This is a genomic window from Limimaricola soesokkakensis, from assembly GCF_900172345.1.
In the GTDB taxonomy this organism is placed as follows: Bacteria; Pseudomonadota; Alphaproteobacteria; order Rhodobacterales; family Rhodobacteraceae; genus Limimaricola; species Limimaricola soesokkakensis.
The window spans coordinates 1-56821 of sequence record NZ_FWFY01000003.1 but is presented as its reverse complement, the minus strand read 5'-3'; the positions used below and the strand labels follow the sequence as shown (position 1 = coordinate 56821).

Below are 56821 nucleotides of genomic sequence, written 5' to 3'. Positions count from 1 at the left end.
CCAGGCGACGAAGCCCGCACCGGTCGGGATGGCGGCGACCATCATCGCGAAGACCCAAACGGGCCAGCCGAGCTGGCGCCCCTCGATCAGCGGAAACAGCAGCAGCATCAGCCCGGTGCCCGCCAGCGCCATGCCGGCGAGGTCGAGCCTGAGCGCCGCGTCGCCCGGCACCTTGGGCACGAAGCGCAGCGCCCCGAGCACCGCCACCGCGCCGACCGGGATGTTGACGAGAAAGATAGGCCGCCAGTCGAGCCCCATGATGTCGGCCCCGATCAGCACCCCGCCCAAGAGCGGGCCGGCGACGCTGGCGAGCCCGGCCGAAAGCCCGAACAGCGCGAAGGCGGCGCCGCGTTCGCGCGGCGGGAACAGCGCCGGCACCAGCGCCAGCGTCTGCGGCGTCATCATCGCGCCGCCCAAGCCCTGCAGAACCCTTGCGGCCACGAGGCTGCCGATGCCGGGCGCGAGGCCGCACAGCGCCGAGGCGATGGTGAAGACCGTGACCCCGATCACGAACATCCGCCGCTGCCCGACCACGTCGCCGAGACGGCCGGCGGGCAGCAAAAACAACGCGAAGCTCAGGATATAGGCCGCGACGACCCATTCGATCTGGCTGTCGCTGGCCTGGAGGGCGTCCTGCAGCGAGGGGATGGCCACGTTGACGATGGTGACGTCGATCAGGTTCATGAAACCCGCCACCAACAGCGCCGCCATGGCGATCCAGCGGCCCCTGAGCGGAGTACCCTCTTCGGTCATGGCGATCCCCGGCGCGCGCCCGCCGCTCAGATCGGATGCACCGGCCAATACCCCGCCAGCCGGTCGAGCCCGTGCCGGATCAGCTCCGCCAGCGCGCCGCGATCCACGTCGGCGAGCTTGTTGATGTAAAGGCACGACTTGCCTATCCGATGCTTGCCCAGCCGGGCGAGGATCGGGTTGGCCTCGTCGTATCCCGGCATGATGTAGAGCACGAGATTGGCCTTTCGAGGCGAAAACCCGGTGGCGAGGAAGCGTCCCGCATGGCCGCTCTCGTAGACGTAGTCATAGGAGCCGTAGCCCACGATCGACGGCCCCCACATCTGCGGCACGAAACCGGTGACCTCCCGGAACAGCGCGTCGAGAGCCGATGCGTCGGCGCGGCGGCGCTCCGGCGTCACCGCCTCTAGGAACGCCTCGACGCTGGCGCCGGTGGGCAGGGTCTTGTTCTCGGACATGGCGCCTCCCGGCGGGCTTGGGGATCGGGCCGAGATTAGAGACCCGGCGGCGTGGCGCAAGCGCGGCGTTGCCGAGGGGCCGCGCGCGTCTAGACTCCCGCGCATGAGCCCTGTCCGCCGTATCCGCGTCGCCGCCAATGGCGGCATCCCGAACCACCCGCGCTGGCCAGCGCTGCTCCATGCGCGCGCCTTCGCACCCGAGGCGGCGGAGGCGTTGCTGCGCCGCCATGGCTGGGGCGGGATCTGGCGCTGGGGCGTCTTCGACTATCACCATTTCCATCCCGATGCGCATGAGGCGCTGCTTTGCGTCGCCGGCAGCGCCCGGCTGCGGATCGGCGGCGAGGCGGGCGAGGATCTCGACGTCGTGCCCGGCGATGCGCTGGTGTTGCCGGCGGGGTTCGGGCATCGCTGCCTCGAGAGCCGGCCGGGCTTCGCGGTGCTCGGGGCCTATCCGCCGGGCCAGGAATCGCCATCGGTCGAACGCGCGGCAGCGGATGCCGGGCGCCGCTTCGGCGCCCGGATCGCCGCCCTGCCCTGCCCGGAGCGCGATCCGGTGACCGGCGGCCCGATGTCGGAAACGTGGCCCGATACCGTGGCCGATCCGCCGCGCAAGTGACTGAGGTGCCGGGGCTGTTGTCTTGGGCGGGGGCCGTCGTTACTCTTGCACGAAAGCGGAAACTTGGACCGGTCGCACCGGGTCCAGCGATCGGGGGCAATCGGTCATGTCGGCAGGAGCCAAGCGCGCGTTCACACTCGCGGCGGCGATGATGCTTGCGCAGGCGCCCGGCGCGCAGGCGCAGGAAGCCACCATCAAGCAATACGAGGACGGAGGCGTCTACGAGGGCACCTTCCTCAACGGGCGTCAGCACGGGCGCGGAAGCTACCGCCTGCCCAATGGTTACGAGTATGTCGGCGAATGGTTCGAGGGCGAGATCCGCGGCGAGGGTCAGGCCACCTTCCCGAACGGGTCGGTCTATGAGGGCCAGTTCGCGCGCGGCAAGCCCGAAGGGGTGGGCCGGATCACCTTCGCCGATGGCGGCAATTACGAGGGCGAGTGGGAAGACGGCAAGATCACCGGTCGCGGTACCGCCGAGTACGCCAACGGCACCCGCTACGAAGGCGAATTCCGCAACGCCATGCATCACGGCACCGGCAGGCTGAGCAGCCCCGACGGCTATGTCTATGACGGCCAGTGGGTCAACGGCGTCAAGGAAGGCGAAGGCAAGATCACCTATCCCGACGGCTCGACCTACGAGGGTACGCTAAAGGCCGGCGAGCGCGACGGGCAAGGCACGCTCACCATGCCCGACGGGCTGGTTTATGAAGGCAATTGGGTCGACGGCCAGATCGAGGGCGAGGGCCGGCTCGAACAGCCCAATGGCGACGTCTATGTCGGCCAGTTCGCGGCGGGCAAACGCGAGGGCACGGGCCGGGTCCAATACGCCAATGGCGACGTCTACGAGGGCGCGTTCAAGGATGATCGCCGCCATGGCCAGGGCACCTTCACCGGCACCGACGGCTATCGCTATGTCGGTGAATGGGTCGAGGGACGGATCGAGGGCCAGGGCGAGGTCACCTATCCCGACGGGTCGGTCTATGTCGGCCAGTTCGAGAACGACCTCGCGCATGGCACCGGCAAGATCACCTATCCCGACGGATCGACCTATGAGGGCGACTGGAGCGAGGGCGTGATCGAGGGCACCGGCACCGCCACCTACGCCAACGGCCTCGTCTATGAGGGCGAGTTCCTCGATGCGCGCAACCACGGGCGCGGCAAGATGACCTATGCCGACGGCTACAGCTACGAAGGCGATTGGGTCGAGGGCCAGCGCGAGGGCCAGGGCTTGGCGATCTATGCCGACGGCACCCGTTACGAGGGCGGCTTCGAGGACGGCCAGCGCCATGGTCAGGGCCGGATCACCATGCCCGACGGCTTTACCTATGAAGGCCAGTGGGTCGATGGCGAGATCGAGGGCGAAGGCGTCGCGACCTATGCCAATGGCGACATCTACGAGGGCCAGTTCCGCGATGGTCGCCGTCAGGGTCGCGGCGTGATGCGCTATGCTACCGGCGAGACCGAGGAAGGCGGCTGGCGCGACGGCGCCTTCGTCGGCGACGCGCCGATCGAGGCCCCGGAGGCGGAGGAGGACGCGACCGGCGCCGATGCCGATGCCGATGCCGATGCCGTCGAAGAGGACCCGGCCGACACGCCACCGGAAGAGCCTGTAGAGACCGAGGCCCCGGACACGCCCGAAACCCCGGACACCCCGGAAGACAGCATCGACGGAGATGAGCCCGCCGAGGCCCCCGGGGAAGATGATGCCGACGGTGCCGGGATCGAGACCGAGACCGAGACCGAGACCGAGACCGAGACCGAGGAGGTCGGGGAGGAAAGCTGAGGGCCTAGACCCGCTCGCCCCGGTTCATCCGGTCGAGGAAGGCCGCCGCCGCGCGCCACACGGCGCGGCGCCTGTCGGCATCCCTCCGGTCCCGGGTCCGGTACAAAGGCAATCTTCCTGGGGTGATGCGGGACGTCGCTGGCATCGTCGCCGCCCTCGGCCATCGCCACCACGTCGCGGCCCTTGTCGGCCTCGCGCAGCGCCCAGAGAGACAGGGCGAGCTAATCGCCGAGAGCGAGGACCAGCCTCACCACGGCACCTCCTCCCCGCGCCAGTCGTAAAAGCCCCCCGACTGCGCCGGATCAAGGTTGTCCATGACCTGCAGCAGGTTCTTCGCCGCCTCCTCGGCCGAAACCATCTTGTGACGCCCGGCATAGGGGGCGGTGAACTCGGTCTCGACCGTGCCGGGATGCAGGGCCACGAGCACCGCGCCCTTGTCCTGACGTTTCATCTCCAGCGCCGCGCCATGCACGATCTGGTTCAGCGCCGTCTTCGAGGCGCGGTAGGAATACCAGCCACCCATGGCGTTGTCGCCGATCGAGCCGACCCGCGCCGAGAGCACGCCGCAGCGCCCGCCCGGCTCCAGCAGCCGCGACAGCTGCCGCAGCACCAGCGCCGGGCCGATGGCATTGACCGCGAAGACCCGGGCCATGTGATCGGCCTCGATCGCGTCGAGCGCCTTTTCCGGCCCCTGCCCTTCGGGCGCGAGAATGCCGATGGCGACGAGGATCAGCGCGAAGGGCCCCTCGACGGCGCCAAGCACCCTTTCGACCGAGTCCGGGTCCGTGACGTCGAGCCCATCTTCCCGGCGCGACAGCCGGGTGACGGCCGTGCCGCGCCGCTCCAGTTCGGCGGCGAGCGCCGCGCCGATGCCGCCCGACGCGCCGATCACGAGAGCGGTCGCAGGAACGGTCGTGGAGGCGGCGGCGTCACTCGGCATAGATCATCTTCCGGGTCATGCCCCCGTCGAGCAGGATGCTCTCGCCGGTCATGAACCCCGCCCCGGCGAGCCAGAGCACCGCCTCGGCCACGTCCTCGGGGCGGCCCGCGCGGCCGGCCGGATGCTGCGCATGGTCGATCTCGCGCAGCTCGTCCCAGCCGGTTGTCACGATCCAGCCGGGCGCGATGGCGTTCACGCGGATCTCGGGTCCGAGCGAGATGGCGAGCGCGTGGGTCAGCGCCGTCAGCCCGCCCTTGGCGGCAGCGTAGGGTTCGGTCTGCGGCTCGGACTGGTGGGCGCGCGACGAGGTGATGTTGACGATCGCGCCGCGCCGCGCGCGCAACAACGGCACGCAGTGCTTGGTCATCAGGAAGGCACCGGTGAGATTGGTGCCGATCCATTTCTGCCAATCGGCCAGCGCCAGATCCTCGATCGGCCCCGCTTCCGGGCTCGCGAGCCCTGCGTTGTTGACCAGAAGGTCGAGCCCGTCCCAACCGGTGGCGGCGATGGCGGCCCGGACCGAGGCCTCGTCCGAGACGTCGCCCTCGATCGCCCGTGCGCCCTGGGGTAGCCCCTGCAGCGCCCCGGCGTCGCGGTCCATCGCCGCGACCTCCCAGCCCTCCTGCGCCAGCCGCTCCACGAGGCCGCGCCCGATACCTTTGGCGCCGCCGGTGACGAGCGCCCGCTTCATGTGCTGTGTCATGCGCCGCGAGCTAGAAGGATGCGTTCGCCGGTCAATCCGTGACGGCGCGGCCCCGGCGTGGCATGATCTCCGTCGGAGAGGAGGATCGTCCATGACCCGACCGACCATCTACCACATCCCGGTCTGCCCGTTCTCGCAGCGGGTCGAGATCCTGCTGGCGCTCAAGGGGCTGAGGGATGCGGTGGATTTCTATGTCATAGACATCACCGAACCGCGCCCCGACTGGCTGCTGGAGAAGACCGGGGGCACCACGGCTTTGCCGGTGCTGGAGACCGAGGATGGCGGCATCCTCAAGGAGAGCCTGGTGATCCTGCGCTATGTCGAGGAGCGCTGGGCCGAGCCGCGCATCGCCCGCGCCGACCCGTTCGAGCGCGGCATCGAGCGGCTGTTCATCACCCGCGAGGGGCCGTTCGGCATGTCCGGTTATCTCTATGTGATGAACACCGACCCCGCGAAGCGAGACGACAAGCGCGCGGCGCTGCTCGGGCATTACCGATGGCTGGGCGAGATGCTGGAGCGACACAACCCCGAGGGTACATGGCTGTTCGACCGCTACGGGCTGGCCGAGATCGTCTACACGCCGCTGATGATGCGGTTCTGGTTTCTCGAACATTACGAGGGATTCGATCTGCCCGAGACCCCCGAATTCGAGCGCGTGCGGCGCTGGCGCGACGCCTGCCTCGGCTTCGAGGCGGCGCAGCAGGTGCGCTACGACCAGATCGTCAAGCTCTACTACGATTACGCCGTGGGATCGGGCAATGGCGCGCTGCCCGAGGGGCGGCGGCGCTCGAGCTTCGTGTTCGAGCCCGACTGGCGCGACCGGCCGATGCCACCCCGTGACAAGTACGACCGCGTCGCCTCGGATACCGAGTTGGGACTTCTGTCGGCTTAGGGGTTTTCATCCCGCGAACGGGCGATATAGTCCCGCCCATGAGCCGGAACCTCACCCTCTCGTCCCCCGCGGCCCTGCCCGCGCTTCGGACCCTCCTTCTCCTTACTCGCCTCTGAGCGTGCCCGTCGGCGCGACCGCTCAGAGGGGACAATCGCGCCGGATAACGCACCCGGACCCGAGAGGAATTGAGAGATGACCACCACCCCCGACACCCGCCCCGAAAACCGCGTCCTGATCTTCGACACGACGCTGCGCGACGGCGAGCAATCGCCCGGCGCCACCATGACCCATGCCGAGAAGCTGGAGATCGCCGAGCTGCTCGACGAGATGGGCGTCGACATCATCGAAGCCGGCTTCCCGATCGCCTCGGAGGGCGATTTCAAGGCGGTGAGCGAAATCGCGAAGCAGTCGAAGAACGCCACGATCTGTGGCCTCGCCCGCGCCAACTACAAGGACATCGACCGCTGCTGGGAGGCGGTTCGCCACGCGAAATCGCCGCGCATCCACACTTTCATCGGCACCTCGCCGCTGCACCGCGCAATCCCGAACCTGACCAAGGACGAGATGGCGCAGCGGATCCACGACACGGTGACCCACGCGCGCAACCTGTGCGATAACGTGCAGTGGTCGCCGATGGACGCCACCCGGACCGAATGGGACTACCTCGCCCGCGTGGTCGAGATCGCGATCAAGGCCGGCGCCACGACGATCAACATCCCCGACACTGTGGGCTACACCGCCCCGATGGAGAGCGCCCAGCTGATCCGGCGCCTGATCGCCGAGGTGCCGGGCGCCGACGAGATCATCTTTGCGACCCATTGTCACAACGATCTGGGCATGGCGACGGCGAACGCGCTGGCCGCGGTCGAGGGTGGCGCCCGGCAGATCGAATGCACGATCAACGGCCTCGGCGAGCGCGCTGGCAACACCGCGCTGGAAGAAGTGGTGATGGCGCTGAAGGTGCGCCACGACATCCTGCCTTGGGACACCGGTATCGACACCCGCAAGATCATGAACATCTCGCGCCGCGTTGCCACCGTCTCGGGCTTCCCAGTGCAGTTCAACAAGGCGATCGTCGGCAAGAACGCCTTCGCGCATGAAAGCGGCATCCATCAGGACGGGATGCTGAAGAACGCCGAGACCTTCGAGATCATGCGTCCCGAGGATGTCGGCCTCAACGCCACCAACATCGTGCTGGGCAAGCATTCCGGCCGTGCCGCGCTGCGCTCCAAGCTGAAGGAGCTGGGCTTCGAGCTGGCCGACAATCAACTCAACGACGTCTTCGTGCGGTTCAAGGAACTGGCCGACCGCAAGAAGGAGGTCTACGACGACGACCTGATCGCTCTGGTGCGCCAGAACGAGGCGGTCTCGGATCGGCTGCGGCTCAAGTCGCTGAAGGTGATCTGCGGCACCGAGGGGCCACAGCACGCAGCGATGACCCTGACCATCGACGACGAGGAGAAATCGGTCGACGCCACCGGCGACGGCCCGGTCGACGCCACCTTCAACGCGATCAAGGCGCTGTTCCCGCACGAGGCGCGACTGCAACTCTACCAAGTGGCGGCCGTCACCGAAGGGACCGACGCGCAGGCGACCGTCTCGGTGCGGCTCGAGGAAGACGGGCGCATCGCGACCGGCCAATCCGCCGATACCGACACCGTCGTCGCCAGTGCCAAGGCCTATATCAACGCCGTGAACCGGCTGCTGGTGCGGCGCGAGAAGACCGCCCCGAATGCCGATGTGAAGGGCGTGGGCTATCTCGACGCCGGGGAGTAACATCGCGCCGACGCGGCGCCCCGGCGCCGCGTCTTCCATGCAACGGTACGTGAAACGGCGAAAATGCGCTGACCGCAGGGGTTGCGGGCCTTTCCGCGCCGGGCCGTCATGCCTATAAGGCGCGAGGTCCGCAGGCCCTCGGAGTCGCGGAACATCACAGCACTGGGAACGGGATAGATCACGCCATGTTCGGATTGGGCAGCTTGTTTTCGTCTGACATGGCGATCGACCTCGGGACGGCGAACACGCTGGTCTACGTCAAGGGACGTGGCATCGTGCTGTCCGAACCCTCCGTCGTGGCCTACCACGTCAAGGATGGCGTGAAGAAGGTGCTCGCCGTGGGCGAGGACGCCAAACTGATGCTGGGCCGGACCCCGGGCTCGATCGAGGCGATCCGGCCGATGCGCGAGGGCGTCATCGCCGATTTCGATGTCGCCGAGGAAATGATCAAGTATTTCATCCGTAAGGTGCACAAGCGGACGACCTTCTCGAAGCCCAAGATCATCGTATGCGTGCCGCATGGCGCCACACCGGTGGAAAAGCGGGCGATCCGGCAATCGGTCCTCTCGGCCGGCGCGCGGCGCGCAGGCCTGATTGCCGAGCCGATCGCGGCGGCGATCGGATCGGGCATGCCGATCACCGATCCCACGGGCAACATGGTGGTCGATATCGGCGGCGGTACCACCGAGGTGGCGGTGCTGTCGCTCGGTGACATCGTCTATGCCCGCTCGGTGCGCGTTGGCGGCGACCGCATGGACGAGGCGATCGTCAGCTACCTGCGGCGCCAGCACAACCTGCTGGTGGGCGAAGCTACGGCCGAGCGGATCAAGACCCAGATCGGCACGGCCCGGATGCCCGATGACGGCCGCGGCCAGTCGATGCATATCCGGGGCCGCGACCTCTTGAACGGCGTGCCGAAGGAGACCGAAATCTCCCAGGCACAGATCGCCGAGGCGCTGGCCGAGCCGGTGCAGCAGATCTGCGAGGCGGTGATGACCGCGCTCGAGGCGACGCCGCCGGATCTTGCTGCCGACATCGTAGACCGTGGCGTGATGCTTACGGGTGGCGGCGCGCTTCTGGGCCAGCTCGACCTCGCGCTGCGCGAGCAGACCGGCCTCGCCATCTCGGTCGCCGACGAGTCACTCAACTGTGTGGCGCTCGGCACCGGCAAGGCGCTGGAATACGAGAAGCAGCTGCGGCATGTGATAGACTACGACAGCTGAGACGACGCCCCCGCCGGGGGTGTCCCGACCCTCCCTCGCGGAGGGTTCCTGCCAGATGACGAGGGGGTGCGCGCTCCTTGGCGAGACCGAGACATAGCGGCGAGGATTACGCCCGCCCGATCCGCAGGCTGCTGGTCGGGCTCCTGCTGCTCGCGCTTCTGGCGCTGTTCGCCCTGTGGCGCATCGACAGCCCCCGCGTGGAGCGGATGCGCGCCGAGGTGGTCGACCGGGTGCTGCCCAGTTTCGACTGGGCGCTGGCGCCCGTCACCGGCCTCGCGACCATGGCCGGCAATTTCCAGAGCTATGCGCATCTGCACGAGCAGAACCAGCAGCTCCGCCGAGAGCTTCAGCAGATGCGCGCGTGGCGCGAGGCGGCGCTGCAGCTCGAGCAGGAGAACGCCAAGCTTCTCGATCTCAACAACGTGCGGCTCGACCCGCGGCTCACCTACATCACCGGCGTGGTGATGGCCGATAGCGGCTCGCCGTTCCGGCAATCGGTGCTGGTCAATGTCGGCGCCCGCGACGGCGTGCTCGACGGCTGGCCCGCGATGGACGGGATCGGGCTGGTGGGCCGGATCTCGGGCGTCGGGCACGCCTCGAGCCGGGTGCTGCTGCTCACCGATACCTCGTCGCGCATTCCCGTGACGATCCAGCCCTCGGGGCAGCGCGCGATCCTCGCCGGCGACAACACGATCTATCCGCCGATCGATTTCCTCGAGAACCCCGACCTCGTGCGTCCCGGCGACCGGGTCGTTTCCTCGGGCGATGGCGGCATGTTCCCGGCCGACCTGCTGGTGGGCCAAGTGACGATGGGCTCGGACGGGCGGCTGCGGATTCGTCTCGCCGCCGATTACGAGCGGCTCGAATTCCTGCGGGTGTTGCGCAGCCATCAGGCCGAGACCGTGGACGAAACGGGCCGGTTGATCGTGCCCGAACCGCGCGAGGTCTTCGGCCCGCCGGCCCCGGCGCCTGCAAGCATTGGGCTGGCCGAGCCAGAGCCGGACCAGGCCGCGGAGGCGCCCGATGGCTAGCCCCAGGCAGGCCCGGCTCTGGCTCGGCCGCGCGGGTTTCGCCGCGCTGGCCATGGGGCTGATCTTCCTGCGGCTGCTGCCGCTCGACACGCTGCCGCCGCGATGGGCCGGGCCGGACCTCTTGCTGGTGGCGGTGCTGTTATGGGTCGTGCGGCGGCCCGGCTTCCTGCCGGTCTGGATGGTGGCGGGGGTGGTGCTGCTGGCCGATTTCCTGTTCCAGAGGCCGCCGGGCCTGATGGCGGCGTTGACGGTGATCGCGACCGAGATGCTCAGGCGGCGGCACATGCGGCTGCGCGCCGGTGGATTCGCCGCCGAATGGGCGGCGACGAGCCTCGCCGTGGCGGGGATCCTCGCGGCAACGCAGCTGGCACTGCTGATCACCGTGGTGCCCGCGCCGCCGCTCGGCCTCGTGGCGAGCCAAGCCGTCACCACTGCGCTGGCCTACCCGCTCGCCGCCATCGCCGCGCGCTGGCTGTTCCGTATCGGCCACCGCCCCACCGATAGCCGTCGGAGGATCTCCGTATGAAACGACCGCCGAAGGAAACCGCCGAAAGCGCCCGCCGCATCGGGCGGCGCAGCCTCGTCATCGGTGCCTCGCAGCTCGCCATGATCGGCGTGCTGGGCTGGCGGATGCGGTCGATGCAGGTCGACGAGGGCGAGATCTACCGCTCTCTCGCCGAGGAGAACCGTATCAACATGCGGCTGATCCCGCCGGCGCGCGGGCTGATCTTCGACCGCAACGGCGTGCCGCTCGCGGTCAACGAACAGAACTACCGCGTGGTGCTCACCCGCGAGGATGCGGGCGATGTCGACGATACGCTCGACCGGCTGGCGCGGCTGATCGACCTGCCGCCCGAGGCGATCGAAAGCGCCAAGGCCGAGATGGCCCGTCGCCCCGCCTTCGTTCCGGTCACCGTGGCCGAGCGGGTGCCGTGGGACGACGTGGCCAAGGTCACCGTCAACGCCCCTGCCCTGCCCGGCATCACCGCCGAGGTCGGCCTGTCGCGCCATTACCCGCGCGGCTCAGATACCGCGCATGTGGTGGGCTATGTGGGCCCGGTCTCCGATTACGACCTGTCGAAGATGGAGAACCCCGACCCGCTGATGCAGATCCCGCGCTTCCAGATCGGCAAGACCGGGGTCGAGGCCAAGTTCGAGGAAGAGCTACGCGGCTCCGCCGGCACCAAGCGGATCGAGGTCAACGCCGCGGGCCGAGTGATGCGCGAGATTGACCGCGAGGAGGGCAAGTCCGGCGCGGACATCCAGCTCACCCTTGACAGCAAGCTGCAAAGCTACACCGAGGCGCGGCTCGAGGGCGAGAGCGCCTCGGTGGTGGTGATCGATCTCGAGACCGGCGACCTGCGCGCTGTGGCCTCGGCCCCGACCTTCGACCCGAACCTCTTCGTGCGCGGCATCTCGGGGCCCGACTGGCGCGCCCTGAACGAGAACAAGTACCGCCCGCTCTCGGCCAAGACCGTGCAGGGCGCCTACCCGCCCGGTTCGACATTCAAGATGGTGGTCGCCATGGCAGCGCTGGAATCGGGGCTCGTGGGCCCCGAGGACACCGAATACTGCCCCGGCTATTCCGAAGTCGGCGGCACCCGCTTCCACTGCTGGAAGCGCGGCGGCCATGGCAACGTCAACATGCATCGCAGCCTGCAGGAAAGCTGCGACGTCTATTACTACGAGATCAGCCAGAAGATCGGCATCGACCGCATCGCCGAGATGGCGCGCAGGCTCGGCGTCGGCGTACCGCTCGACGTGCCGATGTCGGCGGTGAGCGAGGGGGTGGCCCCCGACACCCAGTGGAAGCGCGACCGCTACGGCGAGAGCTGGCGCATCGGCGATACCGTCAACGCCTCGATCGGTCAGGGCTACGTGCTGGCGACGCCGCTGCAGCTCGCGGTGATGTCGGCGCGGCTCGCCACCGGGCGCGATGTGCGGCCACGGCTGGTGCATTCGATCGGCGGCGAGATCCAGCCCTCCGGCGCCGGCGAGCCGATGGGTCTCAACGAGAACTACCTGCGCCGGGTGCGCTCCGCGATGAATGACGTCTCGAACGCCCCGCGCGGTACCGGCTACGGGGCGCGGATCGTGGCCGAGGGGATGCAGATGGCGGGCAAGTCCGGCACCAGTCAGGTGCGCCGCATCACCGCCGAGGAGCGGGCCCGCGGCGTCACCTCGAACGCTGACCTGCCTTGGGAACGGCGCGACCACGCGCTCTGGGTCAACTTCGCCCCCTACGAGAACCCGCGCTTCGCCGTCTCGGTCGTGGTCGAGCATGGCGGCGGCGGCTCCTCGGTCGCCGCCCCGATCGCGCGCGACGTGACACTGCAGGCGCTCTATGACGGGCCGCCGCCGCTCGAGGCCTATCCCTCGAACCTGCGGGATGCGATCGCCGAGCAGCAAAAGCGCATCGAGAACCACGTGGCGCGTGGCATGACCGCCTCCGACAGGGCCTGAGATGAGCTACCTCGAGACCAACGCCAAGTTCGTCCCCACGGGCTTTCGCAAGCTGCTTTACCTCAACTGGCCGGTGATCCTGCTGATCACCGCCGTCTGCAGCTTCGGCTTCCTGATGCTCTACTCGGTCGCCGGCGGCTCGCCCCGGCCCTGGATGGAGCCGCAGATGAAGCGTTTCGGCGTCGGCATGGTGGCGATGATCGTCGTCGCCATGGTGCCGATCTGGTTCTGGCGCAACATGGCGCTCTTGGCCTATGGCGGCTCTTTGGCGTTGCTCGTGGCGGTGGACATGTTCGGCGAGGTCGGCATGGGCGCCCAGCGCTGGATCGATCTCGGGCCGATCCGGCTACAGCCCTCGGAGCTGATGAAGGTCAGTCTGGTGATGTTCCTCGCCGCCTATTACGACTGGCTGCCGCTCAGGCGCACCTCGCACATCTTCTGGGTGCTGCTGCCGGTCGTCTTCATTTCTATCCCGACGCTGCTGACGCTGGCCCAGCCCGATCTCGGCACGGCGCTGCTCTTGCTGATCGGCGGCGCGACGGTGATGTTCGCGGCAGGCGTCCACTGGGCCTATTTCGCCACCGTGATCGCTGCAGGGATCGGCGCGGTCTATGCCGTCTTCGTGTCGCGGGGCACGCCTTGGCAGCTTCTCAAGGATTACCAGTATCGCCGCATCGACACGTTTCTCGATCCCTCGAACGATCCGCTGGGCGCAGGCTACCACATCACCCAGGCCAAGATCGCGCTGGGCTCGGGCGGCTGGACCGGGCGCGGCTTCATGCAGGGCACGCAGTCGCGGCTCAACTTCCTGCCCGAGAAGCACACCGACTTCATCTTCACCACGCTGGCCGAGGAGTTCGGCTTCGTCGGCGCCTCGACGCTGCTGGCGCTCTACGCGCTGATCATCTTCTTCTGCGTGGTGTCGGCGGTGAACAACCGCGACCGCTTCGCCTCGCTGCTCACGATCGGCATCACCATGACGTTCTTCCTGTTCTTCGCGGTGAACATGTCGATGGTGATGGGGCTCGCCCCTGTGGTGGGCGTGCCGCTGCCGCTGGTGAGTTATGGCGGCTCGGCGATGCTGGTGCTGCTCTTGGCCTTCGGGCTGGTGCAGAGCGCGCATGTCCACAAGCCGAGGTGACATGAGGATCCTGTTTTCCGCGCCCGACACGGACTGGGCCGATTATCGCGAGTTGCTGCCCCGGGCACTGGCCGAGGCCGGCATCGAGGCGGAGCTGTCGCGTGAGGCCGATCCGGGGACGGTCGATTACATCGTCTATGCGCCCAATGACGCGCTGCGCGACTTCACGCCATTTATCCGCGCCCGCGCCGTGCTCAGCCTCTGGGCCGGGGTGGAGCGCATCGTCGGCAACGCGACGCTGACCCAGCCGCTGACGCGGATGGTCGATGCCGGGCTCGAACGGGGCATGGTGGAATACGTGACCGGTCATGTGCTGCGCCATCATCTCGGCATGGATGCGCATATCCTCAACCCGGAGCGCGCTTGGCATCCCTCGCCGCCGCCTCTGGCCGCCGATCGTCCCGTGACTGTGCTGGGCCTAGGCGCGCTGGGACGGGCCTGCGCCGAGACGCTTGCGGGGCTGGGCTTCCCGGTGACGGGTTGGAGCCGCACGCCGAAAGAGATCCAGGGACTGCGTTGCCTGTCCGGTGAGGACGGCCTGACGCAGGCGCTGCGCGACGCGCAGATCGTGGTGACGCTGCTGCCGCTGACGCCCGAGACGGAGAACCTGCTTAACGCCACGCGCCTTGCCCTGCCCGCGCGCGGCGCGGCGCTCATCAATCCCGGGCGGGGGCCGCTGATCGACGACGCGGCCCTGCTGGCGGCGCTGGACGAGGGGCGGATCGGCCATGCAACGCTCGATGTGTTCCGCACCGAGCCACTGCCCGCGGACCATCCCTACTGGCGGCATCCGCAGGTCACGGTGACGCCGCATGTCGCCTCGGCCACCCGCCCCGGCACGGCGGCGCGGGTGATCGTCGAGAATATCCGGCGCTCGGAGGCCGGCGAGCCGCTTTTGCATCTCGTGGACCGGGCGCGCGGCTATTGAGACCTCCCGAGCGGGGCTGGCGGCGTGTTTGCGTATTTCTGGAACAAAATGGCCTGAAGGGGCCTAGTGCAGCCGCGGCGGCTTTTCCGGGTCCATGCCCGGGGCCTTGGGTCCCGGCGCGACATGCGGCTGCGGCAGCTTGAGACGCAGGCCGACGCGGGCGATGCGCCTCGCGGTTTCGCTGCCGCCCTCGAGGAAGGTCACGTCGAGCGCGCCTTCTTCCAGCCCCGAGAAGGTCAGCGCCTCGCCCACGGCAACGGCAAGACCGCGCTCGGCCACCGGGGCGGGATCGATGAAGGCCAGAAGCGGTGCCTCGCGGCCATCGGCATATTCGACCCGCACCAGCCAGGCCTCTCGCGCCAGACCGCGCGCCGAAGCCAGCTTTTCGTCGAGCGCGGCCAGGAGCTTTTCCGAGAAATCCTTGGGCGGGTTCACCGCCACCGGCCGGTCGGCGGCCTGCTGCGGCGCATGGGTCAGCGTCTCGGCCAGCCAGACCAGCGCCTCCGGCGGCAGCAACCGCGCCGAGGGCGCCACGCGCGGGTTGAGCGCGAGACCGAGGCCCTGCGCGCCGAGGATCTGCGCCAGCGCCCGCCCGGGCACCGCCGCGTGGAAGGCCGCCGCGCCCGCATAATCCGACAGGCGTTCCTCGCGATCGAAGGCCACCGCATAGCTCTGCCCGGCCTCGTCGATGGTCACGGGGGTCACGTTCTCGTCGCCCGCCTCCTCGGCCAGCAGCAGGTACAGCTCGGCATCGGCGAGACGGCCGTAATAGCGAAGCCGCGCCGCGTCGTCCTCAGGCGACGCATCCATCGTGGCCGAGGCCACGTCGAGACCGGTTTCCATGTGTCAGTCCTCCATGATCTCTCGCACGCGGGCCTTCAGATCCGGGAGAACCTCCTCGCCGAACCACGGGTTGCGCTTGAGCCATGCGGTATTGCGCCATGACGGATGAGGCAAGGGAAACAGCTCTGGGCCGTATTCGCGCCAGCGTCGCACCCGCTCGGTTACGCCCGGCCCGCGGCCCAGATGCCAGTTCATCGCCGCGCCGCCGATCAGCACGGTGAGCCGGATGTCGCTCAGCTCGGACAGCACCCGGTTGCGCCAGACCTGCGCGCAGATCGGCGGCGGCGGCAGGTCCGAGCCCTTGGCATCATATCCGGGAAAGCAGAAGGCCATCGGCACGATGGCCACACGCGCGCGATCGTAGAATGCGTCCTCGTCGAGACCCAGCCAGTCGCGCAGACGGGTACCTGAACGATCCCAGAACGGGGTGCCGGCCTCGTGCACGCGAAGCCCCGGCGCCTGGCTCGCGATCAGGAGCCGGGCGCCGGGGCGAAACCAGACCACCGGGCGCGGCGCATGGCGCGTCGCGGTGGCGGCAAAGCGGTCGGCGCAGAGGCGGCAGGCGGAGAGATCGGAACGAAGCTGGTCCATCGCCGATCATCTATGTGCCCACGGCCCCCGCGCAAGGGTCCGATCAGACCCGACGGCCGCCGCGCAGGAACTTGCGTGCGAGTTTCCAGATCGCGAAATACTTGACGAACTTGCGCATGACGTCACTCCTTCACTAAGGGGGTTCGGCCTATAAACGCGCGGCCGAAGCCGAAGGTCCATGCGGTGGCGAAGGACACGCAAGGCCTTGACGGGAAACAGTCCCCCAGTTTGGCGAGGATTTCGGCGCTCTTTCGCCTTAAAGCCTTTCTAGACAGGGCTTCAGGGCATCCGATACCGGCCCTATGTGGTTGAACGGGGCGACGAGGGCAGAAACGGGGAGCCGATGCTCGAATTCGATGAGGTCAGCAAGTCCTTCTGGACCGGCAAACGGCGCAAGGTGATCCTCGACCGGGCCTCGTTCCGGGTCGAGCTCGGGCGTTCGCTCGGGATCCTGGCGCCGAACGGTACCGGCAAGACGACGCTGATCAACATGATGGCCGGGCTGGAAAAGCCCGATGAGGGGCGGATCATCCGCAGTTCCCGGATTTCCTTTCCGCTCGGCTTCATGGGCGGCGTGGTGCCGCGTCACAGCGCGCGGGAGAACGCGCGCTACATCGCCCGCCTCTACGGGCTCGATCCCGATTACGTCGAGGCCTTCTGCCGCTGGCTCTGCGGCATCGCCGAGTATTTCGATCGCCCCGTCGGGACCTACAGCCAGGGCATGCGCGCGCGCTTCGGCTTTTCGTTGATGCTGGCTCTCGAATTCGACATCTATCTGATCGACGAGGGCATGCCACAGACCACGGATGCCGAGTTCAACCGCAAGGCGGGCGAGATATTGCGCGAGCGGCTGGAAACGACGACGGTCGTGATCGTCTCGCACCAGCCGCAAACGCTGGAACGCTTTGCCCGGCAGGCCGCTGTGCTCCGCCACGGCCAACTGCACATGTTCGACAGTCTTGAGGAGGCACGGGAGCTCTATGACTACCAAGCCTAGGGTGACCCGTTACCGCCTGCGCGCAGGCGCGCCGCTTGCTCCGCCCGCGCTCGAGGCGGCCCGGAGCGTCGCCGATGCCGACACTGAGGCCGGCGCGACTGAGACCGAAGCCGAGCAGCGGCAGGCCGGGACCGCCGTCGCAATGCGCCCGGTTCAGCAATGGCTGGCCGAGGACGAGGCCGGGCCGGCCGACGCTACCCGGCCCGCGACGCAAGCCTCGGCGTCCGGCGGCAGCTTCGCCGATATCGAGGACGAGATCGACCGGATCCGCCAGGAGGGGTTGAGCGGCAGGCAGCTGCGCATGGCACGGCGCGTGGCGCAGAAGCAGGGGCTGGAGGTGAGCTCGGATTACGACGCGGTGCGCCAGCTTCGCGCGCGCGGTGTCGATCCGTTCCAGCGCTCGAACATCATCGAGCTGGTCGTGCCGCGGCAGCAAGATGATGAGGCCGGGATGACGCCCCGCGTGCAGCTTCCCTCCACCGTGCCCGATCCCGATCGCAGCCTGCCTTCGACCGAGCGGGCCGACCCCGGCGCTTCGGCCGAGCGCCGCGCCTCGGAGATCGGCCGGATCCAGCGCGACCTCGCGAAGCGCCGGCGCCGTCGTATGGCGCTCCTGTGCCTGCGGCTGGCGCTCTTCGTGCTGCTGCCGACGGTGCTGGCCGGCTACTACTTTTTCGCGGTCGCCACCCCGATGTACGCCACCCGCTCGGAATTCGTGATCCAACAGGCCGAGCCGCAGTCCGGCCCCGGTCTCGGCGGACTGTTCCAGGGCACCTCGATGGCGACGCAGCAGGACAGCATCACCGTTCAGTCCTACCTGACCTCGCGCGCTGCGATGGTGCGGCTCGACGAGGAAGAGGGGTTCAAGGAGGTGTTCTCGGACCCCGCCATCGACCCGTTGCAGCGCCTGCCCCGTCCCGCCACGAACGAGGCCGCCTACGATCTCTACCAAGATCACGTGAAGATTTCCTACGATCCCACCGAGGGCATCGTGAAGATGGAGGTGATCGCCCCCGATCCCGAGACCTCGCAGCGCTTTTCCGAGGCGCTTCTGGGTTATGCCGAGGAACAGGTCGACCAGCTCACCGCGCGGCTACGCACCGACCAAATGCAGGGCGCGCGCGAGAGCTACGAGACGGCCGAGGCGCGCCGCGCCGAGGCCTTGGCCAACTGGCTCAGGATCCAGCAGGAGGTGCAGCAGATCGACCCGGTGGGCGAAACCGCGGCGCGCACCTCGCAAATCTCGGCGCTCGAGACCCAGCGCCAGCAATTGCAGCTGGAGTTGCAGACCCGTCTCGCGGTGCGCCGCCCGAACGAGGCACAGGTGAACTCGCTCAGGAGCCAGATCGCGGGCATCGAGGCGCTGATCTCGGACCTGCGCCGCGAGATGACCGAGGCCTCGGAACAGGGCGCTTCGCTCGCCGCGCGCAACACCGAACTGCGGCTGGCCGAGGAAAACTACGGCTTCCAGACACTCTTGGTGCAGCAGGCGCTGCAGCAGATGGAGGCGGCGCAGATCGAGGCCAACCGGCAGGTGCGCTACCTGTCGCTCGGGGTCGAGCCTGTGGCCCCGGACGAGCCGACCTATCCCAAGGCACTCGAGAACACGGCGCTGGCCTTCCTGATCTTCTCGGGCATCTACCTGATGCTCTCGCTCACCGTTTCGATCCTGCGCGAGCAGGTGTCGGGCTGAGCCGGTGGCGGGCGGCGCGTGACGCCGCCCGCCAGCCGCGTTAGACCGGGCCCCGACAGCATGCGAAAGGCCCCTGCCCCATGATCGACGTCCAGATAGGCTCACTCACGGTCGGCAACGACCGCCCCCTCACCCTGATCGCCGGACCCTGCCAGCTCGAATCCTCGGACCACGCCCAGATGATCGCGGGTCGGATGGCCGAGGCCTGCGCGGCCCACGGCGCGCAATTCGTGTTCAAGGGCAGCTACGACAAGGCAAACCGCACCTCGCTTTCGGGCAAACGCGGCCTTGGCATGGAGGCCGGGCTGCGCGTGCTCGAAGACGTGAAGCGCGCCATCGGCTGCCCGGTGCTGACCGACATCCATGGCGCCGATCACTGCGCGCCCGTGGCCGAGGTGGCCGACATCCTGCAGATCCCGGCCTTTCTGTGCCGCCAGACCGATCTGCTCTTGGCGGCCGGGGATACGGGGGCGGTGATCAACGTCAAGAAGGGCCAGTTCCTGGCGCCATGGGACATGGCCAACGTCGCCGAGAAGATCGCCTCGACCGGCAACCGCCGCATCCTGCTCACCGAGCGCGGCGTGTCCTTCGGTTACAACACGCTGGTGGCCGACATGCGGTCGCTGCCCGAGATGATGAAGACCGGCTACCCGGTGGTGATGGACGCCACGCATTCGGTGCAGCAGCCCGGCGGGCTGGGCGGCGCCTCCGGCGGCCAGCGCGAATACGCCCCGGTGATGGCGCGCGCGGCCGTGTCCCTCGGGATCGCCGCGGTGTTCATCGAGACCCACGAGGCGCCCGACACGGCTCCCTCGGACGGGCCGAACATGTTGCCGCTGGCGCAGATGCCACAGCTCGTCGAGGGGCTGATGGGCTTCGACCGCCTCGCGAAGGCCAACCCGATCCGGGTGTGACGACCCTGCCCGGCGGGCCGTCACACGGCCCGCTGGAACCCGTTTCCCGCGGGCGGCGAAAATGCCTCTGCGGAAGCCAAAAAATCCGTCATCCCACCCTTGCAGCCATCCTCCGACGAGGTTAGACAGCCGCCACACCTGCTGGGGTGTAGCCAAGTGGTAAGGCAGCGGTTTTTGGTACCGTGTACCGTAGGTTCGAATCCTACCACCCCAGCCATGTTTCCCCCGAAATCGCCAAAAGCCCAAGAATATAGGGTCGACAGATCGCTGTCGCAAAACGCTGTGTCAGGCGCGTCGCCAAGTATGACACATGGTGTGACACACGACCTGTCGCCGTCCCCTGCCGGTCAGCCCGGCGGGCCTCCCTTTGCACGCCGCACCGCGCCCCGCGGCCGTCGCCCCGCCGGCCCCTACCTCCAGCGGCGCGGGCGCATCTATTACTTCCGAAGACGTTGCCCCAAGGTCATCCGCGAAAAAGGTGCCCGAAATTTTCTGTGCTTCTCGCTAAAGACCGAAATCCGGGTCGAGGCGATGAGACGCGCAACCCGGCTCCTCGCCGTCATAAACGGAATCGAGGACAGAGTGATGAACGACAATTTCGAGCCGGCGCTGACGCCCGAGAAGATCAACCAGCTGCTGAGCGCCGCCGCGCGCGACGCCATGGCCCGCATCCTGTGCGAGCAGGACGCCGCTACCCGCCCCACCGACGAGGAGCTCGACGAGCGCATTGCACAGCTTGACGAGCTCGAGCCCCAGCTCAAGCGGCAGGCACGTAATAGCGACTACAGCAAGGCGGAGCCGATGCTGCGCGCCGCCGCCCAAGGTATCGGCATCACTCTGCCGACCGCGATCCCGGTGGCCCTTGGTCGCCAGGGCATGCAGCTCCTGCGCAGCCTGTGCAGCCTCGAAAGCGAAGTGCTCGATGGGGAGGACGTCCGAACGGCAGCCCTGCCCATCGTCCATCAGTTCGGCGGGACGGACGTCGACAGCTTCGTCGTCGCTCCGGTCTTGCTCGAGGACGCCATTGCACGCACCTACCAGCGCAATCCCTCCCACCACATGAAGGGAAACATCGACACGATCGCGAAGCTGCTACGCCTGCGCTTCGGCAATATCCCCGTCGCGATCCTGACCAAGGCCGAGCAGGACGCGTTCTTCCGGTGGCTGGCGCGGCTGCCCCGCAATCACGGCAAAGCCCACGGCAAGAACCGATTCACCGAGAAGGACGGACGGTCGGGCCCGCTGGACCCGGAAAAATATGCCTTCACAAAAGACGATGAAATCGCTTGGGCGGATGCGGCCGACGAGGCGATCATGGAAGAGATCCGCGCTCGAAATGACATCTCCGTCCTGGAGAAGCGCGCCATCCTTGCCGAGCGTCTGACGCCCCGCCTGACCCTCACGACCCTGAAACGCTATCGCGACAGCTTCAGCCGCGTCATGAAGGGGGCGGACGACCTCGGCTGCAAGAACCGCCCCCCCGTCCTGTCCTACAAGGATATCGAGACGATCGTGAAGGCCGACGAAAACAAGGATGATCTCTACATCCGCGTCACCAAGCCGAAACTGCGGATGGCCTGGACAGAAGAGCGCCTGGCGGAGTTCCTGACCTGCCCGATCTATACGGGGTCGTCCTCCCCGCACCGCCGCTGGCGGCCGGGCAACGTCATCGTGCGCGATGCCATCTACTGGGTCCCGCTGATCGTTCTGGCGATCGGGAGCCGGATCGAGGAGATCCTCGAGCTGAAACGGACCGACATCGTCTACCGCAACAAGGTCTACTGTCTGGCCATCGGCCTCGGCCCGGAGCAGCGGACAAAAACCGAGGCCTCGGAACGGGTTATTCCGATTCCGCAGATGCTGCTCGATCTCGGTTTCATCGACTGGTGGAAAAGCCTTGGCGAAGATCACGGGCTGCTGCTCTTCCCCGACGCCGCGGAGCGCTCGAGCAAGGGCACGGCCGCGGACCCCTTCAGCAAGGCGTTCTACCGCATTCTCGACCACCTCGACCTACGGAGCTTCGACGAGGACATCTATGCCCTTCGCAAGACGCTCTCATCGATGCTGCACAGTGCGGGCGTCGCGGAGAACGAGCGGCAGGCCATTGCCGGCCATCGCCGGTCCAACGTGATCAACCGCTGCTACACCGCGCATCGCACGAAGGATTTGAAGGCGGCGGTCGATCGCGCAGCTTTCCAGCTCGAGATCGTCATGGATGCCCGGCACGGGTTCCCGGTCATCCGGTCGAGCGGGCTTGCCGGGACCGAGCCGCTGCTGGCAGAGGTCATTCTCGCGGATGATGGCCAGGCGCAGAGCATCCTGCTCACCCGGGCGGGTCAGGACGACCATGTTTTCGCCTTCCACCGCTGTGATCCGATATCGGGCGACCGACTTCCCACGGAAGACGTGTTTGCGGCTGCCAAGGCGTTTCGTGAGATCTGCGATCAGAGCGCGGTGCGCCTGCCCATCCACCATCTCAAGCGGCTGGCCTTCGAGCACTTCCAAGCGCTCGGGTGACACTCAAGTCAATACCGGGATAAGGGCGGGCCATGGCCCGCCCTTTCGATTCCTTTCGCAGGCCCCAAGCGAGACACTCACCGCCGGCCCGCCCGCGCCGCGCTGGATTCGCGCCTCAGTGGCCATCAGCCGAAACCCTGTCAGCACTTCTCACCGGATCGGGTTCGGCGAACAGGAGGGATCAAGCCTCAGATCTCCCTTGCACAAGGACTGGGGCATCCAGAGCCGTTCATGCCGCAGATCACTAAGCTGCCCAGGCACACGAAAGACAGACAGGCTTCTCGCCGGCCCCTGTGAAGTCCATCACAGGGGCTACCGCAAGGCGTAGTGACTACGCGTGGCCTCACGGGGCCCGCACAGGGCCTACACGTTCAGGGCCCCACCAACTGCCCGGCGGCCAGCGTCGCGGTTCCTCCCGATAGGGGGATTGCGGGAAGCCCCAAGGCTACCCTTCGTGATCCCCCCTTAGCGCAGCGCCTCCTTGATGCTCTGGTAGAGCGAGGCTTTGAACGCTGTGTCATGGGCGTGCAGCTTGTAGAGTTCGAGCTCCTCTTTCCGGCGGCGCAGCATGACTTCCCTCATGATCTTATCGAAGGCGAGATCTCGAGCGTAGGGATCGGGGTTCGACTTGTACTTCTCTTCGTAATCGGCATGGGCCTGAACGGCACTGACGAGATTGAGGAACTTCACGCGCTGTTCCTCAGGCGTCGCGCTCCACCCCTGGAACCACCGCTCATTGAAACTGCGGATGATCTCTTCGAGGGGGTCTTCCTGGGTGTCTCCCTCCCTGTAGCCCCGCGGATTGGGATTCTGCGGGTCCATCTCTGCCTCGGAGGCATCAAGGCCAATGCCGTGGTTTAGCTTAGTCCGTTCCAGCCCGTAGGAAGACAGGTCGACCGCCTCCAGAAGCGCGTCCAGCGCGTCCCGATCTGGGTCCTGGACCTTCAGCTTGGGGATCAGGAACTTCAGAAACCAGAAAAGCTTTTCCCAGGCCAGGACTTCGAACGGCATGATCGATGCCATCTGCCCGTAGATCTTAACGAACTGCCTGGCCTTGATCTTGAAATCGATCTTCTCTGGGTCTTCGAGCTCAAGCTCGCTGTTGAAGCGCTCCGCCGAAACGTCCAGCAACGGGCTCAGCGCCTGCGAGTCCTCCCCGCCAAAATACCGCGTGCAAAACTCTTCGACTTCCGACCACTCGTAGACCCCGGCATCGTCCAGCGTGGCCTTCAATTCATGCAGGACGTTGACATCCGTGGCCTCGGACAGCGTCGTGACCGTAAAGAACGGATCGAACGCCGCCTTGATGTCCTCGACGCTGTTGAAGAAGTCGAGAACGAAAAGGTCCTCCGTGCGCTTGCCGAGCTTCGGGGCCGAGCGATTGAGCCGGGACAGGGCCTGTACGGCCAAGACGTGTTGCAGCTTCTTGTCGACGTACATCGCGCAAAGCTTCGGCTGGTCGAAACCGGTCAGGTACTTGTTGGCCACGACAAGTAGTCGATACTCATCCTTGTCGAAATGCTCCCGGGTCTTGTCCTCCGGAAAGCCATTCATCTCGGCCTCGGAGTACTTGTTCCCCTTGATCTCCTTCTCGCCCGAAAAGGCGACCAGTGCCTTGAACGGGTTGCCCCGTGCTTCCAGGTGCGCCTGGACTGCCTTGTAATAGAGAATGGCCGTCTCGATGTCCTGCGTGACGATCATCCCCTTGCCCTTGCCTCGCAGCTTCTTGGCATTGACGACATTGGCGATGAAGTCCTCGACCATGATCTCGGCCTTGGTGCTGATCGTCTGCGGGCTGCGTTCGACATGCGCGCGGAGCTTCTTCTGGGCCTTGGCGGTGTCGAAGAGTGGGTTGTCCTCGATCGACTTTTGGATCTCGTAGTAGCTTTTGTAAGTCGTGTAGTTCGCCAAGACGTCCAGGATGAAGCCTTCCTCGATGGCCTGCTTCATGCTGTAGAGATGGAAAGGCCTGAAGCGCCCATCCGGCTGCTTGGTCCCGAACTTCTCCAACGTCGTGTTCTTCGGTGTCGCCGTGAATGCGAAGTAGGACGCGTTGCCACGCATCTTGCGGGCCTGCATGGCGGCCAGGATCTTGTCCTGGGCATCCTCGATGTCGGACTCTTCGCCGCCGCCCATGGCCTGGTTCATCTTGTCATGCGCAAGGCCGCTCTGCCCGCTGTGGGCTTCGTCAATAATCACGGCGAAGCGCTTGTCGCTCAGGTCGGAAATCCCTTCGATGATGAAAGGAAACTTCTGGATCGTCGTGATGATGATCTTCTTGCCGCTTTCCAGCGCAGCCTTCAGGTCGGCCGAGCGCATCGCCGGAGCGACGATGTTCTTGACCTCGGAGAAGTCCTTGATGTTGTCCCGCAGCTGCTTGTCCAGCAAGCGTCGATCGGTGACCACGATCACGCTGTCGAAGAGCGGCGCATCGACGGCCTTCGCGCCGGGAAGATCGGCGCGCTCGGGATAGGTTTCGATCAGCTGATAGGCCGCCCAGGTGACGCTGTTCGACTTTCCGGAGCCGGCTGAGTGCTGGACCAGGTAGCTGTGCCCGACACCGTGCTCCGCAGCATGCGTCAGCAGCCTCCGCACCACGTCGAGCTGGTGGTAACGCGGGAAGATGAGAGTCTTCTTCGCCAACAGGTCGGTGGACTTGCCCTCGAGCAGAACAAAATGCTGGATGATGCCGGCCATGCTGGCGGGCGCGAAGACTTCTTCCCAGAGATAGGACGTCTTGTGACCATTCGGGTTGGGCGGGTTGCCCGCCCCTTCATTGTGCCCCTTGTTGAAGGGCAAGAAGTATGTCGACGTGCCGGACAGCTTCGTTGCCATCCAGACCTCGTCCTGATCCGCGGTCATGTGCACCAAGGCTCGGCCGAATTGCAGTAGCGGCTGCGAGGCGTCCCGATCCCGGTACTGCTTGCGCCCGTGATAGCGGGCAGTCTGGCCGGTCCAGGGATTCTTCAGTTCCAGCGTGACGATGGGCAGCCCGTTCAGGAACAGCACCATGTCCACGGACTCGTTTGCGTTCGCCAGGTTGTGGCGGACCTGCCGGGTCACGCTCCAGATATTGGCGGCGAAGTTATCATGCACCCTCTGCGCCGAACTGGCGAGCGGCGCAGGGTACATGAGGGTGAAATGCGCGTCGTCGACAGGCAGGCCCTTCTTTAGCACATGCAGCAGACCCTTGCGCTTCACGAGCTTGTCGAACTGGCCAAGGATCTTGGCCTGCCAATCGGCGGGATTGCGGGTCTTGAGCTTCGCAAGCGCTTTGCCCTGGGTGGTCTCGAGGAACTCCCAGAACAGCGCGGTGTCGATCGCCAACTGCGCGTCGAAGTCGGTCGGGCGGCCAATGCGATACGGGCCGGGAGCCGTGGCGCCCGCGGCCAGCTCCTCGGAGATGGTGCCGGTCAGGCGCCGCTCGATGGCCTGTTCCAGCGCGATTTCCTTGGTGTTGCTGACCGCAATATTCATAACCGCTTCCTTACGCGTACTCGTTCAACTTCAGTTCGGAACAGGCATCCATGTCCTGGCCCGTTTCATGCAAACTGTCGGATGTGACCTGAATCTTGCCTGTGACCGCCGCGTTGATCAGGCTTGTTTTGTACTCCTTGAGCGCGGCGATCTGGTCTTTCTTGAGCGAAATGGCCGACGATATTTTCGCCCGGAATCTGGATATTTCTGCCAGCATGAAAACTTGTTCAGAAAGTGGGGGCACCGGAATTGGAAGGCGCTTTGTTTTTGCCTGATTCATAATCGGCATTGTAGTATAGTCGGTCTGATTGAAGATTAGTTCCCTCGATGAATTCAACCAGGTGAGAATCCATTCAGGTGAAAAATTTCTGACTGCCTCTATTACGTTGAATTGCTGATTGCAACTTGCCGCGACTCTACTGATGTTAGCCTTTCCCAGTGTACCCCCAATCCCAATAAGATATATCGAGTTTGGCGGGTAGACATCGACATGGCGCTGTTGCACATATCGGTGATGGGGATTCACTGGGCGCGCCCTGAGGGTTAGCTCGAGGGCATGCCGAAGCCTTCCCCGACCCGCTATCGCACGATGAACTGGTCCGACTACAACGCGGCGCTGCGCAAGCGCGGCTCGCTGTCGGTCTGGTTCGACCCCGAGATGGTCTGGCACGCCGGCAAGACCGGCAGGCGTGGGCGGCCCGAGACCTTCTCAGACGCTGCGATCCAGACATGCCTCACCCTGAAAGTGCTCTTCGGGCTTCCGCTCCGGCAGACGGTCGGGCTGATCGAGAGCCTGATCCAGATGGCGGGGCTGGATTGGCCGGTTCCGGACTATTCGACGCTGTGTCGCCGGCAGGCGCGGATCGCGGTGCAGGTCCCGTATCGCGCATCAGGACAGCCGCTGAACCTGCTCGTCGACAGCACCGGCATCAAGTTCCGCGGTGATGGTGAGTGGCAGGCCCGCAAGCATGGCCCGTCACGTCGCAGGCAATGGAGAAAGGTTCATATTGCCATGGACGCGGGCACCGGGGACGTGCGCGCAGTCGAGTTCACCTCGAGCCGCCAAGGCGACAGCCCGCTGCTGCCGGAGCTGCTGGCGCAGATCCCCCCGGAGGAGACGATCGGCGTGGTCACCGCGGATGGCGCTTACGACACGCGCCGCTGCCATGGCGCCATCATCGATCGAGGTGCCGACGCTGTCATACCAATCCGGCGCAATGGCCGTGCCTGGAAAGAAGACTGCTTCGCTGCCACCGCGCGAAACGAGATCCTGCGGGCAACCAGACGCTTGGGCCGGACGCTCTGGAAGAAGTGGACCGGCTATCACGTCCGAAGTCGGGTCGAGGCCATGATGAACTGCCTGAAGCTCTTCGGCGAGAGGATCATGTCACGAGATCCTGACCGCCAAACCGCCGAAATCCAGATCCGCATCGCCATCATGAACCGCTTCTCGGCCCTCGGCAGGGCCGAGATCGAAGCCGTCCGCTGAAGAAATGCGGGAAAGGGGGCAGTCATGCCCGAGGCTGCTTTGTGCAACATCGCCATCCCCATACAGAACATAAAAAGAACATTGACGGGAGCCGCCGACTGCGTCAAGCCATATGGATGCCTAAGGGAAGTCAGCCTCGTATCATGCCACGCCGCTTCGCAACGCTCCATGCAATGGCCGCCGAGGGCGTCCGCGTACGCTCTTGGTGCCGCAAGTGCGGGACCGTACTCGAGGTCAGCCCCGTCGAGCTGGCGGCGACCCGCGGCGCCGAGTGCAGCCTGCTCGGACGCGAGGAGCCGTGTCGCTGTGTTGGGTGTGACAGGGTCGTCTTCTTCCTTGCCAATGGACACGGCCGCTTCGAGCCCCTGACATGAGCAGTGGCGAACCCTTCGAGGCTCTGACGCTCAAGACCTCCGAGCTCGCCCATTTGATGGATAAGGCCGAGACCACCCGGCGGCGCGCGATCGCAGAGCGTGTTGCCGATTGGGACGAGGAGAATTTCGCCGACGACCCAGTGGCCACCGAGCAGATCGGCGGTTCGATCGAACGGATCGAGGTTGCCCTCGACGACCTCTTCCTCATGCGTGCGGCCTACGTCTTCGACGGCCGGCGTGATGAGGTCAGCGTTCCGGTCTCGGATCTCGTCGATCTCCTGATGGAGACGGACTTTAACTGAACTGTTCAGGTGCGGTCGTCGTCAGGAAGGGGCTCCCAGCCTGGCAGTAGGTTGAGCAACCCTTTCCGCTTTTCGTGAGCTGTCCCGGTACCCTCGGAAGCCCCGGCGCCTGCGTTGAGCTGAGTGATCGAGGCTTGCAGCCGCTGCGCATTCGCGGGGTTCTTCTTGAGGTGCAGCGTCTCCTCCAGTCCGAGATCGAGCAGACGATGAAACGGCGGCTCGCGCATAGCTTTCGCCGCGAGCTCTGGGTTGCCGCGTTTTCGCGCGCCCGAGCGCACGACGTACCACAGGTACACCAGCACACCGGCAGTGAAGATCGCAGAGACGAGAGTGAGTAGCGGCTCATAGCCCATCATGTATCCTCCCTGCCTACCCATGATGATATCAGAATGGCCGCGGCCTGACGAAGAGCAAGAAGATCGCCCGATTCCGTAGCTATTCCAGCTGTGGCGGCCTCTATTCCGAGGGCCCGAGCATCATGCGCTACCACGGTATCCTCAAGTATCTTCGATCGGATACCATGCAATCAACCCGGCCGGAGTTGGATCAGGAATGTAGGTATTGGATCAGGTATACCGGTATAGAAGAGATAATACCGCGCTATACCGGGTTGTCCCCCGTCAGCGCCTCTGGGACATCTGAGTTGATTTTGTAACGGAGGGTTTCTGGCTCATCGTAACCACCGAGGAGTGGAGATGAGACAGAAACCCGGAACAGCCAGATCGACGGCGGAGTCGCTGGTGAAGGACATCCGTCGGCGCACGCGGAAGCACCATTCGGCCGAGGAGAAGATCCGCATCGTTCTGGATGGGCTGCGCGGCGAGGACAATGAGCCATGTCGCGCCATCGGTCCGAGCGACAATGGCGAATGCCGAGCTCTGCCGGCGCGAGGGGATTGCCACGAGCCTCTATTACAGCTGGTCGAAGGAGTTCCTCGAGGCCGGCAAGAAGCGGCTCGCGGGCGACACGGCCCGCCAGGCCACCAGCCCCGAGGTCAGGGAGCTGCGGCACGAGGCCTCGGCGCTGAAGGAGGCGGTGGCCGATCTCACCCTGGAGAACCGCTTGCTCAAAAAAAGCATGCTCGGGGATGGGGGAGACGAGGCATGAGATATCCCGCTTCCGAGAAGCTCGAGATCATCCGGCAGGTGGAACGCTCACACCTGCCGGCGAAGCGGACCCTCGACATGATCGGCGTGCCGCGCACGAGCTTCTACCGTTGGTATGATCGCTACGTGTCGCTTGGCCCCGCCGGGCTCGAGGACCGGCCCTCGCGACCGAGCCGGGTCTGGAACCGGATTCCCGATAAGGTGCGCGAGCAGATCGTCGATCTGGCCCTGGAGCAGCCCGAGCTGTCACCCCGGGAGCTCGCCGCCCGCTTCACCGACACCCGGCGCTACTTCGTGTCCGAGGCCAGCGTTTACAGGGTTCTAAAGGCCCACGACCTGATCACCAGCCCGGCCTTCGTGGTGATCAAGGCGGCGGACGAGTTCCACGAGAAGACGACCCGGCCAAACCAGCTCTGGCAGACCGACTTCACCTATCTGATGGTCATCGGCTGGGGCTGGTTCTACCTCTCGACCATCCTCGACGACTACAGCCGCTACGTCGTCGCCTGGCGGCTCTGCACGACGATGAAAGCGGCGGATGTGACCGCGACGCTGGAAGATGCGCTGGTCGCCTCGGGCTGCGATCGGGCTACCGTCGCCCACCGGCCCCGGCTGCTCAGCGACAATGGCAGCAGCTACATCTCCGGGGAACTGGCCGGTTGGCTCGGTGACAAAGGCATGGACCATGTTCGCGGCGCCCCGAACCACCCCCAGACCCAAGGCAAGATCGAACGCTGGCACCAGACCCTGAAGAACCGCATCCTGCTCGAGAACTACTACCTGCCCGGGGCGCTCGAAGAGGCCGTGGCGGCTTTCGTCGACCACTACAACCATCACCGCTATCACGAGAGCCTCGGCAATCTCGCCCCTGTCGACGTCTATCTCGGCAGGGCCGACACCATCCTCAATCGACGAAAGGAGATCAAAGCCAGGACCATCGAAAAGCGCCGTTCGCTGCATCGCCAGACGGCGGCATGAACCGAAACCCGAACGAGCCAGACCCTCCGGTCAACATCAGGCCATCGTGTCCCAAATCATCTGACGACGGACACGGAGCAGCCAAAAAACCCGGCCTTGTTGCCGCCGAGCCCCGCCTTCAGATCGCGCCGGCAGGAACAACGTTCCTCAAACCTGACTTCTTCAGCAGCCTGTTAGGACCGCGTCCCTCATGCCGCGCTGTCCTTGTCAGCATCAGCAGCAAGTGCCTCGGGATAGATGCTTTGCAGCTGTTCAAGGTGATGCCGCATGGCACGATCCGCGCGATCAGGGTCCTTCGCGGCAATCGCCTCGTAAATCTCGACATGGGCGCGATAGGCCGTTTCGGTTTGACCATCCAATCTGAGGCTGGTCGTGCGCACCTCCTGAAGCCACCTGTCAAGTGCGCGGAAAAAACCGGACAGGATCGGATTGCCGACAATAGCAGCAATCGCTGCGTGGAATTCCATATCGGTCGCGCCGAACTGCGCGGTATCGCCGATTGCCGCGCGGTTCGCGTCGAGCCGTTCCTTAAGATCCTGAATATCCTGCTTCGTCGCACGCTGCGCGGCGAGGCGGACCACTCCCGTCTCCACAAGCTGCCGCACTTCGGAGAACGAGGTTAGGCCGCCGGGTTGCCGCAGGTAGAACGTTGCGGTCTGTGACAACATAGTGAGCAGGAAGTCAGTGCGTGGGCCACACACGCGTGCGCGTGAACCGGGCCGGGTTTCGATCAATCCCCGCGCCTCGAGGGCGGCAGTGGCCTCGCGGACCGTCAATCGCGATACGCCGAATTCCTCCATGAGAGCACGTTCCGAGGGCAGACAATCGCCGACCGGGTAGACCCCGTCGCAGATGTCAGTGGCCAGCATCTCGACGAGATCTTCGTGCATACGCCGGCGGCGAACGATCCGGCGCCCGTCACCCTGCCCCGTTCGGCTCCCGTCACTGATCCCCGCCATGGCACCCTCCAATGTCTTTCGCATCCGTCGAAGAATGCCTTGACAAGATCATCATCATTCACTCACGAATGCAACAGGTCATACGGTCTACTGGTATGACCAGTTCGACGGGGCGTTGGAGGCGCCTCGATGTGACCAGAACGAGAGGCAGCCGCGGAGCCGGCTGTGGGAGGTACAGACATGAAATCGACCGCCATCGCCGCACTACTGGCCGGCGTTGCTTTTGCCGGAACGCCACTCATGGCCGAGGAAATCTCGATCGCGCTACATGTCGATCCGGGCCACGAGATGTTCCAAGTGGGAGAACGCCTGAAGGAGAAGATCGAGGACGAGACGGACGGACGCTACACGGTCACCTTGCTCGGTACGGAGGTGGGAGGCGAGCGCGATCACCTCGAGGGTGCAAGCATCGGCGAGTATACGATCGCCCTCGGTGGCTCGATGCCGATGACCCTCTACGCGCCTGAATATGCCGCGGCCGACCTGCCCTTTGTCTATTCCAGCAGTGATCAAGCACGCCAAGTCTACGAAGGCGACATTGGGGGTTTCATCAACGAGGCGCTGGTGGCCAATGGCAACTTGCGGTTGGTCGGCCTGTCCATGCGGAGCCCCCGAAACCTCACGTCACGCGAACCGGTTCAGGGCCCGGACGATGTGCAGGGCGTGCGTTTGAGGCTTCCGGAGATCGAGCCTTGGGTCGAGATCTGGAGCGAAATCGGCGCACTTCCGAGCCCGATCGCTTGGCCTGAGGTCTACACGTCGCTCCAGACCGGGGTGATTGACATGCAGGAAAACCCGGTTTCGCTGATCTACAACGGCCGCCTTTACGAGGTGCAGAACTATCTGAACCGCACCCAGCATGTGCACTCCTTCTTTCATTGGCTAATCAACGAGGAATTCTACGCTGGGCTTTCGGACGAGGATCGCACGCTGATTCAGGGAGCGATTGACGAAGCCGTCGGCTGGGGCGACGAGCTGGTCCGTGAAAACGAGGAGAAAATCCTCGCTACCTTGAAAGAAGAAGGCATGGAGGTGGTCGAGCCCGACGTGGCCGCCTTCCGCGAGAAGGCCATTCCGGCCATCCGCCGCGTAGCCGAGGGCTTCGCGCCTGAAGTGCGCGATTACGTGCTGTCTCATATCGACTGACGTGACCAGCCGGCCCGCCGATCCGGCGGGCCGCATTCTTCGAGGGAGGTCGAAGCATGACTGAGACGTCGATACTGGAAGCACATGAACCGCCCCCCAACCGCTTCTGGCAGGTACTCGAGGGGATCGTCATCCTGATCTTCCTGGGCATGCTCGCGGCAATGTTTGTGCAGGTGGTGTCGCGATACGCTTTAGGTATTGGCGTTCCCTGGACCGACGAGACCGCCCGTTTTCTTTACATAGGGCAGATCTTTCTCGGCGCCGCCATTGCCCAACGACACGGCGCGCATATTCGAGTGACACTGCTCCTCGACCTGCTGCCGCCGGCGGTTTCACGCATTGTCGCCAGCCTCGCGGACCTGCTCCTGCTCTTGACCGCGCTGGCGTTGCTGGTGGGCACCTACGAGATGACGTTGCGCACCAGCAACGTGAAAGCGAGCACCCTGCCGATCACCATGGCTGCCATCTACGCGGTCCAAGGCCTCGGCATCGGACTTTACACGCTCCTTGTGGCCCGCGATCTCATTCGGCGCCTGACCGGCAGCCAAGCGCAATAGGACCCCCACATGACTATCCTGATCGCCCTCTTCGGGACCTTGCTGGTCTTGATGTTCATTGGTGTCCCGGTCGGTTTCTCGATGATCGGGGCCTCCGTCGTGGTCCTCGGGGTCAACCGGGGTTTCACAGATCTCCCGCTCGAGATGCTGGCGCAGCGGACGCTTTACGGTGTCAACAGCTTCACCCTTCTTGCAATCCCCGCCTTCCTACTCATCGGCAAGCTAATGAACGAGTCCGGCATTTCGGACCGGGTGTTCAACGTGGCGCGCGTGGCCGTCGGCCACCTGCGGGGCGGCCTGGGCCATGTCAATGTTCTCTCCAGCATGATCTTCGCCGGAATGTCAGGATCGGCAGTTGCCGATGCAGGCGGACTCGGCCCGGTTCAGATGCGCGCGATGGAGCGCGACGGTTACGGCCGCGGCTTCTCGGCCGCTGTTACGGCCAGCTCGGCCACAATCGGACCAATCATTCCACCCTCTATCCCGGCTGTCATCTACGGAGCTTTGGCCAACGTCTCGATCGCTGCGGTCTTCTTGGGCTCGATCCTGCCGGGCCTGCTGATGGGACTGGCGTTGATGGCGGTCGTCGCGGTGATCTCGCGACGCCGCGGCTACCCGGTCGCGAGCCGGGCAACGCTCATGGAGTTCGCAGCGGCGCTCATGCAGGGGATACTCCCCATGCTTACGCCAATCATCATCATCGGCGGCATCCTATCAGGTATCTTCACACCGACCGAAGCCTCGGTGATCGCACTGGTCTACTGCCTGCTTATCGCGGCTCTGGTCTACCGGACGATCACCCTGACAAGCTTCTGGCGGATCTGCCGGGAAACTGCGATCGACACGTCGGCCCTGTTGCTGATCATAGCTGGCTCTGCTCTCTATGCTTGGGTTCTGGCGCGCTACCAGGTGACCTCGCAGATCATCGATGCCATGTCGGCGACGGTGACCAGCCCCGCCCTTCTGCTTGCGCTGCTGCTTCTGTTCATCCTCGTGATCGGCTGTTTCATCGACTCAGTCCCGGCACTGTTCCTGTTGACCCCAATTCTGGTTCCTCTGGTCACGAGCTACGGGATCGATCCGGTGCATTTCGGTGTCGCGATGATCTTTAACCTGATGATCGGCCTGGTCACCCCGCCGGTGGGAACGGTGCTATTCACCGTGCAGCGCGTTGCGGGCATCTCTTACATCGAGCTCCTTCGAGAGCTGATGCCTTTCTACCTTCCGTTGTTCGCGATGCTGCTGCTGATCACTTTCGTGCCGGCGGTGGTGCTCTTCGTGCCCGGCCTTCTGCTGCGCTGAAGCGCCGACCAATTACTGGAGATACTCATGACGACACTCGTTTTCGGCGGTTTGGGCCATGTTGGCTCCTGGATCGTGCATGATCTTGCTGAACGCGGCGAGGAGGTCGTGGTGTTCGATCGTGCCTCGGACATTGAGGGACTGGAGCTCGACTACCTCGAACCTCATCTTCCGAACATCCGGTTCGAGAATGTCGACGTTCTCGACACGCATACGCTGTTCGAGCGGATGCGCGCCTATGAAGGACGCATCTCGGCGGCCATCTTCGGGGTAGCGGTGATCGCCGGTCCGACGTTCCAAAACCGGCCCTTCCGTAACATCGGCATCAACACAACCGGCATGCTGAACGTGATCGACGCTTGCCGGATTCTCGGTGTGCCGAAATTCATCAACCTCAGTTCCGGCGCTGTTTATGGTAACCAGCCGGGCGGCCAGACGGAGGATCTGCCGTTCAAGGCCACAGATCTCTACGGTGCCACGAAGGTTGCCAACGAGGTTCTCGCGCAGCAGTACTCCCTCACTTACGGCATCGATGTGAGGCAAGCTCGCCTTTATTTTGTCTACGGCCCGGGCAAACGTCCCTCAACGATGCATCCCCTTTACAAGGCGATGTTCGGCGGGCTGGAGGGACTTACTGGCATTGAAGTCGCAAATGGCGGCGACCAGAGCCTCGACTGGACGCACGTGAGGGATACCGCTCAGGGCGTAATCCGCCTGCTGGATGCGCCCCAGGTAGAGCCGGGCGAGGCCTTCAACATCTCCTGCGGCGTAGCAACCAATCACCGAGAGATCATCGAACACGTGGAATTGCTCACGGGTCGTGAGGCAGCGATGAGGCTCGGTTCGGGCCAGTACTTCAGCCGCGGCGCACCCCTCGACATTTCGAAAGCCCGGCAGCGCCTGAAGTTCACGCCGAGATTCACCGATATTCGGGAAGGGCTGTCCGATTACCACGAGTGGCTTGCAGGGACCCAGACATGAGCGAAGTAGACCGGATTGGCGCGACCTACCTACTGCGGACACGCCTCGACCCTGAGCGTGCGGCGAAGGTGATCGCCGGCGAGCAGTCTTCCGGTACCTTTGTCAGCCTCCCCGGCGAAACCGCTGAACTGACCAAACGCGCCGCCGCGCGAGTGGAAGCTCTCGAGGAAATCGAGGACAGCGGTGCGCCGCCCCTGCCGGGGGCGACCGGTGACGGCGAGCTTCGCAGTTTTCGTCTAAGAATTACGTGGCCCCTCGCGAATATCGGGCCGTCCCTGCCCAACCTCATGGCCACCCTTGCGGGCAATCTTTACGAGCTGCGCGAGGTCGCCGGCCTGAAGTTGCTCGACATAGATCTGCCGGAAGTCTTCTTAGATCGATACGCAGGCCCCGCTTTCGGCATCTCTGGCACCCGGGAGCTGTCTGGCGTGGAAGCGAGCAAGCCCCTCATCGGCACGATCATCAAGCCTTCCGTTGGGCTCAGCCCACAAGATACGGCGGAGCTTGTCGAAGAGCTTTGCCAGGGCGGAATCGACTTCATCAAGGACGACGAGCTCCAAGCTGACGGTCCGGCCTGCCCCTTCGACGAGCGGGCCCGCTCGGTCCTCCGTGTCATCGATGCCCATGCGCAGCGCACAGGCAAGAGAGTGATGTATGCAGTCAACATCACCGACGAGATCGATGAGATGCGTCGCAAGCATGATATCGTCGCCGAAATGGGTGGCACCTGCGTGATGGTCAGCTTGAACAGCCTCGGCGTGGTCGGTCTCGCTGCCCTGCGCTCCCATGCCCGTTTGCCAATCCACGGCCATAGAAACGGCTGGGGCTATCTCGGGCGATCCCCGGACAACGGTTGGGGTTTCCAAGCTTGGCAGAAGATCTGGCGCGTGGCTGGTGTCGACCATCTGCATGTGAACGCGCTCGCCAACAAGTTCTGGGAGGATGACGACAGCGTAGTCTCGTCTGCCCGTGCCTGTCTTTCTCCTCTCTTCCCCGAACGAGCTTGGCAGGCAATGCCGGTCTTCTCGTCTGGACAGACCATTCGGCAGGTGCCCGAAACCTGGCAGCGGGTTGGAAGCGCCGATCTCATCCATTGCGCCGGAGGCGGCATCGTCGCTCATCCGGGCGGCGTGCCGGCCGGAGTGGCAGCAATGCGTGCGGCTTGGGAGGCCGCACAAGCAGGGACCACGTTGGCCGAGGCGGCGAAAGACACGCCGGAACTCGCCACGGCATTGGAGGCCTTCAAATGACCCATAACCGCTCCACGGATCTCCTGCTCGCCTTCTACGGGGATGACTTCACGGGCTCCACCGATGCAATGGAAGTCACCGCACGTGCCGGATTGCGCACCGTGCTCTTCACCACTCCTCCCACGGAGGCCGATTTGGCCGAGTTCGAGGATTGCCCGGTTATCGGGGTCGCCGGCACGTCCCGCGCGCGCAACCCTGAATGGATGGAAGCCCATTTGGGGCCCATTTTGGCAAGGCTCGCGGAACTGGAGCCGCCCATCCTCCAATACAAAGTTTGCTCCACATTCGATTCCGCCCCCGAAGTTGGATCGATTGGTCGGGCAACGGAGATCGCACGCCGCTACTTGCGCCCCGATTGGGCTCCATCAATCGTAGGCGCCCCGCAGCTTGGCCGTTGGCAGGCGTTCTCCAACCTGTTCGCGGCAGCCGGCGGTACGACCTATCGCATCGACCGTCATCCTACGATGTCGCGCCACCCTGTGACCCCGATGCGGGAGGCCGACTTACGGCACCATATTGGGCTTCAGACACATATCGAAACCCGATCCGTCGACCTTGGTGACATGGCGCGCGGCGACGACATCAAACGGCTCGCGGAAGCCCGGGAGCGCCGAGCAATCACGTTCATCGATGTCGCGGACGAGATCAGTCAGCAGAAGGCTGGAGAACTGGTCTGGGGCCATCGGGACGGGCCAGTGTTCTCCCCATCATCTTCGGGGCTCCAGTATGCCCTGGTCTCGCACTGGCGCCGCATCGGGCTCGTTGCAGAGACCGCGCCGGTCATGCCCTCCCCCAAACCTACAAAGCGTCTGCTCGTCCTTTCCGGAAGCTGCTCGCCGGTAACATCCGAACAGATCGAAGCTGCGGAAAAGGCGGGCTTCGCTTTGCTGCGGCTCGACGTTATCGCCGCCCAAGAAAAAAGCACGGCCCTTACGGAGAAAGCACGTCTTCTCACGGAAGCCGAGCGGTCCTTTGAAAGCGCTAAAGGCGTGGTCATTTACGCAGCGCGAACAGTCGACGATCCAGCCTTCGAAGCACTCAAGAGACATGCGAGGAGCAACAAAGGCACCTTTGGCGATGCCCAAGAGGCGATTGGCAACCTCCTGGCGCAGATTGCGTTGGAGGCCGTGCCGCGTTTCGAGCTTAGGCGAATGGTCGTGGCGGGCGGCGACACCTCGGGCCGGGTCGTCGAAACCCTTCCAGTCAAGGCGCTGGAAATGTTGGCGCATATTAGCCCGGGTGCGCCTCTGTGCCGCGTTCACACCGATGATCCCAGCTTTGCCGGCCTCGAACTTGCCCTCAAGGGAGGGCAGCTCGGATCGGTTGACTACTTCGAACGCGCGCTGGGTTAAGGTAGCGGTTCACGGCATTAGTGGCCGTTAGCAGCTCTCTGGTCGTCAATGTTGCACTCAGAGGCCCCTGGCTCTACCGGTTCCTTTCCGGCCTCTCTTCAAATAACGGCTTTGATCCCGCCCCTCTCGAAGCGGCTTACCCAAATTTGGCCACCATGTGCCCTTCCCCAATGTCAGCCAGTGCTTCGATTTGAGGCTCCATGCCACGCCGCAATACGGGACTCGGCACTTCGCCCTGTGGCCTGGAGAACGGTGGCGGTACCCGGGTGGGGTCAGGGACCGGCACGGCGGCGATAAGCTGGCGGGTATAGGGGTGTCGCGGATCGCCAAACAGCTGCGCACGCGTGCCCATTTCGACGATCTGGCCCAGTCGCATTACCGCAACCCGGTCGGAGACGTTCTCAACCACGGCCATGTCATGGCTGATGAACAGATAGGCGATGCCGAACTCGGTTTTCAGGGCCTTGAGCAACTCAAGAACCCGGGCCTGTACGCTGACGTCGAGCGCCGAAACGCTTTCATCAGCGATGATCAACCGCGGCCGCAGAGCCAGCGCGCGTGCGATGCAAATACGCTGCCGCTGTCCGCCCGAGAATTCGTGGGGATAGCGGTCGAGTTGGTCTCGCTCCAACCCCACGCGCTCGAAGAGCGCCTCAACCTGGACGCGCTGCTCCTGAGCGGAGCCGATGCCGTGGATGACCAGCGGTTCAGCCACAAGGTCGCCTACCCGCATCCGAGGGTCGAGCGAGGCCATGGGGTCTTGGAAGATCATCTGAACGCCGCGGCGAAAGGCCGTGTCAGGCCGCTGGCCGCTCACAAGCCTGCGACCGGCCACTTCCAACAAGCCCTCGAACGGCACCAGCCCGGTGAGGGCCTTTGCAATGGTTGACTTGCCGCAGCCGGATTCCCCTACCAACGAGAAGGTCTCGCCAGCACGGATCTCGAAGCTGACGCCCGCCACCGCGTGCACCGCGTGGGTGGGCCGGTTCAGAATGCCCCCTCGAATGTCGAAGCGCACCCGCAGATCCTCGACCCGTGCCACCGGCACTGCCGTGCTGGGTGCGCCTGCCCCTTCCCCGCGCCCCATTCGGGGCACTGCTGCCAGCAGCGCGCGGGTATATGGTTCTTTCGGTGCTGCAAAGATCTCTTGCACCGGCCCCTGTTCGACCATGCGGCCTGCCTGCATGACAACCACGCGGTCAGCCATCTCGGCCACCACCCCCATGTCGTGGGTGATTAGGATAACGGCGGTGCCAAGGTCCCGCTGTAGATCGCGCAGCAGCTCCAGAACCTCGCGCTGCACCGTCACATCGAGCGCAGTAGTCGGCTCGTCAGCGATCAGCACATCGGGTCTGAGCGCAATCGCCATGGCGATCATGACCCGTTGGCGCATACCGCCCGACAACTCATGCGGATACTGTTTCAGTCGCGCCTCGGGCTGCGACATTCGTACCGCGCGTAGCGCCTCTATCGCCCGAGCCCGCACTTCACGCCGTGACAAGGTCTCATGCGCCTCGATCGCCTCGATCAGCTGATGACCAATGGTCAGCACCGGGTTGAGCGAGGTCATCGGCTCTTGAAAGATCATCGCGATGCGCGCACCACGCAGCGCGCGCATCCGCCGCTCAGACAGACTCAGGAGATCGGTCTCTCCAAGTCGGATGCGACCGCCCGAAACATGGACGGCAGGCGGTGGCAGAAGCCCCATGATCGCCATCGAGGTGAGGGACTTCCCTGACCCACTCTCACCCGCGATGGCCAGTGTCTCACCACGCGCCAGGTCGAATGAGAGATCCTGCACCAGCAGGCGGGGGCCCTCGCTGGTGCGCACTGAGATCTTGAGTTCCTCTACGGAAAGCACCGGCGGGTTGGTATCCGGGGCCCTTTCAGCCCCGGACAGCTTCGTGACGGCGGCATTCATTCGAACACACAGCGCGGGAAGTAAAAGCTCACCACCCAGTTCGGCTGGTCGACAATTTCCGAGATTCTGAGATCGCCACAGGTCGAGACGAGCATGTAGGCATCGACCGCCGCCATCTGCCGCGTGGCGCAGAGGTGGTCGACCATCCCCGCCACAGCATCACGCGAGGCGGTCATCAGATCCGGCCCGATGCCGGTCGTCACTTCGTAGCCCTTGGCATCGAGATGCCGCGTCACCGGTCCCGACGTCGTGAAGCGCGGGAACTTCAGCTGCGCGTCCTTCACAAGATCGATCGTAAGCACTGCGTACATCGGGCTCTCGATCGCGGTGCCGCAAACCTCGCCGTCACCCTGCGCCGCATGGGTGTCCCCGACGGAGAACAGCGCCCCGGCGACTTCGACCGGCAGATAGAGCACGGTGCCCGCGGCGAGATCGCGAATGTCGAGATTGCCGCCGACCCGGCGCGGCGGCACGATCGAATGTCCCCCCGGCTCTGCCAGCGCGTTGCCGATGGTGCCGCAGAACGGCTTGAGCGGTACTCGGCCATGCTCGCCGAACAGCGCGGGCTCGAGCGTTCTCGCATCGTATTTCCAGATCGTCAGCGCTGGGTCGGTGAACTGGTCCGCCAGAAGGCCGAAGCCCGGAATGTTGGCGGTCCAGCCCCAGGCCGAGCCCTCGGCCTCGCGCGGGGCGAAGCTGTCGATGGTGATCTTCAGAGCGTCCCCCGGCTCGGCCCCTTCGACATAGATGGGACCCGAGACCGGGTTGATCTTGCCGAAGTCGAGAGTCTCTACGTCTTTGACCGTGCTCGACGGGCCGAGCTGGCCCGCCGATGAATCCATACAGTGGAAGGCGATCTGCGCGCCGGGCTCCACCCTTTCGACCGGGGCAATGGAATTGTCCCAGCCGAAATGATGCTGCGCACCATGGATCGTGTAGTCGCAGTTCTGGCACATCTTACTGCTCGGTCACGTAGACGTAGTCGTAGTTCACCGGGATCGAGACCGGGTCGACATAGAGCGCGTCATCGCCACCCATGCGCTCGGACTTCATGGTATAGCGCTGCTCGTTGAACACCGGCACCCAAGGCGCGTCCTCCATGACCTTCATATAGACGTCGGACCACTTGCCCAGTCGCTCCTCGGCCTGCTCGGGATCGGCCATGGAGTCCGCCTCAGCGGCCATCGCGTCGAGTTCCTCGTTGCAGTACCAAGACCAGTTCCAGCCGCCCGGGACCGCGCCGGCGCAGCCGAGGATCGGGCCGTAAAAGTTCGACGGATCTGGGAAGTCGGCGATCCAGGCCATGCCGCCCGACCAGATCATCGGCGCTTGCTCCTTCTCGCCGCCCGCGGCGATCACGTTGGCCTGCGCGAGGCTTTGGATCGAAGCATCGATCCCGATTTGCTTGAGATCCTGCTGGATTGCCTGCGCGATACGCGGATTGGGATCGGTATTCATAACGAACAGCTCGGTCTCGAAGCCGTCCGGGTGACCCGCCTCGGCCAGCAGGGCCTTGGCTGCCTCAATGTCGTATTGATAGCCCTCGTAGTTCTCGGTGTAGCCCGGCATGGAAGGCGGCAGCGGTTGATTGGCCGGTACGGCGCGACCGTTGATGATCTGGATGATCCGGTCCTTGTTGATCGCCATGTTCACCGCTTGGCGCACCTTCACATCGTCGAACGGCGGCATCTGGGTGTTCATGGTGATGTAACCGGTGTGCAGCTGGCCGCCTTCGACCACGCGCTCGGCTTGGGCCGGATCGTTCATCACTTCGACAAACTTGGCAGGCGGGATGCCGTCACCGGGCACGTCGACCTCACCGTTCTGAAGGCGCAGAAGCGCCACGATGGGCTCCTGTCCGACCTCGAAGGTGATCTGGTCAAGATAGGGCACGCCTTCGCGCCAATGGTCCTCGAATTTCTCGAACACCAGCCGCTGGCCGATCGTCCACTCCCCGAGCTTGAAAGCGCCGGTGCCGACAGGCTCCTTGCCGAAATCACCGCCTGCTGCCTCGACCGCCTCCTGTGGCACGACGGAGGCGAAGTTCAGCGCCATCACGTGCAAGAAGGTGGCATCGGGCCGGGTCAGGGTGATCTCGATGGTCTGGTCGTCGATCACCTTCACGCCCGACAGTCCCTCGGCCTCGCCGGAAGCAGCGGCATCATAGCCCTCGATCGCTCCGAAGAAACCGGCGCCGGGCGACTGGGTCTCGGGGTCGGTGACGCGGTCGAGCGAGTACTTCACGTCCTCGGCCGTCATCTCGCGACCATTATGGAAGGTTACGCCATCGCGCAGCTTGAAGGTATAAGTTAATCCATCCTCCGAGATCTCGTAGCTCTCGGCAAGACCCGGGCGCAGCTCGGTGGTGCCGGGGATGTAATCCATCAACCCGTCGAAGATCGACTTGATCATCGACCAGTTCTGCCAGTCATAGCCGATAGCCGGGTCGAGCGTGGCGACATCGTCCTTGTAGGTGATGGTGATAGCCCCACCCGGCTGGGCGTTCGGGTCGGGCGTGTAATCCTGCGCGATGGCGGGCATGGCGAGCGCGGCGATTAGCGCCGTCGAGGTCAGCAGTCGTTTCATTCTCACTCTCCTGTTAGGTCTTTTGTTGATTGGTCGTGCGGGGTCTCAACGCAGCTTGATGCGCGGATCGATGAGGGGGGTGACGAGATCGGCCAGGAGGTTGCCCAGCACGATGGCGCAGGCCGAAACCAGCGTGACGCCCATGATGATCGGGATGTCGACGCGCTGGATCGCCTGCCAAGCAAGCTGCCCGATGCCTGGCCAGCCGAACACGCTCTCAACCACGACGATGCCACCCATGAAGATGCCGATGTCGATGCCGATCATCGCGATGACCGGTAGGATCGCATTGGGCAGTGCATGGCGCAGGATCACCCGGCGCCGCGTCAGTCCCTTTGCGCGAGCGGTGCGGATGTAATCGGCGCGGAGCACGTCGACCATCGAGGAGCGCATCATACGGCTGTACCAGCCCGACCCCATGATGCCGAGCGTGAGGGAAGGCAGAACCAGATGCGCCCAGGTTCCGTAGCCTCCGATCGGAAACCAGCCAAGCTGCACCGCGAAGACGTAGAGAAGCAGAAGGCCGACCACGAATTGCGGCGCCGAGACGCCGACGAAGCTCGCGATCATCAGCGACTGGTCGGTGGCGGTCCCGCGCTTCAACGCAGCGATCACACCCATCGTGAGCCCCAGCACCAGCTCGCAGCCGATCGCGCCCGCCATCAGCAGCAGCGATGCCGGAAGCCGTGCCGCGATCAGTGTGCCGACATCGGTGCGCTGCAAGTAGCTGCGGCCGAGATCGCCCTGCACCAAGCCAGTGAGGTAGCGCCAATACTGCACCAGAAGCGGCTGATCGAGACCGAGCTGCTGGCGGATGTTTTCGACCGTCTGCGCAGTGGCCGAACGCCCGGCGATCTGGCGCACCGGATCGGCGGGGAGCGCGTAGAGCAGGAAAAAGGTGATGAAGGATACGCCGAGCAGGATCAGCACCGAGACGATCAGGCGGCGGAAGACGTAGGCGGCCATCAGTCACGCCCCCTTTGCGTCGGGTCGAGCACGTCGCGCAGCGCGTCGCCCAGGAGGTTGAAAGACAGCGCCAGGATCAGGATTGCGGCGCCGGGAAAGAACACCAGCCAGGGGGCAGCCTGGAAATAGGTCTGGTTCTCGAAGATGATGTTGCCCCAGGACGGCGTCGGCGGCTGCACCCCGATGCCGAGGAAGCTCAGCGTCGCTTCGAGCAGCACCGTGGTGGAGATGCCGAGCGTGCCCCAAACGATGATCGTCGGCACCAGGTGCGGCAGGATATGGCACAGCAGGATGCGTGCATGGCCTGCGCCCAGCGTCTTCTCGGCCGCGATGAACTCGCGCTCCGCCAGGGAGGTGGTCTCTGTATAGAGCACCCGTGCGGTCTGCACCCAGTTCACAATGGCGATCACCATCGCGACGATCCACAAAGAAGGCTGGAAGATCGCCGCGAGGCAGATGGCGAGCAGTAGCGCTGGGAAGGCCATCATCAGGTCGGTGAAGCGCATCAGCACCGCCCCGAAGATACCTCGGAAATAGCCCGCCGAGACCCCGATCACCGTGCCGATGATGAGCGCGATGCCATTGGCCACCACGCCGATGATCAGCGAGGTCCGCGCGCCATAAAGGATGCGGGTGAGTAGGTCGCGACCGAGCAGATCGGTACCAAGCCAGAAATCCGAATTGGGCGGCAGCGGCGCTCCAGTGATGGTGAGCCCGTCGAACATCTGCTCATTAGGATCGTAGGGCGTGAGCCAAGGCGCCAGCACCGCCCCGGCGATGGTGAGCACGATCAGCATTAGACCAAACAAAGCCAGCTTGCGTCTCATCAATCGTGCCAACGCCCCACGGGGCGCGCGACGCGCGACCGGCGGCGGCGCGCCCGGCGGCAGAGTTCCGGTCGTGTCAGACATCGCGTCCCCTCTTCGTCGCCAGCGTTGGTGCGCCGGTCTCTCCGGCCGCGCAAATACGCCGCGCGGCCTGCTCGATCGTTTCCTGCCAGGCCATCGCCATGGCCCTCAGTTGGGCATAAGCCTCCGCTTCAGAGCGCCCACGCCCCATCAGCGCCAGCACCGCGCGGACGACGGTTTGCCGTTCGGAAAGCCGGGCGCGCAAAGCAGCGATCTCATCGGCGGCGGCCCGGCGCGCCTCGAAACCTTGTCGTGCAATCAGAAGCGCGGAATAGACCCCACCGGCACCAATCGGCTTAAGCAAATGTGCATCAGCGCCCTGCCCCAGCGCCCATTCGATCCGACCTGGCGCTTCGGAACCGATCAACGCGATCATCGGCATTGGTGCTTCACCCGGCCGCCAGGGAAACATTTCGTCGTGACATTGGTCCGCATCGAAGAAAACGAAATCCGCGCAATGCGCAGCTGCATCCAAATGGGGCCAGCAGGGTAGAGCACGCAGGCCGATCGCGGCGAGCTGCCGAGCGAGTGCTTGGGTTGTCGCATGCGGCCGATGCAGAAGCAGCGCCGTGGCGCCCCCCAGTTCCGGCGTCGCGATCCGGCGGCTCATGTCACTACCCGAAGCGCCGCATGGCGCGCAGTGGGCCAGCGCTCACGCCGCGCCAGATAGGGATCGGCCTCAACCGCACCGCTATGTTCGAGAACCTTGAACAGGCCTTCTTCAACCCGAGCAATCAAGACCGGCAGGGCCATATGACGCGTCTCAGGATCGACACCGCAGCTCTTCAGCCGCGTTGCCGGGTCGCCTGTCCTTTCCTCGAGGGCTGCGAGCGTTGCCACCGCGACATAGGCCGCTGCTTCGAAGGAAGAGGCAGCCTCTGCGCCGTGTCCGGCCCCCCAAAGCGGTGCTCCGGCGAAATGCGGCCCGGCCGCGATCACCCCCTCGGCGGCGGCGCCGAAACCCGGAAGCTCACATTCTGTGAGGTTGCATGACAGCACCGGACAGCTGCCCTCGGCGAAGGCCGGGTCCTTTCCGCGCAGCAGCCGCATCGCCTCGAGGAAGGCGCGCGAGGACTGACCAATCAGGTTGTTGAGAACGAAATCGGGTTTCGCCGCGCGCAGCTCATCGATCAGACGTCCTACATCGGTATCGCCCAAGGCCTGATGGCGCTCCCCGGTCACCGAACCGCCTGCGGAGGCAATGACTTCCCGGGCCACCCGGTTCATTTCCCAGCCCCAGATGTAGTTGGAGCCAACAAGATGGCCGCGCCGGCCGTATCGACCGAAAGCCCAATGAAGTAACGGCAGCAGATGTTGGTTCGCGCAGGCATGGGTGTAAATCACCCGATCCGAGCATTCGAAACCTTCGTAAGGGCAGGCATACCACAATGTGCCACCTGCCTTCTCCAGCGCTGGGATCACCTCCTTTCGGCTCGACGAAGTGACGCATCCCACAACGTGGCGCACACGCCCCTCGCGCAGCATTTCCGTGCAAAGCGGCTCATAGTGATCGAGGTTTCCCCCCGGATCTCGTTCGATCACCCGGAGCCGGACGCAGCGCTCTGCATCGGTGTTGATCGCAGCTACCGCGTTCAGCGCGCCCCGTCGGCATGCCGCTGCAATCGCAGCATAGTCGCCGGACCGCGAATAGAGCAGGCCGATCTCCACATCACGTCGCATGCACCGCTCCCAACGAAAAAAGCCCGCACGAGAACGCAGCAGAGCGTTTCGAAGCGGGCGCGAATGCCATCCGGGCGAACCGGTATTTGCGGCCAACCTGCGACGACATCTACCGAGAGGTCAAGTCCCATAAGCAACAGGGCATCTGTTTCGCTGATATTTTTTGCATCATCGAAAGGCACCGAGGACAAAACTCGCAACATTCGAACTCCAAGTTATGTCAACAATGGCGGAAGTCGCATGCACAGTTCGTTCAGACAAAGGTAGAGAGTTTAATTAGTTCGGACTATCGGGGCCCGTCAGGCAGCTAAAAACTGCACTGCATATGAAGGGACAGTCAGGCATTTACTCTTGGGGCCGCTGTTGAATGTAATGCATTGGGGCAGGAGTTGTCCGCTGGCTTGCCGGACCGCAAAGCAATACCAAAGGCACTTCCAACTTCTCCCGTTGAGCCAGGCCGATCAGGCTCGAGCAGCCGCCCTTGCGAGATCCCGAGCAGCGACCAAAACCTCCTTGATCGCCAGATCATGATCCAGCCCGCCAACTCCTACGACACCGATCGACAGGTCCTGCCATACGGAGAACTCGCGCGGCATGGGGACAGGGCTGGCAATCCCAGTGGCCCCTTTCTGCAACTGGCCTTCGGTTAGGCTGTAGCCCAGCTCCCGCGCGTTCGTCACACTCTCCGGTTCTCCTTCTGTCGCTCCCCGTCCCGCCAGTATCGCAATCCCGGCGGCTCCCCGGGTCAGCGGATGGCGGCTGCCAACACGATAGTTGATGTTGAGAAAGGCGTCCTTCGGGGTCGAGGTCAGCACGGCCACACCCTCCTCGCCGACAGCGGTGGAGAGGAAGGCCGTCGCCTGGGTCCGGTCAGCCAACGCCTGAACGATGGGTCCTGCCAAAGTGCGGAGCGCGCCTTCGGCGTTGAGGCCGAGCAGAAGGGACGCCGAACCGAGCACGATCTTTCCCTCCGGCAAGCGCCGCAGCATGTGCTGGTCGGCCAGCGTGTTCACCAGCCTATAGGCGATGGCGCGGTGCACACCCAGACGCTCGGCGATCTCAGCAATCCTGAGCCCTGACTCGCTCGCCGCCACTGCCTGAAGAACAGCAATGCCCCGCTCCAGCGTTTGCAGCGTGCCGCCAGCAGCCATGGCCCAGTCCCCGAATGCTGCCGATTGACTCAATGCGGCAACCGGCTCTACTTTTTTAATGAAACACGATGTGCGCTATTTGTAAATGTCGTGAGGGAGGAAGCATGGCAGAACAGAGGCGTTGTCCCGTGCACGTTGCACCGGACAGCGAAGGTCTCGGTGGTGAGAAGGGATGCCCTCTCTCTGAGCGCGCCATGGCCTTCGATCCATTCGAGGGCCCCTACCAGGTCGATCCTGCCGAAGCGCTGCGTTGGGCCAGGGACGACGAACCGGTCTTCTACAGCTCAAAGCTGGGCTACTGGGTGGTGTCCCGCTACGACGACATCAAGGCGGTGTTCCGCGACAACCTCACCTTCTCGCCGCGCATCGCGCTCGAGAAGATGACGCCGGTCAGCCGCGAGGCGCAGGAGGCGCTGGCCTCCTACGGCTACGCGATGAACCGCACGCTGGTGAACGAGGACGAGCCGGCGCATATGGAGCGCCGCCGGGCCCTGCTCGACCATTTCCTGCCCGAGAACCTGCTGCCGCGGCGCGAGCGGGTCCGCGCGCTGGTGCGCGAGCGCATGGACGCGCTCGTGGACAAGGGCCGGGCCGACCTCGTACAGGAGATGCTCTGGGAGGTGCCGCTGACCGTGGCGCTCGACTTCCTCGGCGTACCGGAGGACGACATGGAGACGCTGCGGCGCTTCTCCGTCGCCCACACCGTCAACACCTGGGGCCGGCCGACGCCCGAGCAGCAACTCGAGGTCGCGCATTCGGTCGGCCGGTTCTGGCAATATGCGGGCAAGGTTCTGGAGAAGATGCGCGCCGAGCCCGACGGCCCCGGCTGGATGCACCAGGCGATCCGGCGCAACGCCGAGATGCCGGAGGTCGTCACCGACAGCTACCTGCACTCGATGATGATGGCGATCATCGTCGCCGCGCACGAGACCACGGCGCATGCCTCGGCCAACATGTTCCGCACCCTTCTGACGCATCGCGACGCCTGGGACGACGTCTGCGCCGACCCGTCGCTGATCCCCAACGCGGTCGAGGAATGCCTGCGTTACGCGGGCTCGGTGGTGGCCTGGCGACGCGAGGCGACGCGGCCGGTCGAGCTGGGTGGCGTCCGCCTGCCGCAGGGCGCCAAGCTGCTGATGGTCACCGCCTCGGCCAACCAAGACGACCGGCATTTCGAGGAGGCGGCCCGCTTCGACATCTACCGCGACAACGCGGTCGACCACCTGACCTTCGGCTATGGCAGCCACCAGTGCATGGGCAAGAACATCGCCCGGATGGAGATGCGCGTCTTCCTCGAGGAGTTCACGCGCCGCCTGCCGCATCTGCGGCTCGAGCCGCAGGAGTTCACCTACCTGCCGAACACCTCCTTCCGGGGGCCCGACCAGCTCTGGGTGGCGTGGGACCCGGCGCGGAACCCCGAGCGCGCGCAGCCCGGCCTGCGCGCGGCGCATCGAGAGTTCGCGGTCGGCGCCCCGGACCGCCGCGACATCGCGCGGCGGGTGCGGGTGACCGAGGTAACGGGCGAGGCCGAGGAGGTGTTGTCGCTCGGGATCGCGCCGGTGGAGGGCCAGCGCCTGCCCGGCTGGAGCCCCGGCGCCCATGTCGAGCTCTGCGTCGGGGATTACGAGCGCAAGTACTCGCTCTGCGGCGCACCGGGAGAAAGCGGCTACCGCGTCGCGGTGCTGCGCGAGGCGGAAGGGCGCGGCGGCTCGGCGCATATCCACGGCCATGTCCGCCCCGGCATGGAACTGCGCCTGCGCGGGCCGCATAACCTGTTCCGCCTCGACGAGGCGGCCGAGGACTGCCTGCTGATCGCCGGCGGCATCGGCATCACCCCGATCCTCGCCATGGCCGACCGGCTGAAGGCGCTGAGCCGGCGCTACCGGCTGCACTATGCCGGGCGCTCGCGCCGCAGCATGGCCTTTCTCGATCGGCTGGCGCGCGATCACGGCGCGGCGCTGACGCTGCACCCGGCCGACGAGGGGGCGCGCATGCGGCTGCCTGATCTGGTCGCCGCGCTGCCGCGCGGCGGCCAGATCTACGCCTGCGGCCCGGCGCGGCTGCTTTCGGCGCTGGAGGAGCTGACGGCAGACCACCCGGAGGGGACGCTGCATGTCGAGCATTTCGCCGCGGCCGGCGGCGGGCCCGACCCGAGGGCCGAGCGCCCCTTCACCGCCGAGCTGGCAGATAGCGGCCTCGAGGTCGAGGTCGGCGCGGGCGAGACCCTGCTCGAGGCGATCCGCGCCAAGGGCGTCGACGTGTCGAGCGACTGCTGCGAGGGTCTGTGCGGCAGCTGCGAGGTGCCGGTTCTCGAGGGCGAGATCGACCATCGCGACATGGTGCTGACCCGGGCCGAACGGGCCCGCAACGACAGGATGATGGCCTGCTGCTCGCGCGCGCGCGGCGGCCGGATCAGGCTCGCGCTCTGAGGGGAGCCGGCGGGCGAAACACGGTGACTGGGAGGTACCGAATGAAGACCAGAACGACGATCACCACCGCCGCCACGGCGCTGGCCCTGGCGCTGCCTGGCGCAGGCCTGGCCGAGACCACGCTGAAGGTCAGCCACTTCCTGCCCAGCGTGCACGGCATCCACCAGGACTTCATCGTGCCCTGGACCGAGGCCGTCACCGAATGCACCGGCGGCGAGGTGCAGTTCGATATCTCGCCCGCCGGCACGCAGCTCGGCAACGTTGCGCGCCAGCAGGAGCAGGTGATGGCCGGGGTGGTCGACATCGCGCATGGCCTGCACGGCATCCCGCGCGGCCGCTTCCCGCGCAGCTCGCTGATCGACATGCCCTTCCTGACCGACGACGCCGGCGCCGCGACCCACGCGTTATGGTCGCTCCTGCCCGAGACGCTGGCCGAGGAGTACGAGGGGCTCAAGGTGCTGGCGCTGCACGCTCATAACGGCGGCCTCGTCCATACACAGGGCACCAAGGTCGAGACCATGGAAGACCTCGAGGGGCTGCGCATCCGCACCCCCTCGCCCGCGATCTCCAGCATGCTCGAATATCTCGGCGCCGTGCCGCAGGGCCTGCCGCCGGGCGAGGTCTACGAGAACCTCCAGCGCGACGTCATCGACGGCACCGTCTTTCCGTGGGACCCGGTGGCCTCCTTCGGCCTGAACGAGGTGCTCGACTACCATCTGGAGGCCGGCGTCTACACCGTGTCGTTCTTCTTCGTGATGAACGAGCGGTCCTACGCAGCGCTGAGCCCCGAGGCGCAGAGCTGCATCGACGAGAATTCCGGTGACAACCTCGTTCCGAAATTCGCCGACTGGTGGGACAAGTGGGACGCGCCGGGCCGCGAGGGCGCGGTCGAGGCCGGGCACGAGATCACCACCCTGTCGGACGAGGAGCGGGCGCGCTGGCGCGAGACCCTCGCGCCGATGATGGAGGCCTACCTCGCGGAGGTCGAGGCCGCCGGCGTGGAGAACGCCCGCGAGATCTACGAGATGATGCAGGAAAAAATCGCCGAGTACGAGGCCGCGAACGGCTGAGCGGACGGCCGGGAGTCTGGGCCGGCGCCGCGTGCGCCGGCCCGTCTCGGGGCGAAGGGAGACAGGGCTCATGCCGAAACCACTCGCCGCCGCCCGGCTGGCGATCAAGGCGCTGGCGGCGCTGGGCGTGGCCGCCTACGCCGCGGCCGCGCTCGTGACCGTAGGCGACGTGCTCGGCCGTCAGGTCGGGCTGCCGATCATCGGCGTCGTCGACCTCGTGCAGCTCTTCGTGATGGCCGGGACGTGGCTGGTCATGCCGCACGCCTTCCTCGCCGCCGCCCATGTCGGGGTCGACTTCCTGATCTCGCGGCTGCCACGCCGCGCGCGGCACGCGCTGCATGTCATGGCCGCGCTGGTCGCCCTTGTGCTGCTGGCGCTGATGCTGTGGCAGGGCTTCGCGACCTTCGAGACGCGGACCATGTTCGGGGACAGCTCGCAGCAGCTCGGCATTCCGATCGCGTGGTACTGGTACCCGCTGCTGCTCGGCCTCGGTCTGTGCCTGCCCGGTGTGATGCTCTGGCTCGTTGCGGCGCTGCGGGAGGCTTCCGATGAGTGACGCATGGCTCGGCCTGATCGGCTTCGCTGCGGCGCTGGCGCTGATTGCGCTCGGTCTCCCGGTCGCGATCGCGATGGCTGCGGTGGGCCTGCTTGGCTACTGGTGGCTCGAGGGCTGGTTCAGCACCGCCTTCGTGCTGGGCTCGAGCCCGTTCGAGTCGATCTTTCCCTATTCCTTCAGCGTCATCCCGCTCTTCGTGCTGATGGGCGCCTTCGCCTCGCATGCCGGGCTGTCGCGCTCGCTCTTCACGGCGATCAACGCCTTCATCGGCCACCGCCGCGGCGGGCTCGCCGTCACCACGGTCGGGGCCAGCGCGCTCTTCGGGGCGATCTGCGGCAGCTCGCTCGCCACCGTGGCGACGATCGGCCGGGTCGCGCTGCCCGAGATGCGGCGCCACGGCTACGACGATTCCCTTTCGACCGCGACCGTCGCCGCCGGCGGCACGCTCGGTGTGCTGATCCCACCTTCGGTGCTCCTGGTAATCTACGGGCTGCTCACCCAGAGCTCGATCGGCGCGCTCTTCGTCGGCGCGCTGCTTCCGGGGCTGCTCGGGGCCGGGCTCTATGCGCTGGCCGTGCTCGGCCGGGTCTGGGCCGATCCAGACATCGCGCCGCGCTCGGAGCGGCACGGCTGGGCGGCGCGGCTGACCAGCCTCGGCCGGGTCTGGCCGGTCGCGGCTCTGTTCGCGCTGGTCATCGGCGGGATCTATGCCGGGCTGTTCTCGCCCACCGAGGCGGCGGCCGTGGGGGCCGTGGGCGCCTTCCTGCTGGCGCTGCTGTCGGGCGAGCTGAACCGCGGGGCGCTGCACGACGCGGTCTTCGAGACCGCCGGTCTGACCGGCATGATCTTCTTCATCCTGATCGGCGCCGCCTTCTTCAACTTCTTCCTCGAGGAGACCGGGCTGCCGCGGCTGCTGATCGCCTGGATCGAGGCGGCTGGGCTGTCGCCGCTGGCGGTGCTGGCGCTGATCCTCCTCTTCTACGTGGTGCTGGGCTGCTTCATGGACTCGATGTCGATGATCCTGCTGACCGTGCCGCTTCTGGCCCCGGTGGCCCAGGAGATCGGCTTCGACCTCGTCTGGTTCGGAATTCTCGTCGTCACGGTGGCCGAGATCGGACTGATCACGCCACCCATCGGTCTCAATCTCTTCGTCGTGCAGGCCGCCGCCGGCGATGTGAGCCAGACCACCGTGATCCGCGGCATCCTGCCGTTCATCCTGGCCGACATCTTGCGCCTTGTACTGCTGGTAGCCTTCCCTGCCCTGGTGCTCTGGCTTCCAGACCTGATGTGATGATTTAGGTTGGAGCCCATTTCGCTAAGAGGCCGAGCAACACACATCGAGCGCACCTCTCGCGACCTCTTAGGTGAAGAGGAATTTGGGGCACAGGCCGCCCATATCGAACCTCAGTGTTTTCGGCAGCGGCGAGGCAACCGACGCGACCGGCCCATAGTTGCCATTCGGCTGGGTCACATCGAACGTCGGCTTACTGAAATGGCAGACCTGTTGCGCGGCCGCTCTACCGTCTCATGGGCCGCACGCTATATAGGGCGACGCTGCCGGGCTCGGGGCAGCTCTGCGTTTTCCTGAAGGGTCATCATGCTCGACGCTCCCATTCTGTCCGGCAGGGCCATCCTGCACGCTATCCCAGTGCCGGCGATCATCATGTCGACCGATCTTCTGATCATCGACGTCAACGCGCCCTTTGAGGAAGCCGTGGCGCGCCGCAGAGCCACGCTGCTCGACCGGCCTTTGTTCGACGAGTTCCCGCCGCGTCCCGACACCCCGAATCTTGAAGCGACGATCCGCGCCTCGGTTGCGCGCGCGGTCGACACGCGGCAGACCGACGCGCTGGAGCCGGGCCGGCATGACATCGTCATGCCCGATGGCGGCTTCGAGACCCGCTACTGGCGGCTGTCGCATTCCCCGGTGATCGAGAACGGCGAGGTCACCTGCATCCTTCAGCTGGTCGAGGACGTGACGGCAGAGGTGACGCAGCAGTTGCTGCTCGAGGCACGGGAGCGCACGGCCGCCGAGGGGGCGTCCCTTTCCTTCTGGGACCTCAATCTCGTCACGGGCAAGCTGATCCGCTCCGCCGGCGTCGATTCGATGCACGGGTTCGCGCCAGACGAGGCCGGCGACGAGATCGAGCCGTTCTTCGAGCGCGTTCACCCCGAGGATCGTGAGCGCGTGCGCATGGAGCTTTTCTCGACCGCCGAGCGCGGGCCCGGGCCGACAATCCTCGAGCATCGGCTCCTGCTGCCCGACGGCAGCGTCCGCTGGATCTCGGCGCGGGGTGAGATCTTGCTCGGCCCCGTGAACGGCGAGCCGCATCTCGTGGGCATGGTCGTCGACATTACCGAGTTCCGGCAGAACGAAGAGCGGCTGAAAGCCGCGCTCGCCAACCAGAAAATGCTGCTCGACGAGGTCAATCACCGGGTCAAGAACTCGCTTCAGATGGTGGCGAGCCTGCTCAGTCTCGAAAGCGGGCGGGCCTCACCCGAGACCCGCGAGAAGCTGCTCTCGGCCAGCACCCGGGTCAATGCGATCGCCACCATCCACGCCAGCCTTTACCAGGATGGCGATGTGACCAGCGTAGCCGTCGACCAGCAGCTGCGCGACCTCTGCGACCATGTCGCCGCCTCGTCCGGCTGCGATGTCCGGGGCATTTCGATCGACCTCGACGTGACGCCGATCCGGCTCTGCCCGAACAAGGCCATCAGCCTCTCGATCATCGTTAACGAGCTGATCACCAATGCCCTGAAGCACGCCTTTCATGGGCGGGAGGAAGGACGCGTGCGCGTGCGCCTCGCGCGCGACGCCAAGGCGGGCGAGCTGGTGCTGACGGTCATCGACGACGGCATCGGCCAGTCCGAGGCAGTCGAAGGCCGAGCGTCGCGCGGCTCGGGCCTCGGTCAGCGGCTGATCCAGATGTCCGCTCGCCAGATCGGCGGGCATGTCGAACAGTCGAGCTCTCCGCAGGGCTGGCAAACCGTCGTCCGGTTTCCGGCCAAGGTCTGACCTCGCCATGCGTATACTCATCGTCGAAGACGAGGTTTTCATCGCGCTCGACCTCGAGATGCAGCTCATGGACATGGGTTACGAGGTCGTAGGCATTGCCGGGACGAAGGAGACGGCGATCGAGATGGCCTGCGCGCATGTGCCGGACCTGGCCCTCGTGGACCTGCATCTGGCAGGCCCATCGAGCGGCGCAGAGGCTGCGGCTTTCATGCGGGCCGAGCTGGGCGTTCCGTCGGTCATCGTCAGTGGCAGCCTGCACGAGTTGACGGAGGCGGACATTGCTGCCACCGCTCCTGTCGCTCTGCTTGGCAAGCCATTCAGCCCGGTGAAACTGCACGCTGTGATACGCGGTGTAGACGCCGTCCTCGATCGATGACGGGTAAGGGCGAACCACTCCCGATACCGTTCGTCTCGACTTGGCCTCAATACGCGGATAGTTCTCTTTCTTTGAGAATTGGAGGGGCAGGATGAAGCATTTGGAGTCCCTCTTTGACCGCGCGCTCGATGCCGTGGTGGGAATGGACGAAGCAGGGTTGGTCGTTGCCTGGAATGGTGCGGCCGAGGAGATGTTTGGCTGGCCTCGCGCAGAAGCGATGGGGTCTTCCATGGGGGATCTCATCGTGCCCCCTCAGCATCGCGACGCCCATGCGCGCGGCTTGGAACATTACAATCGCACGGGTGAAGGTCCGGTTCTCGAGCAACGGGTCCGGATCACCGCCCTGCATCGTGACCGCGCTGAGTTCCCGGTCGAGCTGTCGATATTCCCGATGTCCGGCGACGGCGGCGGGCGGATCTTCTACGCCTTCATCCGGAGCATGGCCGCCGAGGAAGCTGCCCGGCGCGCGCAGGAATTGCGGGCCCGCGAAGGAGAGGCGCTACTCGCCGTCGCGCAGAAGCTTCTGGAAGACGTCTCGCTCGACGAATTCACACAGTTCTGTCTCGATAGTGTCTGTGCCGTATCCGGCATGGAGGCAGGCCATTTCCACGTCGTGCGCGGGCGTGGGCCGCATGCGCGCCTGCACCCCACCGGAATCTGGCACTTGGCGGACCCGCGTTTCCAACCGGTGGTCGAGGCAACGAGCGTTGTGCGCTTTGCACCCGGAGAGGGTCTCCCGGGCCGCGCTTGGCAGTCGGGACAGCTGCAAGCGCTCGTCGACCTTCCGGCGTCCTGCCAGTTCGTTCGTCGCAGCGTATTCGAAGAGGTCGGGTTGACCCGCGCAGTGGCCCTGCCGGTGTGGCAAGGCGGAGACGTACACGGTGTGCTCGAGTTCTTCGGAACCTCTTACGCTCGGCTGGATGAGGAGGTTCTGCGGATGCTCCAGACAGTTGGAAGCCAGATCGGCGTCGCGCTCCACCGCAAACAACATGCCGAACACCGCGAGACGCTGCGCCGCGAGATGAGTCACAGAGTGGGTAACAGTCTCTCGGTGCTGGCCTCGATCTACCGGAGCTGCTCCCGGGAGGCCCGGACCAAGGATGAGCTGGACGAGGCCTTCCTGGGGCGCCTCGTGGCCGTGGGTCAGGCCAACCGCATGGCCGTTGAGGACGCCAGCAAGAGCGTGGCATTGCAGGCGCTGATCGAAGAGGCGACTGGCATCCTCCCCGAGCGAAGCAGGATCTCCATCGAGGCACCCAACTTGAGTGTCGACAGGGACAGCATCATGCCGCTGGCGCTGATCCTGAACGAACTTGCCACCAACGCGCTGAAACATGGTAGCTCCTGCCAGGACAGCCGTCTCGCCGTCAGGGCCCGGTTCGATGAGTCCAATGAGAACCTGGTTCTGGAGTGGCGCGAACATCGGGCTGTCCCGTTGGCTGTCCCGCCGCCGACGCCCGAGCGTGTCGGATTCGGCACGAAGCTCATGTGGCACATGGTCGAGGGACGGTTGGGAGGCATCTTTGAACGGTGCCTCGATGAGGCCGGTTTCCGTGTGATGCTAAGGCTGCCGCGGGAGCGCCTGGAGGCCCCGCCTGAACTGGCCCCCGCCACCATCCATTCGGGCGCGGCCGACGGTTGATCCCTTCTGACTCGCGATCGGAAGAAAGAGCGGACGTTCGTGGCGTAGGCAACGAAGGCCAGCTTCCAGGCCTTCCCCGCCTTGGCGCTTCCGGCCCATAGCCGCCGCGGGGCGTCACCAACTGTGCTGTGCCCAACCAACCAAGAGCGGCACTCGGTGAGTGCAGGGCGTGATGGTTAGTAGCGAACCCCGCCCGACTTTGATGGCCTTCCGGTTTTCGGAAGACAGCGTAACCAAGGCGGCTGCCTTCTGGGGGATTGGCCCGCAAAGCGTTCTATAGCTTGTCAGCTTCTCAGGCCGCCTTTGCGTGCACGATGCCTGATCCTCCGTTTACAGTACTCCGCCGGAACCGAGTGCCAGACGAGCGTTATCCATGTGAAGGGCCGCTGTGAACGCGGCACCAGCAAGGAGCTCCATATGTCCAGCAATGCCGTTCACCGGGACCCGGATGCGATTGAGGAAGAGGTTGTGGAGGTCAGTGGCCAGCACCGCGCCCGCTACCAGATGTTGTTCTCGGCTGATCGCACCAAGACAGACAGCCTCACCTGCGGAATCGCTATCGTGCGGCCGGGCGAGCCCTTGCCGCTGCACCGGCACGCGCATGCAGAGGTCTACTTCGCGCTGGCTGGCGCGGCGCTGGTTACAGTCGATGGAAAGGATCACGAGTTGGCCGAGGGTCAGGCCATCTTCATTCCGGGCAACTTAGAGCACGCGGTCCATGCCGAAACCGAGGCACGCCTGTTCTTCGCCTTCGCCGCCGACAGCTATCAGGAGGTCCGCTATGTCTATCTCGATGACGACTGAGGACGAGAGCGGAAACTGAGACACGGAGGCGTCCAAGAAACGCGGGGCTATTCAGCCCGAAGCCGACTTTCGATCGCAATCCGGGCGAAGGCAGGTTCGAATGATCCTTCTACCAATCCATTCTCCGAGCGCGCAGATGTTCGGGCGCGAGATCAAGCGACCATGTCCGGAGCGAACCGAC

General features: G+C 65.2%; 48 protein-coding genes, 1 tRNA gene and 2 pseudogenes (1 of these 51 cut by a window edge). 33 read left to right on the top strand and 18 right to left on the bottom strand.

The genetic code is table 11. From position 1 onward, the window contains the following. Both LOS8367_RS05625 and LOS8367_RS05620 read right to left on the bottom strand, forming a co-directional pair. On the bottom strand, positions 1-753 hold the 5' portion of the coding sequence (locus LOS8367_RS05625) for an MFS transporter (protein ID WP_085895878.1). It extends 699 nt beyond the left edge of the window; only the first 753 of its 1452 coding nucleotides appear in the window; the start codon lies at positions 751-753; the stop codon falls past the left edge of the window. 26 nt (positions 754-779) lie between these two features. After that, a complete protein-coding gene (locus tag LOS8367_RS05620; RefSeq protein ID WP_085895523.1) occupies positions 780-1208 on the bottom strand; it encodes a DUF1801 domain-containing protein in 429 nt (142 codons plus the stop codon). A gap of 103 nt (positions 1209-1311) precedes the next feature. On the opposite strand from LOS8367_RS05620, the gene LOS8367_RS05615 reads away from it, so the two are divergent. After that, positions 1312-1824, top strand: a complete 513-nt coding sequence (locus LOS8367_RS05615) for a cupin domain-containing protein (protein WP_085895522.1) — start codon at positions 1312-1314, stop codon at positions 1822-1824. Positions 1825-1930: 106 nt separating this feature from the next. Further along, on the top strand, positions 1931-3607 hold the full coding sequence (locus LOS8367_RS05610; RefSeq protein ID WP_085895521.1) for a 2-isopropylmalate synthase: 1677 nt from the start codon (positions 1931-1933) through the stop codon (positions 3605-3607). Positions 3608-3854: 247 nt separating this feature from the next. Here the strand turns inward: LOS8367_RS05610 and LOS8367_RS05605 are convergent, their stop codons facing one another. Together LOS8367_RS05605 and LOS8367_RS05600 are read right to left on the bottom strand one after the other, a co-directional pair. Beyond that, positions 3855-4547, bottom strand: coding sequence for an SDR family NAD(P)-dependent oxidoreductase (locus tag LOS8367_RS05605; RefSeq protein WP_085895520.1), 693 nt, complete (start codon positions 4545-4547; stop codon positions 3855-3857). Beyond that, a complete protein-coding gene (locus LOS8367_RS05600; protein ID WP_085895519.1) occupies positions 4537-5250 on the bottom strand; it encodes an SDR family oxidoreductase in 714 nt (237 codons plus the stop codon). The genes LOS8367_RS05605 and LOS8367_RS05600 overlap by 11 nt, the downstream gene beginning before the upstream one ends. A gap of 91 nt (positions 5251-5341) precedes the next feature. On the opposite strand from LOS8367_RS05600, the gene LOS8367_RS05595 reads away from it, so the two are divergent. The 8 genes from LOS8367_RS05595 to LOS8367_RS05560 all read left to right on the top strand — a co-directional run bounded on the left by LOS8367_RS05595 (position 5342) and on the right by LOS8367_RS05560 (position 14704). Continuing rightward, on the top strand, positions 5342-6142 hold the full coding sequence (locus LOS8367_RS05595; protein ID WP_085895518.1) for a glutathione S-transferase family protein: 801 nt from the start codon (positions 5342-5344) through the stop codon (positions 6140-6142). 192 nt (positions 6143-6334) lie between these two features. Next, positions 6335-7918 (top strand): 2-isopropylmalate synthase, encoded by a 1584-nt coding sequence (locus tag LOS8367_RS05590; RefSeq protein ID WP_085895517.1) that lies wholly within the window; start codon positions 6335-6337, stop codon positions 7916-7918. A gap of 185 nt (positions 7919-8103) precedes the next feature. Then, a complete protein-coding gene (locus tag LOS8367_RS05585; RefSeq protein WP_085895516.1) occupies positions 8104-9141 on the top strand; it encodes a rod shape-determining protein in 1038 nt (345 codons plus the stop codon). A 77-nt stretch (positions 9142-9218) separates the two neighbouring features. Then, positions 9219-10172: a rod shape-determining protein MreC gene (gene mreC, locus LOS8367_RS05580; RefSeq protein WP_085895515.1), complete on the top strand. Its 954-nt coding sequence runs from the start codon at positions 9219-9221 to the stop codon at positions 10170-10172. Beyond that, the gene (locus LOS8367_RS05575; RefSeq protein ID WP_085895514.1) at positions 10165-10698 is read left to right on the top strand and encodes a rod shape-determining protein MreD; all 534 of its coding nucleotides are present in this window, start codon (positions 10165-10167) and stop codon (positions 10696-10698) included. The genes mreC and LOS8367_RS05575 overlap by 8 nt, the downstream gene beginning before the upstream one ends. Then, positions 10695-12635 carry a penicillin-binding protein 2 gene (gene mrdA / locus LOS8367_RS05570; protein ID WP_085895513.1) on the top strand — a complete coding sequence of 647 codons (1941 nt, stop codon included), beginning with the start codon at positions 10695-10697 and terminating at the stop codon, positions 12633-12635. Before LOS8367_RS05575 ends, mrdA begins: the two co-directional genes overlap by 4 nt. Position 12636: 1 nt before the next feature. Continuing rightward, complete coding sequence (gene rodA / locus LOS8367_RS05565) at positions 12637-13776, top strand: rod shape-determining protein RodA (protein WP_085895512.1); 1140 nt, start codon at positions 12637-12639, stop codon at positions 13774-13776. 1 nt (position 13777) lies between these two features. Further along, positions 13778-14704, top strand: a complete 927-nt coding sequence (locus LOS8367_RS05560; RefSeq protein ID WP_085895511.1) for a 2-hydroxyacid dehydrogenase — start codon at positions 13778-13780, stop codon at positions 14702-14704. A 63-nt stretch (positions 14705-14767) separates the two neighbouring features. Here the strand turns inward: LOS8367_RS05560 and LOS8367_RS05555 are convergent, their stop codons facing one another. Then, complete coding sequence (locus LOS8367_RS05555; protein ID WP_085895510.1) at positions 14768-15547, bottom strand: SseB family protein; 780 nt, start codon at positions 15545-15547, stop codon at positions 14768-14770. A 3-nt stretch (positions 15548-15550) separates the two neighbouring features. Continuing rightward, positions 15551-16138 carry a uracil-DNA glycosylase family protein gene (locus LOS8367_RS05550; protein WP_085895509.1) on the bottom strand — a complete coding sequence of 196 codons (588 nt, stop codon included), beginning with the start codon at positions 16136-16138 and terminating at the stop codon, positions 15551-15553. Positions 16139-16481: 343 nt separating this feature from the next. On the opposite strand from LOS8367_RS05550, the gene LOS8367_RS05545 reads away from it, so the two are divergent. From LOS8367_RS05545 to LOS8367_RS05525, 6 genes and pseudogenes are all read left to right on the top strand, one after another. After that, the gene (locus LOS8367_RS05545) at positions 16482-17135 is read left to right on the top strand and encodes an ABC transporter ATP-binding protein (RefSeq protein WP_085895508.1); all 654 of its coding nucleotides are present in this window, start codon (positions 16482-16484) and stop codon (positions 17133-17135) included. Beyond that, entirely contained in the window at positions 17119-18828 is a 1710-nt protein-coding gene (locus LOS8367_RS05540; protein WP_165761391.1) for a KpsE/RkpR family capsule polysaccharide export protein, read from the top strand. Before LOS8367_RS05545 ends, LOS8367_RS05540 begins: the two co-directional genes overlap by 17 nt. Before the next feature lie 80 nt (positions 18829-18908). Beyond that, the gene (kdsA, locus tag LOS8367_RS05535) at positions 18909-19742 is read left to right on the top strand and encodes a 3-deoxy-8-phosphooctulonate synthase (RefSeq protein WP_085895506.1); all 834 of its coding nucleotides are present in this window, start codon (positions 18909-18911) and stop codon (positions 19740-19742) included. 142 nt (positions 19743-19884) lie between these two features. Further along, positions 19885-19959 (top strand) — tRNA-Gln (locus tag LOS8367_RS05530). Further along, positions 19959-20291 (top strand): annotated as a pseudogene (locus tag LOS8367_RS19460) (DUF6538 domain-containing protein); the annotation flags it as partial. The gene LOS8367_RS05530 and the pseudogene LOS8367_RS19460, both read left to right, overlap by 1 nt. Positions 20292-20327: 36 nt before the next feature. Next, complete coding sequence (locus LOS8367_RS05525) at positions 20328-22259, top strand: site-specific integrase (RefSeq protein WP_085895505.1); 1932 nt, start codon at positions 20328-20330, stop codon at positions 22257-22259. A gap of 465 nt (positions 22260-22724) precedes the next feature. Here the strand turns inward: LOS8367_RS05525 and LOS8367_RS05520 are convergent, their stop codons facing one another. After that, complete coding sequence (locus tag LOS8367_RS05520; protein WP_085895504.1) at positions 22725-25736, bottom strand: type I restriction endonuclease subunit R; 3012 nt, start codon at positions 25734-25736, stop codon at positions 22725-22727. A 10-nt stretch (positions 25737-25746) separates the two neighbouring features. Continuing rightward, complete coding sequence (locus tag LOS8367_RS05515; protein ID WP_242665531.1) at positions 25747-26241, bottom strand: restriction endonuclease subunit S; 495 nt, start codon at positions 26239-26241, stop codon at positions 25747-25749. Positions 26242-26292: 51 nt separating this feature from the next. Here LOS8367_RS05515 and LOS8367_RS05510 point away from each other — a divergent pair, with 51 nt between their 5' ends. Together LOS8367_RS05510 and LOS8367_RS05500 are read left to right on the top strand one after the other, a co-directional pair. Beyond that, a complete protein-coding gene (locus LOS8367_RS05510; protein WP_085895503.1) occupies positions 26293-27225 on the top strand; it encodes an IS5 family transposase in 933 nt (310 codons plus the stop codon). A 370-nt stretch (positions 27226-27595) separates the two neighbouring features. Continuing rightward, positions 27596-27901 carry a hypothetical protein gene (locus LOS8367_RS05500; protein ID WP_085895501.1) on the top strand — a complete coding sequence of 102 codons (306 nt, stop codon included), beginning with the start codon at positions 27596-27598 and terminating at the stop codon, positions 27899-27901. A gap of 5 nt (positions 27902-27906) precedes the next feature. On the opposite strand, the gene LOS8367_RS05495 is transcribed toward LOS8367_RS05500, so the two are convergent. Next, positions 27907-28257, bottom strand: a complete 351-nt coding sequence (locus tag LOS8367_RS05495; protein ID WP_106534994.1) for a type II toxin-antitoxin system Phd/YefM family antitoxin — start codon at positions 28255-28257, stop codon at positions 27907-27909. Positions 28258-28596: 339 nt separating this feature from the next. Between LOS8367_RS05495 and LOS8367_RS05490 the strand changes: the two are divergent. After that, positions 28597-29985 (top strand): annotated as a pseudogene (locus LOS8367_RS05490) (IS3 family transposase). Between the two features lie 188 nt (positions 29986-30173). Here LOS8367_RS05490 and LOS8367_RS05485 read toward each other — a convergent pair. Further along, on the bottom strand, positions 30174-30944 hold the full coding sequence (locus LOS8367_RS05485) for an FCD domain-containing protein (RefSeq protein ID WP_207569227.1): 771 nt from the start codon (positions 30942-30944) through the stop codon (positions 30174-30176). 180 nt (positions 30945-31124) lie between these two features. Here LOS8367_RS05485 and LOS8367_RS05480 point away from each other — a divergent pair, with 180 nt between their 5' ends. The 6 genes from LOS8367_RS05480 to LOS8367_RS05455 are packed head-to-tail and all read left to right on the top strand — an operon-like array spanning position 31125 to position 37532. Continuing rightward, positions 31125-32090, top strand: a complete 966-nt coding sequence (locus LOS8367_RS05480) for a TRAP transporter substrate-binding protein (RefSeq protein ID WP_085895498.1) — start codon at positions 31125-31127, stop codon at positions 32088-32090. 56 nt (positions 32091-32146) lie between these two features. Next, complete coding sequence (locus LOS8367_RS05475) at positions 32147-32647, top strand: TRAP transporter small permease (RefSeq protein ID WP_085895497.1); 501 nt, start codon at positions 32147-32149, stop codon at positions 32645-32647. A 9-nt stretch (positions 32648-32656) separates the two neighbouring features. Further along, entirely contained in the window at positions 32657-33949 is a 1293-nt protein-coding gene (locus LOS8367_RS05470; RefSeq protein WP_085895496.1) for a TRAP transporter large permease, read from the top strand. Positions 33950-33976: 27 nt separating this feature from the next. Next, positions 33977-34930: an NAD-dependent epimerase/dehydratase family protein gene (locus LOS8367_RS05465; protein WP_085895495.1), complete on the top strand. Its 954-nt coding sequence runs from the start codon at positions 33977-33979 to the stop codon at positions 34928-34930. Further along, positions 34927-36180, top strand: coding sequence for a ribulose-bisphosphate carboxylase large subunit family protein (locus tag LOS8367_RS05460; RefSeq protein ID WP_085895494.1), 1254 nt, complete (start codon positions 34927-34929; stop codon positions 36178-36180). Before LOS8367_RS05465 ends, LOS8367_RS05460 begins: the two co-directional genes overlap by 4 nt. Then, complete coding sequence (locus LOS8367_RS05455; RefSeq protein ID WP_085895493.1) at positions 36177-37532, top strand: four-carbon acid sugar kinase family protein; 1356 nt, start codon at positions 36177-36179, stop codon at positions 37530-37532. The genes LOS8367_RS05460 and LOS8367_RS05455 overlap by 4 nt, the downstream gene beginning before the upstream one ends. 136 nt (positions 37533-37668) lie before the next feature. On the opposite strand, the gene LOS8367_RS05450 is transcribed toward LOS8367_RS05455, so the two are convergent. The 8 genes from LOS8367_RS05450 to LOS8367_RS05415 all read right to left on the bottom strand — a co-directional run bounded on the left by LOS8367_RS05450 (position 37669) and on the right by LOS8367_RS05415 (position 46744). Continuing rightward, positions 37669-39453, bottom strand: coding sequence for an ABC transporter ATP-binding protein (locus LOS8367_RS05450; RefSeq protein WP_085895492.1), 1785 nt, complete (start codon positions 39451-39453; stop codon positions 37669-37671). Then, complete coding sequence (locus tag LOS8367_RS05445; protein WP_085895491.1) at positions 39450-40409, bottom strand: acetamidase/formamidase family protein; 960 nt, start codon at positions 40407-40409, stop codon at positions 39450-39452. Before LOS8367_RS05445 ends, LOS8367_RS05450 begins: the two co-directional genes overlap by 4 nt. 1 nt (position 40410) lies before the next feature. Next, positions 40411-42039: an ABC transporter substrate-binding protein gene (locus tag LOS8367_RS05440; RefSeq protein WP_085895490.1), complete on the bottom strand. Its 1629-nt coding sequence runs from the start codon at positions 42037-42039 to the stop codon at positions 40411-40413. 45 nt (positions 42040-42084) lie between these two features. After that, on the bottom strand, positions 42085-43005 hold the full coding sequence (locus tag LOS8367_RS05435) for an ABC transporter permease (protein ID WP_085895489.1): 921 nt from the start codon (positions 43003-43005) through the stop codon (positions 42085-42087). Beyond that, positions 43005-43916 carry an ABC transporter permease gene (locus tag LOS8367_RS05430; RefSeq protein ID WP_085895488.1) on the bottom strand — a complete coding sequence of 304 codons (912 nt, stop codon included), beginning with the start codon at positions 43914-43916 and terminating at the stop codon, positions 43005-43007. The genes LOS8367_RS05435 and LOS8367_RS05430 overlap by 1 nt, the downstream gene beginning before the upstream one ends. Then, entirely contained in the window at positions 43909-44523 is a 615-nt protein-coding gene (locus tag LOS8367_RS05425; protein ID WP_085895487.1) for an ANTAR domain-containing response regulator, read from the bottom strand. The genes LOS8367_RS05430 and LOS8367_RS05425 overlap by 8 nt, the downstream gene beginning before the upstream one ends. Continuing rightward, positions 44520-45593: a transporter substrate-binding protein gene (locus LOS8367_RS05420; protein ID WP_085895486.1), complete on the bottom strand. Its 1074-nt coding sequence runs from the start codon at positions 45591-45593 to the stop codon at positions 44520-44522. The genes LOS8367_RS05425 and LOS8367_RS05420 overlap by 4 nt, the downstream gene beginning before the upstream one ends. Positions 45594-46054: 461 nt before the next feature. After that, positions 46055-46744: an IclR family transcriptional regulator gene (locus LOS8367_RS05415; RefSeq protein ID WP_085895485.1), complete on the bottom strand. Its 690-nt coding sequence runs from the start codon at positions 46742-46744 to the stop codon at positions 46055-46057. Between the two features lie 194 nt (positions 46745-46938). Between LOS8367_RS05415 and LOS8367_RS05410 the strand changes: the two genes are divergently transcribed. The 8 genes from LOS8367_RS05410 to LOS8367_RS05375 all read left to right on the top strand — a co-directional run bounded on the left by LOS8367_RS05410 (position 46939) and on the right by LOS8367_RS05375 (position 56640). Further along, a complete protein-coding gene (locus LOS8367_RS05410; RefSeq protein WP_242665512.1) occupies positions 46939-49173 on the top strand; it encodes a cytochrome P450/oxidoreductase in 2235 nt (744 codons plus the stop codon). A gap of 41 nt (positions 49174-49214) precedes the next feature. Further along, complete coding sequence (locus LOS8367_RS05405; RefSeq protein ID WP_085895483.1) at positions 49215-50243, top strand: TRAP transporter substrate-binding protein; 1029 nt, start codon at positions 49215-49217, stop codon at positions 50241-50243. Between the two features lie 70 nt (positions 50244-50313). Continuing rightward, positions 50314-50799, top strand: a complete 486-nt coding sequence (locus tag LOS8367_RS05400) for a TRAP transporter small permease (RefSeq protein ID WP_085895482.1) — start codon at positions 50314-50316, stop codon at positions 50797-50799. Then, positions 50792-52090, top strand: coding sequence for a TRAP transporter large permease (locus LOS8367_RS05395; RefSeq protein ID WP_085895481.1), 1299 nt, complete (start codon positions 50792-50794; stop codon positions 52088-52090). The genes LOS8367_RS05400 and LOS8367_RS05395 overlap by 8 nt, the downstream gene beginning before the upstream one ends. 306 nt (positions 52091-52396) lie before the next feature. Further along, positions 52397-53818, top strand: a complete 1422-nt coding sequence (locus LOS8367_RS05390) for a sensor histidine kinase (RefSeq protein WP_085895480.1) — start codon at positions 52397-52399, stop codon at positions 53816-53818. A gap of 7 nt (positions 53819-53825) precedes the next feature. Further along, positions 53826-54194 carry a response regulator gene (locus LOS8367_RS05385; RefSeq protein WP_165761388.1) on the top strand — a complete coding sequence of 123 codons (369 nt, stop codon included), beginning with the start codon at positions 53826-53828 and terminating at the stop codon, positions 54192-54194. A 91-nt stretch (positions 54195-54285) separates the two neighbouring features. Beyond that, a complete protein-coding gene (locus LOS8367_RS05380; RefSeq protein WP_085895478.1) occupies positions 54286-55836 on the top strand; it encodes a sensor histidine kinase in 1551 nt (516 codons plus the stop codon). A 417-nt stretch (positions 55837-56253) separates the two neighbouring features. Then, positions 56254-56640 (top strand): cupin domain-containing protein, encoded by a 387-nt coding sequence (locus tag LOS8367_RS05375; protein WP_085895477.1) that lies wholly within the window; start codon positions 56254-56256, stop codon positions 56638-56640. Positions 56641-56821: the final 181 nt, after the last annotated feature.

What these genes read in the sequence shown, in the direction of transcription:
- LOS8367_RS05620 (WP_085895523.1), bottom strand. Translation starts at nt 1,208, where the DNA reads ATGTCCGAGAACAAGACCCTGCCCACCGGCGCCAGCGTCGAGGCGTTC.
- LOS8367_RS05615 (WP_085895522.1), top strand. Translation starts at nt 1,312, where the DNA reads ATGAGCCCTGTCCGCCGTATCCGCGTCGCCGCCAATGGCGGCATCCCG.
- LOS8367_RS05610 (WP_085895521.1), top strand. Translation starts at nt 1,931, where the DNA reads ATGTCGGCAGGAGCCAAGCGCGCGTTCACACTCGCGGCGGCGATGATG.
- LOS8367_RS05605 (WP_085895520.1), bottom strand. Translation starts at nt 4,547, where the DNA reads ATGCCGAGTGACGCCGCCGCCTCCACGACCGTTCCTGCGACCGCTCTC.
- LOS8367_RS05600 (WP_085895519.1), bottom strand. Translation starts at nt 5,250, where the DNA reads ATGACACAGCACATGAAGCGGGCGCTCGTCACCGGCGGCGCCAAAGGT.
- LOS8367_RS05595 (WP_085895518.1), top strand. Translation starts at nt 5,342, where the DNA reads ATGACCCGACCGACCATCTACCACATCCCGGTCTGCCCGTTCTCGCAG.
- LOS8367_RS05590 (WP_085895517.1), top strand. Translation starts at nt 6,335, where the DNA reads ATGACCACCACCCCCGACACCCGCCCCGAAAACCGCGTCCTGATCTTC.
- LOS8367_RS05585 (WP_085895516.1), top strand. Translation starts at nt 8,104, where the DNA reads ATGTTCGGATTGGGCAGCTTGTTTTCGTCTGACATGGCGATCGACCTC.
- LOS8367_RS05575 (WP_085895514.1), top strand. Translation starts at nt 10,165, where the DNA reads ATGGCTAGCCCCAGGCAGGCCCGGCTCTGGCTCGGCCGCGCGGGTTTC.
- mrdA (WP_085895513.1), top strand. Translation starts at nt 10,695, where the DNA reads ATGAAACGACCGCCGAAGGAAACCGCCGAAAGCGCCCGCCGCATCGGG.
- rodA (WP_085895512.1), top strand. Translation starts at nt 12,637, where the DNA reads ATGAGCTACCTCGAGACCAACGCCAAGTTCGTCCCCACGGGCTTTCGC.
- LOS8367_RS05560 (WP_085895511.1), top strand. Translation starts at nt 13,778, where the DNA reads ATGAGGATCCTGTTTTCCGCGCCCGACACGGACTGGGCCGATTATCGC.
- LOS8367_RS05555 (WP_085895510.1), bottom strand. Translation starts at nt 15,547, where the DNA reads ATGGAAACCGGTCTCGACGTGGCCTCGGCCACGATGGATGCGTCGCCT.
- LOS8367_RS05550 (WP_085895509.1), bottom strand. Translation starts at nt 16,138, where the DNA reads ATGGACCAGCTTCGTTCCGATCTCTCCGCCTGCCGCCTCTGCGCCGAC.
- LOS8367_RS05545 (WP_085895508.1), top strand. Translation starts at nt 16,482, where the DNA reads ATGCTCGAATTCGATGAGGTCAGCAAGTCCTTCTGGACCGGCAAACGG.
- LOS8367_RS05540 (WP_165761391.1), top strand. Translation starts at nt 17,119, where the DNA reads ATGACTACCAAGCCTAGGGTGACCCGTTACCGCCTGCGCGCAGGCGCG.
- kdsA (WP_085895506.1), top strand. Translation starts at nt 18,909, where the DNA reads ATGATCGACGTCCAGATAGGCTCACTCACGGTCGGCAACGACCGCCCC.
- LOS8367_RS05525 (WP_085895505.1), top strand. Translation starts at nt 20,328, where the DNA reads ATGAACGACAATTTCGAGCCGGCGCTGACGCCCGAGAAGATCAACCAG.
- LOS8367_RS05520 (WP_085895504.1), bottom strand. Translation starts at nt 25,736, where the DNA reads ATGAATATTGCGGTCAGCAACACCAAGGAAATCGCGCTGGAACAGGCC.
- LOS8367_RS05510 (WP_085895503.1), top strand. Translation starts at nt 26,293, where the DNA reads ATGCCGAAGCCTTCCCCGACCCGCTATCGCACGATGAACTGGTCCGAC.
- LOS8367_RS05500 (WP_085895501.1), top strand. Translation starts at nt 27,596, where the DNA reads ATGAGCAGTGGCGAACCCTTCGAGGCTCTGACGCTCAAGACCTCCGAG.
- LOS8367_RS05495 (WP_106534994.1), bottom strand. Translation starts at nt 28,257, where the DNA reads ATGATGGGCTATGAGCCGCTACTCACTCTCGTCTCTGCGATCTTCACT.
- LOS8367_RS05485 (WP_207569227.1), bottom strand. Translation starts at nt 30,944, where the DNA reads ATGGCGGGGATCAGTGACGGGAGCCGAACGGGGCAGGGTGACGGGCGC.
- LOS8367_RS05480 (WP_085895498.1), top strand. Translation starts at nt 31,125, where the DNA reads ATGAAATCGACCGCCATCGCCGCACTACTGGCCGGCGTTGCTTTTGCC.
- LOS8367_RS05475 (WP_085895497.1), top strand. Translation starts at nt 32,147, where the DNA reads ATGACTGAGACGTCGATACTGGAAGCACATGAACCGCCCCCCAACCGC.
- LOS8367_RS05470 (WP_085895496.1), top strand. Translation starts at nt 32,657, where the DNA reads ATGACTATCCTGATCGCCCTCTTCGGGACCTTGCTGGTCTTGATGTTC.
- LOS8367_RS05465 (WP_085895495.1), top strand. Translation starts at nt 33,977, where the DNA reads ATGACGACACTCGTTTTCGGCGGTTTGGGCCATGTTGGCTCCTGGATC.
- LOS8367_RS05460 (WP_085895494.1), top strand. Translation starts at nt 34,927, where the DNA reads ATGAGCGAAGTAGACCGGATTGGCGCGACCTACCTACTGCGGACACGC.
- LOS8367_RS05455 (WP_085895493.1), top strand. Translation starts at nt 36,177, where the DNA reads ATGACCCATAACCGCTCCACGGATCTCCTGCTCGCCTTCTACGGGGAT.
- LOS8367_RS05450 (WP_085895492.1), bottom strand. Translation starts at nt 39,453, where the DNA reads ATGAATGCCGCCGTCACGAAGCTGTCCGGGGCTGAAAGGGCCCCGGAT.
- LOS8367_RS05445 (WP_085895491.1), bottom strand. Translation starts at nt 40,409, where the DNA reads ATGTGCCAGAACTGCGACTACACGATCCATGGTGCGCAGCATCATTTC.
- LOS8367_RS05440 (WP_085895490.1), bottom strand. Translation starts at nt 42,039, where the DNA reads ATGAAACGACTGCTGACCTCGACGGCGCTAATCGCCGCGCTCGCCATG.
- LOS8367_RS05435 (WP_085895489.1), bottom strand. Translation starts at nt 43,005, where the DNA reads ATGGCCGCCTACGTCTTCCGCCGCCTGATCGTCTCGGTGCTGATCCTG.
- LOS8367_RS05430 (WP_085895488.1), bottom strand. Translation starts at nt 43,916, where the DNA reads ATGTCTGACACGACCGGAACTCTGCCGCCGGGCGCGCCGCCGCCGGTC.
- LOS8367_RS05425 (WP_085895487.1), bottom strand. Translation starts at nt 44,523, where the DNA reads ATGAGCCGCCGGATCGCGACGCCGGAACTGGGGGGCGCCACGGCGCTG.
- LOS8367_RS05420 (WP_085895486.1), bottom strand. Translation starts at nt 45,593, where the DNA reads ATGCGACGTGATGTGGAGATCGGCCTGCTCTATTCGCGGTCCGGCGAC.
- LOS8367_RS05415 (WP_085895485.1), bottom strand. Translation starts at nt 46,744, where the DNA reads ATGGCTGCTGGCGGCACGCTGCAAACGCTGGAGCGGGGCATTGCTGTT.
- LOS8367_RS05410 (WP_242665512.1), top strand. Translation starts at nt 46,939, where the DNA reads ATGGCCTTCGATCCATTCGAGGGCCCCTACCAGGTCGATCCTGCCGAA.
- LOS8367_RS05405 (WP_085895483.1), top strand. Translation starts at nt 49,215, where the DNA reads ATGAAGACCAGAACGACGATCACCACCGCCGCCACGGCGCTGGCCCTG.
- LOS8367_RS05400 (WP_085895482.1), top strand. Translation starts at nt 50,314, where the DNA reads ATGCCGAAACCACTCGCCGCCGCCCGGCTGGCGATCAAGGCGCTGGCG.
- LOS8367_RS05395 (WP_085895481.1), top strand. Translation starts at nt 50,792, where the DNA reads ATGAGTGACGCATGGCTCGGCCTGATCGGCTTCGCTGCGGCGCTGGCG.
- LOS8367_RS05390 (WP_085895480.1), top strand. Translation starts at nt 52,397, where the DNA reads ATGCTCGACGCTCCCATTCTGTCCGGCAGGGCCATCCTGCACGCTATC.
- LOS8367_RS05385 (WP_165761388.1), top strand. Translation starts at nt 53,826, where the DNA reads ATGCGTATACTCATCGTCGAAGACGAGGTTTTCATCGCGCTCGACCTC.
- LOS8367_RS05380 (WP_085895478.1), top strand. Translation starts at nt 54,286, where the DNA reads ATGAAGCATTTGGAGTCCCTCTTTGACCGCGCGCTCGATGCCGTGGTG.
- LOS8367_RS05375 (WP_085895477.1), top strand. Translation starts at nt 56,254, where the DNA reads ATGTCCAGCAATGCCGTTCACCGGGACCCGGATGCGATTGAGGAAGAG.